The organism is Bacillus sp. TH13, from assembly GCF_016651175.1.
Classification (GTDB): domain Bacteria; phylum Bacillota; class Bacilli; order Bacillales; family Bacillaceae_G; genus Bacillus_A; species Bacillus_A thuringiensis_S.
In genome coordinates this window covers 1917529-1975199 of the sequence record NZ_JAEKEJ010000025.1, presented here as the reverse complement: position 1 = coordinate 1975199, position 57671 = coordinate 1917529, and the positions used below count along the sequence as shown (strand labels likewise).

The window sequence follows — 57671 nt, the reverse complement described above, 5'->3', positions numbered from 1 at the left end:
GAATTGGTTTTATCGGTTTAATGGCTCCGCATTTAGCGAGGCGCCTTGTTGGTGGTAAACATCAAATTATGCTGCCTACTGCTGCACTAATAGGGACGTTTTTACTTTTATTCGCAGACGTAATTTCAAGAAGTGTACTAACAACTTCAGAAATACCAGTCGGTCTTGTTATTTCTGTAATTGGTGCACCGTATTTCATTTATTTACTTATGAGGACAAAATAAAGGGAGGCTTTTCGTATGGCAACTTTAGCGGTGGATGCGGTATCTGTTGGCTATAATGAAGGTTTAATTATTGATGGATTAACAGTTGAAATTCCGGAAGGGAAAATTACAACAATTATTGGACCAAATGGTTGTGGGAAGTCCACATTATTAAAAACGGCGTCTCGTATTTTGAAGGCAAAGCAAGGTACTGTTTATCTTGACGGAAAAGCAATTGAGAAACAGCCAACGAAAGAAATTGCAAAGAAAATGGCGATTTTACCACAAACTGCAGAAGTGCCAACGGGTCTTACTGTATTTGAGCTTGTGTCATATGGAAGATTCCCTCATCAAAAAGGGTTTGGCACGTTGAAAGAAGAGGATTATCGCTACATTAACTGGGCACTTGAAGTGACAGGAATGAAAGAATTTGCGAATCGTCCAGCAGAAGCGCTATCAGGTGGTCAACGTCAACGTGTGTGGATCGCAATGGCCCTTGCACAAGGAACAGAATTACTTGTATTGGATGAACCAACAACGTACTTAGATATGGCTCATCAATTAGAAGTATTAAACTTATTGAAAAAATTAAATGAAGAAGAAGGTAGAACGATCGTTATGGTTATCCATGACTTAAACCACGCTTCTCGTTTCTCAGATCATATGATTGCATTAAAAGCAGGTAAGTTAATGAAACAAGGAACGCCAGATGAAGTTATGACAAGTGAAACACTTCGTAACGTATTTGAGATTGAAGCTCAAATCGTTCCTTGTCCAGTAAACTGTAAGCCAATTTGTTTAACATATGATTTAGCGATGATTAGTAATCAATTGCGTAAAAAAGCATAAGTAGGACCCCCTCGTGAAGAGGGGGACTTCTAATGGACGTTGAGCTTCTTATATAAGAATGGGAAGTTGAATGCCCGTTAGAATGGGTTATTAACAACAGTTAATATATATATATTAATTAATTGTTATCTTTGTTTCTTATAGTTCATTGTAACTTATAAGATAAATACAGCTAGAAGGAGTGGGAACATGAAGAATTTTAAAATGGCACTATTAGCAATGGTACTAGTTGTGACTTCTGTACTATTTGCAGCTTGTTCTAACAAAGAAGAAGAAAAGAAAGCAGATGCAAAGACTGAAGAGCGCACTGTAAAACATGCAAAAGGGGAAATTAAAATTCCTGCAAACCCAAAGAAAATTGCTGACCTTAGTGGTTCAACAGAAGAATTATTAATTTTCGGTATGAAACCGGTTATTACTGCTAATACATCTCAAGAAAAAATTGATGCACATATTGAAAAGAAACTAAAAGACGTTAAACCAGTTGGTTCTGCTTGGGGAGATAAAATTAACATCGAAGCAGTAGCTGCTGCAAAACCAGATTTAATTCTTGTAAATAATCGTCAAGAAAAGATTTATGATCAATTATCTAAAATTGCACCAACAGTTATGTTAAATACTCCATTAGATCAATGGCGTCCAAAATTCGAAGAAGTAGGCCAAATCTTCGGTAAAGAAAAAGAAACAAAAGAATGGTTTAAAAAGTATGATGAAAAAGCAAGCAAATTGCATGACAAAATTGTCGCTAAAACTGGTGAAGCAACATTCATGAAAATGGCTGCATATCCAAATGCTTTCCGCGTATACGGTGACTATGGTTACGGTAGTGTAATCTTTAATGATTTAAAACTACCAGCAGTTAAAGGTACACCAACTGATAAACCGTTAGTACAAGTACAAAAAGAAGCTTTAATCGATTACAACCCAGATTACTTATTCGTATTTACAACTGGTGACGGTTCTCAGCGCTTAAAAGAATTCCAAGAAGAATCAATTTGGAAAAACATGAACGCTGTTAAAAACAACCACGTATTTACAATTAAAAATGAGGACTTAAACAAAGGTTACTTCCCACTAGGTAAAGATATGATCTTAGACGAAGTTGCTGAATTCGTTTTAGGTAAATAATGTATAAAGGAAATCACTTTTACTTCGGTAAAGGTGATTTTTTCTTTTTATAAAGGGAATTAATACAGTCTTTCATTTCTTTCTGTTTCTCATTTCGTTTATAATATAAAGTAAGAATGTAGTAAAGAAAGGGGGATGTCGGAAAGTGGTATATTTAAACGACAAACTCAGCGAAACAAAAGTGTTTAAAGACCCAGTACATAAATATGTGCACGTGCGTGATCGTGTTATTTGGGATTTAATCGGAACGAAAGAATTTCAACGCTTGCGCCGTATTAAGCAGCTTGGAACGACATTTTTTACATTTCACGGTGCAGAGCATAGTCGCTTTACTCATTCGTTAGGTGTATACGAAATTATTCGTCGTATGATTGATGATGTGTTTGATGGCAGACCAAATTGGAATGCTGAAGATAGATTGTTATGTTTATGTGCGGCATTACTTCATGATGTCGGCCACGGCCCATTTTCTCACTCGTTTGAAAAAGTATTTTCATTAGATCATGAGAAATTTACGCAAAAGATTATTGTGGGCAATACGGAGATTAATGATGTATTAAGTCGTGTTGATAAGGAGTTTCCACAAAAGGTAGCAGATGTAATTGCAAAAACGTCTACTAATAAATTAGCGATTAGTATGATTTCGAGTCAAATTGATGCGGATCGTATGGATTATTTATTAAGAGATGCTTATTTTACAGGTGTAAAGTACGGAAACTTCGATATGGAACGTATACTGCGTGTAATGCGTCCGTATGGGAATCAAGTAGTCATTAAAAATAGTGGTATGCATGCTGTTGAGCATTACATTATGAGTCGTTATCAAATGTATTGGCAAGTATATTTCCACCCGGTAACGCGAAGTGCAGAAGTTATTTTAACGAAGATTTTACACCGTGCGAAATCACTGCACGAGAAGTATTACACATTTAAAAATCATCCTGTTCATTTCTATTCTTTATTTGAAGAAGAAGTAACAGTAGAGGATTATTTAAAGTTAGACGAGAACGTTATGTATTACTACTTCCAAGTATGGCAGGAAGAAGAAGATTCAATTTTAAGCGATTTATGTCGCCGTTTTATGAATCGAAATCTATTTAAATATGTAGAGTTTACAGATAAACACGGTTTAGATAATTGGATGGAATTAAGTAGTTTATTTAAAAAGATTGGACTTGATCCGGAGTATTATTTAGTAGTGGATTCAACATCAGACTTACCGTATGACTTTTATCGTGCAGGAGAAGAAGAAGAGCGTCTGCCGATCCTACTTCTTATGCCAAACGGAGAGCTTAGAGAGCTTTCACGTGAATCGGATATTGTTGAGGCGATTACAGGTAAGAAAAGAACGGATCAAAAGCTATTCTATCCACATGATTTAATCTATGAAGATGGAAGAAAAGGAAAATATAAAGAGAGAATTATTGAGTTGTTAGAAGGAAAGAAATAAGAAGCAGCTAATGGCTGCTTCTTATGAAAAAACTTGAAATTATTTGTCGCTTAAGCGTTTTCCGCCAACTGCATAATGGTTTTTAGACATTTCTTCGATGAAAACAACGATGTTTTCTTCAGGAGCACCAGTTGTTTCGCTTACTGCTGCTGTTACTTTCTCAGCAAGAGCTTTCTTTTGTTCTTCTGTGCGTCCTTCTAGCATTTTCACTGTTACGTATGGCATGTACAATCGCTCCTTTTATGTAAGTTACACTCTTATTATAGCGGATTATGGGGAAGAACAATCGAAAAAACAAATAATTTCTTTTTTGGACATATTGAAGAGGAGTTGGAGTATGGATCAGTTATTTAGATATCCATTGCACGAAATTCCGTTAGTAGCAATGGCGATTATTATTGCACTATCCGTTCATGAATTTGCACATGCATATGTTGCATATAAATTTGGGGACGATACAGCAAAGAGACAAGGGCGTTTAACTTTATCACCGATGGCCCATTTAGATCCTATCGGTTTGATTGCAGTATTAATTCTTGGTTTTGGTTGGGCAAGACCAGTTCCTGTTAACCCATATAACTTTAAAAGACCGCGTCTTGCAGGCATATTAGTTTCAATTGCAGGGCCGATTAGTAACTTAATTTTAAGTGCAATTGGTTTAATTATTTGGTATAGCTTATTAAAATTTGGTGTATTATACTCAATTCCATCTGCAGTAGCAGATACGTTAGCACAATTTTTCCAGATTTTTATTATGCTGAATATCGTTTTACTTGTATTTAACTTATTACCGATTCCACCACTTGATGGGTATCGCGTAGTGGAAGATTTAGCACCAGCAAATATTCGCGCGAAAATGACACAGTATGAAAAATACGGGGCAATTGCGTTATTAATTCTCGTTATTACACCGCTTAGTAATTACACAATTCAACCTATTTTTCAGGTAGTTATTCCGCATGTATTTGTATTTTTAGATAGCATCATTGCGCCTATTTTTGGCCTTTTATAATTTTTAAGTGAGGAGGATTTTACATATGACAGAGAAAAAGAAAAAAATCGGTTTTAATATCGTGAAAAATGATTCAACAGATGGACATGGTGGATTTGGTGTTGGGGCATTAAGCTTAGAAAACATTTCACCTGTATTTGTTGATGTACTAGAGAAGACTGCATTCGTTGATATCGGTGCGATGCATGCGCGTAGTACAGTAGAAAAAGGTATTAAGTTTTTAACAAATAAAGATGAAGTTCCAAACGGAAAACCATTTTGGCTTGTTTGGGTAACAATTGAAAGAACTGCGACAGGTGCGTATTACGCAGGTGTAACAGCTTGTGAAATGACAGTTGACCGTGAGATTCGCCGCGGATATAAATCACTTCCAGAACACGTAAACAAAATGGATAAATCAATGAAGCGTCACATTATGGTTGACCATATGGATGAATCATCTAAAAAAGTACTTGGTACGTTCTTAAAAGAACATAATGAAGCGATTTGGAACGAATCTAGTGAAGAATTGCGCCGTGCATTATTAAGTGAATAAAAATAGCTGACGGATGCCCGTCAGCTATTTTTTTTACCAAGGAAGATATTTTTTCCACCAACTTATTTTTTTCTTTTCTTCAGTCGTTTTTTCAAATTCTTCTTTATCATCGACGTGATCCATACAATATTCAGTCGGTTCGGTACCTTTAGCGAAATACATTTTCACAGAAATAGGGCAATTTTTTGTAGCAATTTTACCGTTCTCTGGATTGATATTAACCGCTACGACGTCACTTGGTTGTTTAAATTCTTTTTTAGGCTGTCCATCTAAGCCTTTCTCCATCGTATCAGTCCATATTTTCTTCGCATATCCTTGTTCTGCTACGTTTGAAATAGATTTAGGTTGATCGTATCCGACCCATACACCAGTTACGATTTGCGGAGTAAATCCGATCATCCAACTATCTGTTTCAGTAGAACCAGATTTGCCGGCATATGTTCTTGATAGTTTGGATAACATCGATTGACCAGTTACAGCAGCATAACTGCTTAGTTTCTTATTAAACATACCAGTCATCATTTCTTCCATTACAAACGCTTTGCTCTTGTCGAGAACTTGTTTACTCTCTAAATGAGCATCGTATAATATATTTCCTTCATGATCCATAATGCGGCGAATGAAAGTAGGTTTTACTTCTTTTCCACCGTTTGCGAACATGCTATAAGCGTTGACCATTTCAATTGGTTTTACTGGTGATGTACCGAGAGCTAGAGAAGGCACATCTTTTAATGCACTTTTAATTCCAAATTGTTTCGCTGTTTTTGCAAGCGCGTCATCTCCTAAAAACAAATTCGTTTTCACAGCATATATGTTATCAGAGACTGCGAGAGCTTGTGCCATCGTTACGAAATCATCGGCATAATAATCTTTATAGTTCTTCGGTTTATACTTTGAAACACCGTCACCTAAGGTGAATACAGTATATTCGCTTTTTAAGCGCGTAGCAGGCGTGAATCCTCGTTCTAATGCCGCATAATATAGAAATGGCTTAAATGTAGAACCAGGCTGACGGATGGCTTGTGTAGCCCTGTTAAATTGACTCGTAGTATAATCAGTTCCGCCAACAAGAGCAGCCACTTCACCTGTCGTTGGATTCATAGAGACGAGAGCAGTTTGTATGTTTGTTGTGTCAGGTATATGATCTTTTACAGCTTGTTCTGCTACAGCTTGTAGTTTAGGGTCTAGCGTTGTATAAATTCGCAAGCCACCTCGTTGTAAAGCTTGTTCGTCTAATCCAACATCACGAAGAAGCGAAGCTTGTACAGCATCTTGGAAATATGGTGCGACCTCTGCTACTTTTTTCGTATCTAATGAGGCAAAAGTTAGTGGCTCTTTCTTCGCTAAGGCTGCTTGTTGCTTCGTAATATATCCTTGTTCTACCATTTCATCTAATATGAGAGCTTGTCGCCCTTTAGCACGATCCTCTTTCAAAAAGGGAGAATAGACACTTGGCCCTTTTGGGATACCTGCGAGCATACTAGCTTCTGCTAATGTTAACTCTTTTGCTGTTTTATCGAAATATAGACGGGACGCAGCTTCGATGCCATAAGCGCCATGTCCGTAATAAATTGTATTTAAATATCCTTCTAAAATATGATTTTTATTATAGTTTACTTCAAGGCGGACAGTGTACATTGCCTCTAATAATTTCCGTTTCCACGTTTTATCATGATCTAAATACAGATTACGCGCGTATTGTTGTGTAATTGTACTAGCTCCTTGTACCTTTGCCATCGCTTTTAAATCAGCAACAATTGCACCTGCAATCCGTTTTACATCGAAGCCGTGATGTTTATAAAATCTTTGATCTTCAATAGAAAGGGTCGCTTCTTTTACATAAGGTGAAATTTCATTAAGAGAGACATTGTAACGTTTTTGAATTTCGTTACTTTGTCCAATAACAGTATCATCGTTTGCGTAAAAGACGCTTGTTTGCGGGACCGCAACAGGAGGAGGTCCCATAATTTTTGCAACTATAATAATAACAAAAAAAGAAAAAACGAAGAAAAGGACGCAAGAAAACATTGCGGTGAAGAAAAGACGTTTATATTTTTTAAGTTTTGGATTCATAGTTTGATCCATCTTTTTTCAGCCCCTCATTAATACAAGCGTTATTGTATTAGTATTGAGGGTTTTCGTTTATTTTAAACAATGAAATTTCGAAAATAAAAAAGCCCCTTCCATTAAGAAAGGAGCTCAAAGGCACGTGCTGGCCAATCGGTAATGATGACATCTACACCATAATCAATCATAGTTTGTAAATCTTTGTATTCGTTAATTGTATACGGACGGAAAACATATCCTTGCTCTTGTGCTAACTGTACAAATTCTTTCGTTAATAGCTGGAAGTTTGGATGTAACCCACTTGCTTCTCGACGTTTTGCTTCGGCAATTGGATCAGCAATCGGTGTATCATATAAAATTGCTCTTGGAATTTCAGGAGCAATTTCTGCTAATAATGAAACAGAGTCATGGTTAAATGATGAAAATACAATTTGATTTGAAAGATGATATTCACGCACAAGTGCAACGACTTTTTCCTCAATATTTGAGTAATGAATAACATCTGTTTTTAATTCGATATTTAGTTGTAAGTTCGTTGTGGAAAGCCAAATGAAAACCTCGCGCAACGTTGGAATTTTTGCTTCTTGGAAAGAAGGGGCTTTATGGCTACCAGCGTCCAATGATTGTAATTCCTCTACCGTTTTTTCAGAAACAAGTCCAACGCCATTTGTTGTACGATCGACGGTTTCATCGTGAATTACGACAAGTTCACCATCTTTTGATAGGTGGACATCGAGTTCAATTCCGTGAGCGCCAATGCGTTCAGCTTCTTGGAAGGCAATCATCGTATTTTCGGGATGTGTTCCTTTTACTCCGCGGTGAGCAAAAATAAGTGGTTTACTCATGTGAAAATCTCCTTATTATCTCTTTTCTTTCATTATGAAACTGCTTTAGGAAAAATACAATTGAATATGACAAACATTTACAAAAGTCTAACAGTTGCATAAAAGTTAACGTTAACGTAAAATGTAATAATTGAGTGAAGGGAGGAATAAACATGTATAAAATTGATGAAGTAACAAAGCAAGTTGGTTTAACAAAACGTACACTTCGTTATTATGAGGAAATTGGTTTAATTCATCCCCCAGAACGTAGTGAGGGGAATATTCGTCTGTATACGGATGAGGATATTGCCAGAATTAAAAGAATTGTAGAAGCGAAAGAAGTGCTAGGAATCACACTTCAAGAAATGCAACATTTCTTATCACTAAAAGAAAGAATGGAGCAAAGAAGAAATAGCGAGAACCCTCGTGATCGTGAAGTGATTCAAGAGATTAAAGATATGCTTGAAAAACAAGTGCAAACGTTAGACGAAAAAATGGAGCAAATGCAACGTGTAAAGGCAGAACTTGAAGATAGTTTACATCGTGCAGTAACATTTTTAGAGAGCACAAAAGGAGAGTAATCAAAATGGAGAGCAAACAAAAACTAGGGAGATTGATTACAGTGGTAGCTACCTTTCTTGCCTTTTCGGGTATAGGGGTAGTTGACCCAATCTTGCCGATTATTGCTGAGAAAATTGGTGCAACGCATTGGCAAGTTGAAATGTTATTTACCGCTTATATTTTAACGATGGCAATCATGATGTTACCAGCTGGTATATTTGCATCGAGATTTGGTGATAAACGAATGATGACAATAGGCCTTGCGATTGTGACTGTATTTGCGTTTATATGCGGTATATCGCAAACGATTGCTCAATTATCTCTTTTCCGTGCTGGATGGGGATTAGGAAATGCGATGTTTTTTGCGACAGCAATGACACTGTTAATAGCATTAAGTAAAGAAGTTCATGAAGCAGTAGGATTATACGAAGCAGCTATCGGCTTAGGTATGGCTGGGGGGCCGTTATTGGGTGGAATACTAGGTGGACATTCTTGGCGTTATCCGCTTTTCGCGACGAGTATTTTAATTTTCTTAGCATTTATTTTAGTATTCTTTTTTGTAAAAGAACCAGAGCGAAAAGTGAAGCGTAAGGCTGCTGGCGTAGGGGAATTATTTAACCTGGTGAAGTATAAACCATTTATGCAAGGTGCCATTTCAGGGATGCTATACTACTACGGATTTTTTGTCGTGTTAGCATATTCACCACTTATTATGCATTTATCAGCTATTCAATTAGGCTTTGTATTTTGCGGATGGGGACTCGCGTTAGCTTACGGTTCTGCAATTTTAGCACATAAGCTAGAAGGGAAATATGAACCAAAAACATTATTGAAGGGGAGTTTACTCGTATTTGCGATTTTCTTAATTGCACTATTCTTTGTGAAAATTATGTGGTTACAAATTACTCTTATCGTTTTATCAGGATTGGCATCTGGCTTAAACAATGCATTATATACAAGTTATGTAATGGATATTTCACCTTATGAAAGATCTGTTACGTCAGGTGTTTATAACTTTGTTCGTTGGTTAGGTGGTGCGATTGCTCCAATTTTATCAGGAGTTATCGGGCACACAGTTTCACCACAAAGCCCATTTTTAGTTGGGGGAATTGTTGTGTTAGTTGGTTGTATTATGATCCTAATTCCAATTCGTAAACCAGTAGAACTAGAGACGAAAACCCTTTCTTAAGAAAGGGTTTTCTTTATACACATATGTTAGAACCCTCTGACTAAAATATATTTTCGGTATTTTTGTACTTTTAACTATACATTTTGGATGTTTTGTTTTATTTTTGTTAGGGGACATTAATGATGTCCCTATTATAAATTTGCATTGAAAGGCGTGATTGTACGATGGAACTATGGTTCACTGAAAAACAAACAAAACATTTTGGGATTACGGCGCGTATTAACCGCACATTACATACGGAGCAAACAGAATTCCAGAAACTTGATATGGTTGAAACGGAAGAGTTCGGAAACATGCTTATTTTAGACGGCATGGTTATGACAACAGAAAAGGACGAGTTCGTTTATCACGAAATGGTAGCGCACGTACCTTTATTTACACATCCAAACCCTGAGAACGTATTAGTTGTTGGCGGCGGCGATGGTGGTGTTATTCGCGAAGTGTTAAAACACCCAAGTGTAAAGAAAGCAACTCTTGTTGAAATCGATGGAAAAGTAATTGAGTACTCTAAACAATACTTACCATCAATTGCAGGCGCATTAGATAATGAGCGTGTAGAAGTAAAAGTAGGAGACGGTTTCCTACACATCGCAGAAAGCGAAAATGAATACGACGTAATTATGGTAGATTCTACCGAGCCAGTAGGCCCAGCAGTAAACTTATTTACGAAAGGTTTCTACGCTGGAATCTCTAAAGCGTTAAAAGAAGATGGTATTTTCGTTGCACAAACGGACAACCCTTGGTTCACACCAGAACTAATTACAACTGTGTTTAAAGACGTAAAAGAGATTTTCCCAATTACTCGTTTATACACAGCGAACATCCCAACTTACCCAAGTGGTCTTTGGACGTTCACAATTGGATCTAAAAAACATGATCCATTAGAAGTAAGTGAAGAGCGTTTCCACGAAATCGAAACGAAATACTACACAAAAGAATTACACAATGCAGCATTCGCATTACCGAAATTTGTTGGCGATTTAATTAAGTAAGAAATCGAGTTTGAACAAATAAAGTGTAGGTAGCTCATTTAAGGTGTTTGTCCAGAAGACTTGAACATGCTAGCTACTTACACTCCTGTAAAGAAAATCGTCTTCTTATTGTTAAAAAAGAAGACACCGGTAAATCGAGAAAGAGGAGCAGTTCGCTCCAAATTTGAGAAATAATGAAAGGTTGGGATACCTTAAGTTCCACATAAGGAGGAAAAGAATATGCGTTTTGATGAAGCTTATTCAGGTAAAGTATTTATTAAAAGTCATCCAAGTTTTGAAGAGTCAAAGGTAGTTATTTACGGGATGCCTATGGATTGGACAGTAAGTTACCGTCCAGGTTCTCGCTTTGGTCCTGCACGTATTCGTGAAGTATCAATCGGTCTTGAAGAATATAGCCCATATTTAGATCGTGAATTAGAAGAGGTAAAATATTTTGATGCGGGTGATATCCCATTACCATTCGGAAACGCACAACGCAGTTTAGACATGATTGAAGAGTATGTATCAAAACTTTTAGATGCCGATAAGTTTCCACTAGGTCTCGGCGGTGAGCACCTAGTGTCTTGGCCAATTTTTAAGGCAATGGCAAAAAAATATCCGGATTTAGCAATCATCCACATGGATGCTCATACTGATTTACGTGAATCGTATGAAGGGGAGCCTTTATCCCACTCTACACCAATTCGTAAAGTGTGTGATTTAATTGGTCCGGAAAACGTATATTCTTTTGGGATTCGTTCTGGAATGAAGGAAGAATTTGAATGGGCCAAAGAAGTAGGTATGAACTTATATAAATTTGACGTATTAGAACCGTTAAAAGAAGTATTACCGAAACTCGCTGGACGCCCAGTCTATGTCACAATCGACATTGATGTATTAGACCCAGCTCACGCTCCAGGAACAGGAACGTTAGAAGCTGGCGGTATCACATCTAAAGAATTATTAGATTCCATCGTAGCAATTGCAAATTCAAATATAAATGTAGTTGGAGCAGACTTAGTAGAAGTAGCTCCGGTCTACGACCATAGTGATCAAACACCAGTCGCAGCAAGCAAATTCGTGCGGGAAATGCTGCTCGGTTGGGTGAAGTAAAAGTGAAGCCGACTGTTTAGACCCGGTGACTAAGGTTCTTTCCTGCAAAAGGTGCTTTTTGCCTCGAAGGAAGAAGCGGAGCCACCGATTATTCTAGCTGCTGTAGCTGGATAAAATAGAGGCCTCTATATAAATAGGGGGCTCTTATTTTTGCCATTATGTGTCGGTAAGTCGATATATTAAAAAAATCGTCAATATAATCTTATTTACCATGGCAAGACATGAAAAAAAGAGTTATTCTCAAAAGGTGAGAATAACTCTTTTTCTTATGCAACTTTCTCTTCCGAATTAACGCCGCGAATTTCATCAGCAGAGCGGATCGGATATTTGCGGAACACAATAGATCCGATGTATCCGACAATAGTGGTAACGATTCCACATAGTACAGCAGCAATTGTTACTTTTATAACGTCATTAAATCCGAATAGGACGAGAAGACCTGGAATTGGTGATGCTGTTCCTGGTGCATTATTAACAAGCTGGAATAGCGATGTAATAATACCGGCAAGTGCACCGCCAACGAAATTTGTCATATAAATTGGAATTGGATTTGCTGAGACAACATCGGCTTGTGTTAAAGGCTCGATTGCTACAGCAATTGTATCTTTCTTTGAACAAATTTTTAATCGTTTAAAGAAAATAAAGTTCATCGGGGCTGAAGCTGCTACGGCAAGACTACCAATTGCCATTGGTAAACCTGTTAATCCAAGCATTGCAGTTAGTGCCATAGAACTCAGTGGAGAGGTAGAAATAACTGTTATTAATCCACCAAGCATAATACCCATAATGATAGGACTCTCTGTAGTTGCAACTGAAATCATAGAACCGATTTTACCAAGTGTTGCGTTAACGAGCGGATCCATAAGCATTGCCATTCCACGTGAGATTGGTGCAGCGATGAATAGGATTGCTAAAAATTCCACACCAGCTGGTAATTTCTTTTCGAGAAATTTCACGACGAAGGCACAAACGTATCCAGCGAAAAATCCTGGTAAAATACCGAATCCACTAGTAGCGATACCAATTAAAACAGCGTATACGGGGGAAACACCGATTGCTAATGCGACTAAAATCGCTGCTGCGACACCGCTCATACTACCAGAAGCTTCTCCTACTGATTGTAAAAAGTCATTATGAAACATTTCTCCACCTATATAACGGTGAAATGCTTCAATAAGAAAACTTGCGATTGCTGCATTAGCTAAAGCACCCATCGCCTTCATTCCGTAAGGTGCACGGTAACTGAAAAGTGTAAATAGACAAAGTACAACAAGTAATAGTGCTAAACCTTGCAAGATAGCCATTTGAAAACTGTCTCCTTTGATTTTTGTAATAAAGTGAAACTTTAATCAGTGGGTGTTTTGTCCCTTCCCACTGATTATTAGTTGAACCAATCGGGCATTTACGGGCAGTTGTTTCCCACCGACTTTTCCCGTATTCACCGCATTTGGGGGTGGGAGTCTTACTGCCCGTTAATGCGGGATAAAAATTCGTATCATTCAATAATAATATAAAAGTGTATGAAACGGAAAAAATTTTTCTTGGGAACTTGCTGTAAGAAAAAATCCCTTACAATAATGTAAGGAATATGTAAGACTTTTCGATAGAGTATAGTATACCCTTTTCCGTATAATACAGGTATAGACATAACATTAGTGAGAAAGAAGTGTAAAACAGGAGGCGCATGTATGAAATTGGTCATTAAAGTTTTAGCTGTATTCGCCATTATTTTAGGGGGAACAGCGTATTATTTGAATACAAAAACAGAAGGTGTACATGCTTTTGTAGACAACTTCTTTTCAAATAAAGAAATACAAGATTATTATGCAGTTGTAGATAAAGGTGAGAAAAAAGACGGTGAGTATTTGTATACATTTAAAGGGTATACAGAGGACGGAAATCAACAAATTATTAAAAGAATGGTAAATCGTGAATTGCATGCAGGTGCTTTTATAAAAATTTATGCAAAAGGTATGCAAGGAAAAGGATGGGCTGAAATAACGAAAGAGTCAATCCCGCAAAAAGCGTTGCAAAAAATAGAAAAACCATAAAAGGAGCGACTCATTCGCTCCTTTTTTAGTACGTTAAAATAGTGATAGATGTCTTTTCTTTGTTAGAAATAATTTTTGCACGTCCACCAATTGGGAAAGTGAAAATCGGGGTTGTATGCCCGAAACTTGCGTTTGCAATGATAGGAATATTTGCAAGTTCAGGTTTTGAAGAAATCATTTCTTGAATGTCCGCTATCGTACATTCTGCTTCTTTTTGCATTCTTCCTATTACAATACCTTTTATATGTTCAAAATTAGGTTGCTGCATAAGGGAATGCAGATAGCGATCAAAAGTTTTAAGTGTCGATTTTCCTGTTAAGCTGTCTTCTTCAAGGAATAAAACTTTGCCCTTTAAGTTTGGCATATATGGTGTGCCTTGTAGTAAATTAAGTGTGCTCATATTACCACCGATAATATCTCCTGTTGCTTCCCCCTCTTGAATCGAAACATACCCTTCATTTTTAATAAATTCTCGATTTTCCTGATCCATATACCAAGAATCATCGCTCCACGTTTCAGCCGGAATGATTTCAATAGGCTCATTAATGGTTAAGCATTGTAAAAAATAATCAGCCGTGTAATGGAGTCCTTTTTCCATTCCAAATGAAGAGAAGTGTGGACCCGAATATGTAACAAGACCTGTTTTTGCGTAAATTGCATTATTTAAGGCAGTAATATCAGAATAACCACAGAAAAATTTCGGGTTTTCACGAATTAAATCATAATCGAGATGTTTCAATAAACTATTTGAGTTGTATCCGCCAAGTGTCGTCAAAATAGCTTTTACATTAGGGTCTCCAAATGCTTCATGGAGGTCTTGAATGCGGGAAGAAATAGAAGAGGAAGCAAATCGATCTATCTCATCAGCATATTTTGAGAATGTCACTTGAAAGCCCATGTCAGTTAATCTTTTTATAGCAAGTTTTCTATTTTCATTTGAAACAATACTTAAACTACAAGATGGTGAAATCACTCGTATTTCATCACCCTTTTTTAGCTTTGTTGGTATCACTGAATTCACCTCTGTAATTAAAAGAATATTTAGATTTAAAAAATATTTTATCATATGAAATAAAGTAGAAGGGAATTATTTTTTGAAATGGAGTTTTCCTGATTTTTCAGCAGACAGACAGAGTCTTTTTTTGATATGATAGGAAAAGTGATTTATTATAAGTAGTATTTAATATCTATAACATTTGAAAGGTGTGCAAGACGTGGAGAAACAACTTGCAGGCTTGCCGGTACACGTTCATTTCGTAACAGAAATCCGTGAAGGGGCGAGGAAGGAAACCGTTGCTTTTGAAGCAAATGGTCAATACTATGTAAAAGGTCAAGGTACATATGTAACATTCCAGGAGCCGAACGAACAAGGCGAAGTGAAGACAATTATTAAAATTCAAGATGAACAAGTTCTCATTATGCGTTCAGGTGCTGTTTCTATGCGTCAAACGCATGTGAAAGGTGAATGGACAACTGGTACGTATACGAGTGAACTTGGTACGTTTGCATTGCAAACAAAGACTGATAACGTTCTTTTTAAATGGTCGGATGAAAAGAAAAAAGGACAACTCTTCTTAACGTACGCATTGCTTCTAAGTGAACAAGAAGCTGGCAGATATACTATTACAATTAATTTGAAGGAGGCAAAATAATGAATTCCTTAGAACAGGTAAAAGGATTGATTAAAGAAGAAATTCAAGCCGCTGTATTAAAGGCAGAATTAGCGACAGAAGAACAGATTCCAAACGTTGTATTAGAATCTCCAAAAGATAAAACAAATGGTGATTTCTCTACAAACATGGCAATGCAACTTGCACGCGTTGCGAAAAAAGCACCTCGTATGATTGCAGAAGAACTAGTTGCAAACTTCGATAAAGCAAAAGCTTCTATTGAAAAAATCGAAATCGCTGGTCCTGGTTTTATTAACTTCTATATGGATAATAGCTACTTAACAGATTTAATTCCAACAATCGTAAACGCCGGTGAAGCTTACGGTGAAACGAATACTGGTAAAGGTGAAAAAGTACAAGTTGAGTTCGTATCTGCGAATCCAACAGGTGACCTTCATTTAGGACATGCACGTGGTGCGGCAGTGGGTGATACTTTATGTAACGTATTAGCAAAAGCAGGATACGATGTATCTCGTGAGTACTATATTAATGATGCTGGTAACCAAATTCATAACTTAGCTCTTTCTGTTGAAGCTCGTTACATGCAAGCTTTAGGTTTAGATAAAGAAATGCCAGAAGACGGTTACCATGGTGCGGATATCATTGGAATCGGTAAACGTTTAGCTGAAGAGTTTGGCGATCGTTACGCAAAAGCTGATGCTGAAGAAAGCTATGAATTCTATCGTTCATACGGTTTGAAATATGAGTTAGCAAAACTTCAAAAAGACTTAGAGAGCTTCCGTGTTAAATTTGATGTATGGTTCTCAGAAACATCATTATACAAAAACGGAAAAATCGATGCTGCACTTGCTGTATTAAAAGAGCGTGACGAAATCTTTGAAGAAGGCGGAGCAACTTGGTTCCGTTCAATGACTTACGGTGACGACAAAAACCGTGTATTAATTAAAAATGACGGTTCTTACACATACTTAACGCCAGATATTGCTTACCATCGCGATAAATTAGAGCGTGGTTTCGATAAGCTAATCAACATTTGGGGTGCTGACCACCACGGTTACATTCCTCGTATGAAAGCTGCTATTCAAGCGCTAGGTTACGATAAAGAAACACTTGAAGTAGAAATCATCCAAATGGTACAACTGTACCAAAATGGTGAAAAAATGAAAATGAGTAAACGTACAGGTAAAGCAGTTACACTTCGTGAGCTTATGGAAGAAGTAGGCGTGGACGCAATGCGATACTTCTTCGCGATGCGTAGCGGTGATTCTCATTTAGACTTCGATATGGACTTAGCTGTATCAAAATCTAATGAAAACCCAGTATACTATGCACAATATGCTCATGCTCGTGTATGCAGTATCCTTCGTCAAGGTGAAGAGTTAGGATTAGCTGCAGATGGAGACGTGAATTACAAACTTGTTACTTCTGAGAAAGAAGTAGAATTACTGAAAAAGCTTGGTGAATTCCCAGCTGTAGTTGCGGATGCAGCACAAAAACGTCTGCCACACCGCATTACAAGCTATGCATTTGAATTAGCAGCAGCATTACACAGCTTCTACAATGCAGAAAAAGTATTAAACCAAGATAACTTAGAATTAAGTAAAGCTCGTTACGAGTTAATGAAAGCAGTACGCACTACACTTCAAAATGCATTAGCAATCGTAGGAGTATCTGCACCAGAAAAAATGTAATGAAGAAAAGCGGAGCCGACTGTTTAGTCCCGAAGGCTAAGGTTCTTTCCCACAGAAGATGCCTTTTATCTTCTCGTGGGGAAGGTTCTTAGACAGAAGGGGCTAGGAGGCAGAGCTGGACATAAAGAAAAGTGGAAGCGGCTTGTTTAGAATATGAGGTGGATGGAGCTCCTGACAGAGAGGTGTACTTTGCCTCGGAGGAAGGCGCGAAGCCACCGAGTATTCTAGCCGCTGGAGCTAGACAATAAAGAAAAGCGGAAGCGGACTTTCGTTTTTAAATAAAAGGCAATCACATGATGTTGTGATTGCCTTTTTGTATGGAGATAATAAAAAAATAAAATTTTATCAAACAAAAGGATAATTTGCGTCGTCTTATATAAATGACAGGAGGCTTATGATGGAAGAAAAGGTAGAAGAATTAATTGATATATATAAGCAGCAAATATATTCCTTATGCTATAAGTTAGCGAAAACGAAAGAAGATGCGGAAGATATTTTTCAAGAGACGTGGATAAAGGTTTTTTCATCAAGGCACCAACTTTCCTATGTGGATAATTATAAAAAATGGATTACTACAATTTGTGTTCGTACGTTTTATGATTTTTATCGTAAGAAAAAAAGGTGGAAAGATCGAATATTGGATTTGTTTCATAAAGAAGATGGTGGAGAAATAGATTTCGCAGATGAAGTAAATATATCAGAAGAATTTATTCGAAAAGTGGAAGCGGAAATGATACGGGAAGTTATACAGTTATTGAATGAAAAGTATAAAACTGTGCTCGTACTCTACTATTATGAACAATACTCTTATAAAGAAATGAGTGAAATATTAAATATACCGATTGGTACAGTGAAATACCGCCTTAATTATGCGAAGAAGCAAATGCGAGAACATTTGGAGGGGTTCGTTTATGACGGAAGATAAGTTTGATCAGAAGATAAAAAGTAGCTTAGCGGGAGAGATGGTTCCTAATGAAGAGCTAATAAACGATACGAAACAGAGCGTGCGAAATGCTCGAAAATTAGAAAAGAGATGGGTTGTTTTCATTCATGCTATTTGGATGATTGTATTAACAGTCACCCTAGAGCAGTTTGTTAGTCATTTGGATCATAAAATATCTGTCGTTATAACAATAATTATTATGATGCACCTATACATTCCTATATATGTTGTCATACAGTCATTTTTAAAGAAGGAGTATAAATTACATGATAGAGTTCGCTAATCCATTTGTAGTATTTGAGATAGCTGGGATTACAATGTTTTTGGCTTTTATAGCACTTTTAGTATGTGTAGCATCATGGGTGTATACAGATGCGAAAACGCGTGGAATAAGTAAGTGTTGGAGTGTTATAGCGATTGTATTGCCATTTTTTATTGGAGCTTTGTTATATATGATACGCAGAAGTAGCCGGAAAGTAGAAGGAGAATATACGATGAAGGGTATGAAAAAGCAAAAGGTAACATTAGTTGTTATATTTGCAAGTGCGATGTTTGTATTACTTAGCGGCTTTACTTTCGTTCAAACGTTAGATGATATGTGGAAAGCTGGTGATATATATTTAGAAAATGAGAAGAAAGGGGAGACAAGTTACGAGGCAAAATTCTCATCATGGGATATTGCTGGGAAAGATATTGAACTTGAGTATGCAAAAGATACAGAAGTAACATTTTCTTATGAAACAGATGCAAAGCGTGGTAACTTATGCTTTAGCTTGTATGAAAGAAAAGGAGAAGGGATAAAGGAATTAAAGGAGATTTGTGAATCGAAAAAAGGTACTTTTAAAGCTACATTAAAAGCAAATGAAAAGTATGTATTCAATATAAGTGGTTTAATGGTGAAAGATGGTTTTGTAAAAGTGAATTGGGAAGCAAAATAAAGGGCCCCTGAGAAAGGCCCCTTATTTTATTGGATTGTATAAGTAACAGAAAAACTAACAGGACTATAGTAAACGTAAGGTGCATGAAATTGAACGTACATATTTCCATCTGTTTTTGCAGTGAAAATTCGGCCGTAACCATCAGAATAACGCCCAATAAGGTTATGATTTGAGTCATAAACACTGTAACTAGGAGTTTTGCTGTTAGGATGAATTGTTAGTTCTTGTCCTTTTTGAAGGAAAATAGGTTCTTGTTCAGAACTACCTCCAGTTTGCAAAGAATAAAATTTTGTAAAGCTTTGTTCTTGAGCGGCAGCAGCGACTGTTGTTTCAGGAATAAACGCGGTAGATCCGGTAATTCCTGCTAAAGTTAACGCACCTACTAAAATCATTTTTTTCATAATAGAAAAAGCCTCCTTATTAGTTGTAATCGGTGTTGTTACAGTTAATATTGTATACGATAATGAGTAGGATAAAATATGCTTTTATGCATATATATTTTTTCTCAATAAAAGACCACTGATAAAAATCAATGGTCTTTAAATGATTAAGCAGCTTTCTGTTCAGTTTGAGTAATAGATTTTTGAAGCGAGTTATAAACTCCTGTTCCGATAACGTCTAATGCCATTTTCATTCGTTCAGGTGAAATGTTTTCTAATACGTTATCTTGAGGTGTATGGTATACCTTCTCAATATGATAGATTAATGGATTCCAACTATCGACACCCATCCAAATAAATAGAGCAGCAGGAATACCAGCTTCAGCAAACGGTACGTGATCACTGGAGCCAAATTTCCCTTGAAGAACGAGGTCATTATTTAATTGTTTACCTGCTTGCAAGGCAGCATCTGTTACAAAGTTTGTAGAGCCATCAGGTGTCATAGCGTATAAATTCTTTGCTTTATCATAATTTGTTGCAACCATATCAGCATTAAAGACGCCTAAAATACGGTCACGTTCTTTTTGGGATAGACTATTAACGTAATAATCCGAACCAAGTAATCCAGTTTCTTCAGAACCAAAGGTAATAAAGCGAATTTCTTTATCAGTTTCTACATTTTGAAAAGCACGAGCTAGTTCTAATACTAATCCAGTTCCAGAAGCATTATCATTTGCGCCAGGTGCTCCAACAACACTATCATAGTGCGAGCTTACAACGACTGCTTTTTCATTACCCGTACTCTTTTTGGGTTTCTTTTTTGCAATAACATTTAGAGATGTTAATTTAGATTCATGTCTTGCTTTTAGGGAAAGAATTGTTGTCTCTTTTTTAGCGATTTCTTCTTTAAATGCATTTCCTTGCGCATAAGCAAGACCAAAGACAGGGATAGATTGCTTTTTCGTTAGGCGGGGATTGAAGGTTTGTCCATAATTTCCGCGTCCGCCAATTAAACTGTATAAAAGAACACCTTTTGCACCTTTGCTAACAGCATTTTCAACTTGTTTATTATAGTCTGTAACTGTCGTTCCTCTTTCAAATAAAACAATTTTACCGTTTACTTCATTTGGAATATCTTCTAATTTTGTCCCACCTTGAACGAAGATAAGGGGAGCTGTAATAACTTCTGTAGAAATTAGTGCATTAGGAGCAGCACCGGCTTGCCAATTACGTTTTGTTGATAGTGGTGATTCAATAAATCCAATGTATTGATCGGGCACCTGAAATGGCTGATATTCTACTTCATAGCCCATTGATTTAAGCTGCATACCAATGTAACGAGAAGCCCATTCTTCGGATTTTGTTCCACCGGGGCGAGGACCAATTGTTTCAGATAAGAAACGAACATGTTCAATGGCGCGGTTTGGATCAATTTGTTTTGTAATAGATGAAGTTTGTGTAACTTCTGAAGTGGAATCCGCTTTTGTTTGCCCAATTGGAGCTAAGCTAACAGCAAGTGATATAGCAAGCAAAGAGCTTACTATTTTTTGTTTCAATGATTTGCTCATTTTTTCCTCTCCTATTCCTCTATTCTCTCTGACTGACAAAAGAAGACGGATAATGACTTTATTTTACCTTTGCGCCTTTTATTTTTCAATATTCTGACATTGAGAAATAAAAACAATATATGCATATTTGCATATTTTTGAGGGAGATATGTATGCTATCATTTTAAACGAAGGTTCGCTTTCTACTCTGAAAGCTCCTACATTGCATGAATCTAGTGTACCCAAACTTTAGATTATGTAGAGGAATGGAACCACTGTAGGGTTTCATTTCTCATGTTTGAATCAGTTGATGGTAATTATGTTTCCGCATTTCATAATTATTATCAGTGATATATGTAAGGCATCCATATGAAAATACGAGGCTGTTCAAAGGTTTTCCGTACTTTTGGGCAGCCTCACCCCGTTAAAAGGACGATACTTTATGTATCGTCCTTTTTGTATAAAAAAAACACCCAATCCATTGAGAGATTGATTGGGTGTGAAAAAATTATTAATAATGTTTTTTGCGTTTTGTAGCTAAAATACTTAATAATCCAGCTAGTAGAAGAACGATACCTACTGTTTGTATAGGATCTTCTTTATGACCTGTATTTGGAAGGTGCTTATCCGTATTTCGATCATCTTGCTGTTTGTTATCTGTTTCATTCGATGTTTCTTCGGAAGTTCCGTTTTCGTGTTTCTCAGATGTTTCAGTGCCTTTGTTTTCTTCTTTATTTGGAGGATTAACTGGCTTGTCATCTCCACCTGAAGAAGATTCAATCTTTTTATTTGAAACTGTAATTTGTAGTGGCGTAGCTTGGGCTTTATCAATTGTAAAGTTTATTGGTGATGCATCTAATTGATAGCCTTTAGGAGCCTTTGTTTCTATTAATTGATAATTACCAGGTTTCAAATCATTTATGATTACTTTTCCTTGTTGATTTGTTTTTAAACCTTCTCGGATGACGTTTCCATCTTGGTCTAAAATATTGAAAATGGCACCTTCAAGTGTTCCATGGTGATCAATATCAACTTTAGTTAACTCAATTGAACCTGTTGTTAAACTATTTAAAGCTGTAACAGAGGTAACCTGAGTTTGTCCTTTCGTAATTGTGAAAGGAATTGGTTTAACGTTTAAATCATAGCCAGTTGGAGCTTTCATTTCAATGAACTGATAGTCACCAGGACGTAAATCAGAAACAGAAATCTTACCATCTTTATCAGTAGTTAAATCAGAACGAACATCCTTGCCGTCCATATCCACAATTTTAAAGATAGCCCCTTCAAGAGTAGTGCCGTCGATGTCATCGACCTTAATTAATTCAACTGCACCTTTCGTTAAGCTATTCGTAGCAGTAACAGAGGCAATTTTTTCTTGGCCTTTTTTAACTGTGAACTTAATAGGTGTTTCGTTTAAGTCATAGTGTTCAGGAGCTTTTGTTTCGATAAACTCATAGTCTCCTGGTGGTAATTCATCCACAACTAAACGGCCGTTTTTATCAGTAGTTAAATCGGTACGGACGTCGTGTCCATCCTTGTTAACAATTTTAAATACTGCCCCTTCAAGTGTTGTGTTTTTCTTGGCATCATCTACTTTAATTAACTCTACACTACCTTTCGTTAAGCTATTAATAGCTGTAACGAAGACATGCTTTGTTTGACTTCTTTCGATTGTGAACTTAATTGGTTCTTCATTTAGGTCGTAATGTTTAGGAGCTTTCGTTTCAATAAATTGATAGTCTCCTGGTTGTAAGTTTTTAGCGATAATTTTACCATCTTTATTCGTAACTAAATTCGTGCGAATGTCGTTACCACTCATATCAGTAATTTTAAATACCGCACCTTCTAGCATTTCTTTCTTATCTATAGAGTCAACTTTTGTTAATTCCACGCCACCTTTTGTTAGGCCATTCTTGGCAGTAACAGAAACGTGAGTTAGTTGACTTTTCTCGATAGTGAAATCGATAGGTGTTTTATTTAAATCGTAATGCTTCGGAGCTTTCGTTTCAATAAATTGATAGTCTCCTGGGCGTAAGTTCGTAGCAGTAATCTTACCATCTTTATCAGTAGTTAAATCAGTGCGAACAATTTTACCTTTCGCATCGATGATGTTAAACACTGCATCAGAAAGTTTTGTATCTGGATTTATATCATCCACTTTTATTAATTCTACAGCACCCTCAGTTAAGCTATTTGTAGCAGTAACTTGGAGCTTTTCTTTTTGGCTTTTCTTAATTGTAAACTTAATAGGTGTACTATCTAATTTATAGTGTTCAGGAGCTTTCGTTTCAATAAACTGATAGTCCCCAGGACGTAAATCAGAAACAGAAATTTTTCCATGTACATCTGTTGTAAGCTCAGTGCGAATGTCATTACCATTCATATCAGTAATTTTAAATATCGCATCTTTAAGAGCGGTACCATCAACATCATCCACTTTAGAAAGCTCCACAGTGCCTTTCGTTAAGCTATTTGTAGCTGTAACAGAGATAGGCTCAGTTTGGCTCTTTGTGATTGTGAATGGAATTGGCTCTTTGTTTAAATCGTAGTGTTTCGGAGCCGTTGTCTCGATGAATTGATAATCACCAGGACGTAGGTCAGAAATGCTAATTTTCCCGTGTTGATTCGTAACAAGATCTTTGCGAATTACAGTACCATTCATATCCACAATTTTAAATACTGCGCCTTCAAGAGTAGTGCCATCGACGTTATCCACTTTAGAAAGTTCCACGCTGCCTTTTGTTAAACTATTTTTCATAGTAACGGTAGCAATATCCTTTTGGCTTTTTTTAATTGTAAATATAATTGGCTTTTCGTCTAAATCATAGTGTTCAGGAGCCGTTGTTTCAACGAATTGATACGTACCAGGACGTAAGTTTTCGACAACGATTTTACCTTCACTGTTTGTCTTTAAATCTGTTTTAAGTACTTTGCCATTTTGATCTAGTAAATTAAATATCGCATCGGCAAGTTTTGTTTGATCGTTTAAATCATCAACTTTAAGTAATTCGATACTACCTTGTTTTAAGCTATTTGTAGCAGTTAAAGAAATAGATTTCTTCTGTCCTTTTTCAATAGTGAATTTGATTGGTGTTTCATCTAAAACGTAATCTTTAGGAGCTTTCGTTTCGATGAATTGGTAATCACCAGGACGTAGGTCGTTAATTTCGATTAGTCCTTGTTCATTTGTAACAAGGTCTTTATGAACTACATCACCGTTCATATTAACAATTTTAAATACTGCATCTTTAAGAACAGTGCCATCAACATCATCAACTTTAGAAAGTTTAACTGCACCCTTTGTTAAAGCATTTGTAGCAGTGACATGAAGAGCTTCAGTTTGGCTCTTTTTAATTGTAAATACGATAGGTTTTTTATCTAAATCGTAATGTTCAGGAGCAATTGTTTCAACGAATTGATACGTACCAGGACGTAGATTTTCAAAAACAATTTTACCTTCATCATTTGTTTTTAAGCCTTCTTCAACTAGCTCTCCGTCTGCATCTAATAAATTAAATACGGCGTTAGCAAGTTTTGTATTTATATCAATATCGTCAATCTTTGTTAGTTCAACGCTACCTTTTTTTAAAGCATTTTTACCTGTAACATTGATCTCTTTCGTTTGACTTCTTTCAATTGTAAATGGAATTTGTGTTTCTTCTAATACATAGTGCTCAGGAGCTTTTGTTTCAATGAACTGATAGTCTCCAGGGCGTAAATCAGAAACAGAAATTTTTCCGTTTTTATCTGTAACAAGATTCGTATGAACTTCCTTACCGTTCATATCAACAATCTTAAAGATTGCACCTTCGAGCATCGTACGATCGATGTCATCGATTTTTGTTAATGTTACTGCACCTTTTTTTAAACTGTTAGTAGCAGTAACAGTAATATTCTCTTTTTGACTTTTTTCGATAGTGAACGGAATAGGCTCTTTGCTTAAGGTATAGTCTTTTGGAGCTTTTACTTCAACAAATTGATAGTCTCCAGGACGTAAATCAGAAGCAGTAATTTTACCGTTTTTATCAGTCGTTAAACCTTTGCGAATTACCTTTTTAGTATCATGAGCGTCAACGATTATAAATTCTGCACCTTCAAGAGGAGTGCCATCAACATCATCAACTTTTGTTAAAGTGACGCCACCTGTAAGTAAACTGTTTTTTACAGTAACAGGGATAGGAAGATCTTCCTTACTACCTTTTTTAACTGTGAACTTAATAGGTGTTTGATCTAATTTATAGTGTTCAGGAGCTTTCACTTCAATAAATTGATAATCGCCTGGTGCTAAATCAGGGATAACTAATACTCCGTGTGCATCTGTTGTTAAATCTTTCATAATTTCTTTGCCAGTTGCGTCTTGTAATGTGAATACAGCGCCGGCAAGAGCTTTCGCGCTCTCCACGTCATCTTCTTTAATTAATTTGACCTTTCCTTTCGTCAAACTATTTTTGAAAGTAATAGGGATGAGTTTTTGTTGACTCTTTTCAATCGTAAATTCGATTGGCTCTTCATTTACATCGTAATAAGTAGGAGCCTTCGTCTCGATTAGCTTATAATTACCCGGACGTAAGTCTTGTACTACTAATTTACCGTCTTTATCAGTAGTAAGTTCCGTACGAACATCCTCACCTTTGTCATTAACAATTTTAAATACTGCACCTTCTAGGGTTTCCTTAGCATTTACAGAATCAACTTTTGTTAATTCAATACCGCCTTTTATTAAGCTATTAGTAGCTGTAACGTTAATAGCAGTCGATTGGCTCTCCTTAATTGTAAATTCAATCGGTGTTTTATTTAAGGTATAATGCTCAGGAGCTTTCATTTCGATAAATTTATAGTTACCTGGACGTAAACCAGTAGCAATAATTTTACCTTCCTGATTCGTAACTAATTCTGTACGGACATCTTCATTTTTGTTATTAACAATTTTGAATACGGCACCTATAAGTGCAGTACCATCAGTATCATCGAGTTTTGTTAGTTCAACATCGCCTGGTAATAGACCATTTTCAGCTGTAATAACAATCGGTGTTTTTTGACCTTTCTCAATTGTAAATTCAATTGGTGTTGATCGCAGTTCATAATGTTCAGGAGCTTTCGTTTCAATAAATTTGTATTTGCCTGGACGTAAGTCAGAAGCTTTAACAGTTCCGTTTGTATCGGTAGTTAATTCTGTACGAACGTCTTCGTTCTTATCATTCACGATTTTGAACATAGCTCCAGCAAGAAGAGTCTTTTTATCAAATTCGTCGACTTTTAATAGCTCAACAGCACCTGTTGTTAAACTGTTTTTTGCAGTAATTGAGATAATGCTTGTTTGACTTTTCTCAATTGTAAACGGAATTGGTTCTTTATTTAAGTCATAGTATTTAGGTGGTGTTGTTTCAATAAATTGATAATCACCAGGATCTAAATCTTTAACGGTCAAAGTTCCATCTTTTTCTGTTTTTAAGTTTGTACGGACATCTTCATTTTTTTCGTTAACAATTTTGAATACCGCACCTTCAAGGGTAGTGCCATCAATATCATCCACTTTTGTTAACGTAACGCCACCTTTAATTAAAGCGTTTTTTGCTGTAATAGAAGCGGCTGTAGTTTGGCTTTTTTCTATTTCAAATAGAATAGGCGTTTTGTCTAATTCATAATGCTCAGGAGCTTTTGTTTCGACAAACTGGTATTTACCCGGACGTAAATCTTTTGCTTCTATTTGTCCATGTTCATTTGTTGTTAATTTCTCATATCCAGGAATATTTTTTCCGTTGCGATCCTGAACAGTAAACTCTGCCCCTGCTAAAGTTTTATTATAATTATCCACTTTTGTTAAAAGAGCAGATCCTTTAGTTAAAATATTTGTCGCAGTTCGGTTTACTACTGTTGTTTGATCTTCAGAGATAGTAAACGGAATAAGTTTGCTATCTAATTGATAATGCTCAGGAGCCTTCGTTTCTTGTAAGTAGTAAGTTCCTGGTTTTAGTTTATCTATAATAATTTGTCCGTTATTATTTGTTGTTAATTCTTCATGTTCTGGAATTACTTTTTTGTCTTTATCTAGTAGTGTGAAAACGGCGCCTTGTAGTGTTGCGTTTTTGTTCAGGTCATCAGATTTTGTTAAAACTACTTTCCCGACAAACTTCTTATTTGCAAGTTTATATGTTGTAGTCTCTTGTGTACCAAGTTCAACAATTTTCCCTTGTTTTAAATCCCAGCTAATTACATAGCCTTCAGGAGCCTTTGTTTCTTTTAATAAATATTTATCGCGTTTTAAATTATTAAATTTAGCGATACCGTCTTTGTCTGTTGTAATTTTACGGATAACAGTTTTACCTGTACGATCGTATAAAGTAAATTCTGTCCCAGCTAATAGTACGTTCTTATTGTCGTTATCTACCTTTATAATTTCAAGGTTTCCACGACCTTTGGTAGCAGATCCTCCGCCTGAACCAGAAGACATTCTCACTTCAATCGTTTCAGTAGTTTCTGTGTTTTTAACTGTCAACTTATTGCCTGTGATTTTCGCTTTATTACTTACTTTTTCTTTATCGTCTGCATTAATAAGTGAGCGATATTCTAAAATATAAGCTCGATCAATTTTTTTCAAGAAGGCAATTTCGAAATGTTGCTTTCCAGTATTATTGTCTGTTGTTATTTTGAGTTTATAGTCTGTTCCTTCTTTTAATTCGTTTACTGTATCTTTTGTTAAATTTCCATATGGATCAACAGTTGTAGGATATAAGTGGAATGAATCTTCTACAATTACCTGATTTTCGGTTGGGTCATCTGTTACAACCGCATCTGCAATGGTTGATTGGCTTTCGTTAATTGCGATACTCCAATTAATATAGTTGTCGTCTTGCACAGCTTTTTTAGTAACGAAGCTGCCACCTTTATTTACTTGAGTGTCACCTGTAAGGGTGTTAACAATTTTAGAGCCATCTTTTAAATCTGCCTCGTTTTTGTAGGTGCCTTGGATAAGTTCACCATCAAGGCTTGTTTTAAAGATAATATAGTAAGGTGAATTAATTGATTGTTTGAAATGAACCTTTAGGGTGTTTTTATTTTTCTCTGTAGGTTCTTCAAGTTCATATTTCTCAGTTGGTACAGCATTACCAGGTTGTGCATTATCAGGATTTCCATTTAAAATCATATCGCGCACTTCAATGGATCCAGGAACTAACTTTTGTTTATCTTGTATTACGTCTATAACATAAGGATCTTTAATCTCAACATTATTATAGTTAAAGCCTATTATCCAAGTAATTTCCTTCGTTTGGGCGTTATAAGAACCGTATTTATAACCATTTGCCTTTGTGAAAGTATCAGGATCGAAACTAGCTTCAACTTTATTTGATTGTGGCTTAGAATCCGTATCTATCCAAGATAGGTTACCTGTATTTTTAAATGAAGTTTTACCACTTTCTAGCTTTGTATAATCAAAGTCTGTCGTATATTTTACGACTAATGTCTTTGTCATATTAGACTGATATGTACCTATAAGAGTAATTTTGAAGCCTTTATCTGTTGCATCTAAAACATAGTCAGTCCCAGCTTGAAGGGTATAATTTCCGTCTTTAATTTCTAGTTTTTTATCTTTTAATTGTAATCCACCATGATCAAAGGTGTCCGTAATGATCGCGTTGTTTAATGGATAGTTGTTATTATTTACTATAATTGTCCAAGTTGTTGTTTTGTCTTTATAATTTGTTTCAGCTTTATTATTAGATTTAATAATATTTTGCTGCTTGAAGCTAGCTTCATTTTCTTTACTTGAATCATTATCAGCTGTAACTTTATTTTTTACTTTTCCATCTTCTATAACTTTATTAGTTGGCTTGGTTTTATAGGTAATCACATAAGCACTATTAATATCATCATTAAACTGTAAATCGAATCCATTCTTCTTGTTACTTACAGTGTAATTATTAACAGCGTCTCCTGTTACAAGCGTTCCCTTTTCATTATATGAAGCGTTTTTCACAACAATAGAATTTGCATCTAGTTCGTGTGTATCGTCAAAAATATCTTTTAAAATCGCATCTGCTTTTTTGATTTCTCTTTGATCACCATTGTAAGTAATTGTCCACTCAATTGTTTGCGTTTTTGGATCATATTTACTTGTTTTATTTAAGTGTGTACCACGAGAAACCGTTACAGTAGAGCTTGCGTTTTGTTGCTTTTGATTATCACTCGTTATCGTAACGTTATTTCGGAAACTTTTAATATTTTCATCAGTAATTTTTGTGGCATATTCGATTTGATATGCTCTATTGATAGAATCTTTAAAAGCAATCTCCAATTTTGATCCATCTGATGAAATAATATTGTACTCTGTTGGCTCAGCTTCTGTACCACGCGTTACATTCCCATTAACATCAACTTCTAAATAATAAACTTTAATAGAATTTTTATTTAAGCTTGTACCTTGTGGGATGTTATCTTTAAAAACAGCCTTTTTAAGGGTGTCTTTCGTTTTGTTCATCTCTACTTTCCAATTAATTTCATTTGTATTAATTGGTCTATCAGGTAACCCTTTTTTATTCGTAGCTGTTTGTACATTAGGCTTAAAGTCAACTGTAATAGAAACATCCTTATCTTTAATTGGGAAAGGAATTTCTTGTGTTGTTGTACCTTTAATTTCAGCTTTATTAAATTCTGTCTTTAATTGTAGGTTACCAGCAACATCTGGATGCTCTTCAACATAATCGTTGAATGTCATCGTGACTTTTCCGTCTTTTGTAACAGTAAAATTACCAATTTGATTGTTTTCACTATCATATAAAGGACTGTTAATTGTATTGTAAATCTTAAAATGTTTAGGAAGATCAAAGATATAGTAATCTCCGCTTTTCACATTCATTGATTTTAAAAGCTCCCATGTAAATTCAATATTGGCAGGGGAATCTGTATTTGGACGGTTATCCTCTGTAAATGGTTTTCCGTCTTTATCCGTCAACTTTACACCGGTTAAAATGTTTGTTGTTATTTGCTTTGGACCTGAATTTGTATTTTCAGCAGGGTCGCTTGCTAGCTTTCGTTCTGGATTGTCAGTAGCAATTTTAGCTGCTGGGTTTTGTTCCGGATTATCGGTAACAGGTTTAGTTGCTGGGTTTTGTTCCGGATTATCAGTAACAGGTTTAGTTGCTGAGTTTTGTTCCGGATTATCAGTAACAGGTTTAATTGCTGGGTTTTGTTCCGGATTATCAGTAACAGGTTTAGTTGCTGGATCTTGCTCCGGATTGTCAGTAACAGGTTTAGCTACTGGATCTTGCGTTTGTTTATTAGTATCCTGTTTGGTGCCATCTTCTTTAGAGTCTTCTACCTGAACAGGAACTGATATAGGCTGAACCATTGTTCCTAAAGGAAAAGCGATTTGAACTGATTTTTCTCCAGTTTTTAAAGTTGAGTTAAACACGGTATCAACTTTAATTTTTCCTTTAGCGTCTTTCAAATTTTCTACTTGATCATTAAATATTAATTTTAATTTATTATCTTTAGCTGTTATAAAATATTGACCAATATTTTTTTGATCTGTTACTAAATCCCCTTGCAAATCTTTAGATACTTTTAATGCAAGTGGTATTTGAACTACTGCTGTATCATTTGCATGTGCAACTTGTTGATCCTTTATTGACCAAGCGTATTCTAATTGAATGGTTGATCCTATCTTTATTAAGTTGGTAGGATTTTTTGCTTCGTCAATAATATGATTCGTTGCATCTTTCATTTCAACAGTGTCAAATAAGGAATCTCCTGTTAAGGTTTCCGCTTTTACTTGATTGTATGGAAAACTAGCAAGTTGCGAAAATAGTACGAATACAATTAAACATACATTGAAAAGTTTTTTCATTTTTCCTCCTCTGAACATTCATTTGTCCATTGGGGACTTATTCCACATGAACAAATGGAATATTAAAAGTATTTGTTATAAGCTATTTGTTTTTGCTATCCCTCCGTTTCTATACGCGTTCTCAGACAAACTGGATTATGTTCAAAGTAATATTATTTAACGTAAAACAAAATGTATATTTACACAGTGATTTGGAAACATACACAATTCGACAAAAAATGTCGAAAAAAACACTGATATAAAGAATGATATCAGACCTTTATATGTAAGATAGTTTTCATGTATATCTAGTAAAAAAGAATGGTTATAAAGGTAAGTTTTACGATACATACTAACCAAGGTAGTGTATCCCCTTGTGAAGGCTTATTTTTGCCTTAAAGTTATGTGGAAATAAAAATCTAGATAGGGTTGTTTTTGGTCAGAATGAAGACAATATGTACTTTGAAAACAGTCATCTATTTTGTCTAAAGAGAGTTTTACGATTAGTGGACCGAAGTTGAAAGACGATAGTTTTTTACATTGTTAGAGGAATATAAGAATTACAGAATATTCGACTAATCCGTTACTACGGTCATTTTGAGACTGTTTAAACAATAAAAAAGAAGGTGTTTTCCTCCTTAGCTACAATATCTTTTTAGTAAAGATAAGCTGAAGTAACCTCCGCTAAAGATTATATACTTAAATGATAAAGAGTTCAACAATAGTTCACATATTTTCCCAAAATTAAAAAACGGCTGTTTTATGTGGAATAAATCTACAAAACAGCCGTTTTTTTATATTAGATTTCTGTTAAGATTATTGGTTCACCGCGTGTTACGACAACGGTATGTTCACATTGTGCAACAAGACTTTTATCAGGTGTAACGAATGTCCAACCGTCGTCACCACGCTCAATAATATGATCAGCTTTCATAGAGATGAACGGTTCTACAGCGATAACAAGACCGTCTTTTAGAAGCGCATTATCCATTGGATCATAGTAGCTTAAAATGTGATTTGGTGCTTCATGTAAGCTAAGACCAATGCCGTGACCAGTTAAGTTTTGAATAACATTGTATCCACTTTTATGTGCGAAGTTTGAAACAGCACGACCAATTTGATTTTGTTTTGAGCCAGCTTTAACCTTTTTCATTGCTGCCCAAAATGCATCAACCGCTGCTTGGCAAAGCTTTTCTTTTGCCTCGTCTTCTCCAAGTACAAATGAAATACCTGTATCAGCATAATAGCCATCAAGTGCAGCAGATACATCGACGTTTACTAAATCGCCTTCTTTTAATACACGATCTCCTGGAATACCATGAGCAACTTCTTCATTTACACTAATGCAAGTTACACCTGGAAAATCATATTCTTTTTCAGGTGCAGAAATAGCACCATGCTCATCTAATACTTTTTTACCGATCAAATCAAGCTCTTTCGTTGTCATACCTGGCTTCGCTTGTTTTTTCATTTCTTCACGTGCAAGCGCAACGATGCGGCCGATTTTTCGTAAGCCTTCTAAATCTTGTTCATTACGAATAATCATGAAAACCACTGTCCTTCCTCGAATATATATCTTATCCGATTGTATCATGTTTATTTTCGTCCTGCTACTTGCTTGCGGTATGCGAGCTGATTCCTATCACAAGGAATATATGACAATTGTCATATCGATGTCATGACGTATCATACTGTTTCCTAAGTTTTCCAGATAATACAATGTAAATATAAGAAACGGCGGGGGTGGAGAGATGGAAAAGATTATTGAAGTAAATGGTGTTTCTAAAACATTTAAACATAAAAACGCAGTAAATAACGTTTCATTTCACGTGGATAAAGGAGAAATAGTAGCATTACTTGGACCAAATGGTGCAGGGAAGACGACGATAATTTCGATGATGCTTGGATTAAAAGATCCTACAGAAGGTACGGTTTCTATATTTGGAAAGAGTCCAAAGCATAGAGGCGTTCGTAATAATCTTGGGGCAATGTTACAAGAAGTAAGTGTGATTGATAGCATTACAGTGGAAGAGGCAATTGAGCTATTCCGCAGTTATTATACGAATCCGGTAGCGAAAGAAACGTTACTGCAGTTATCAAATTTAGAATCAGAGCGAAAGCAAAGATGTGAGAAATTATCAGGTGGGCAAAAAAGAAGGTTAAACTTTGCGCTTGCACTTGCGGGAAATCCTGATTTGTTATTTTTAGATGAGCCGACAGTCGGAATGGATATTACGTCTCGAAGAACGTTTTGGGAAACGATTCGAAAGTTAGCAAGTGATGGTAAAACGATTATTTTAACTACGCATTATTTAGAGGAAGCAGATGCATTGGCGAATCGTATTTTATTGTTTGCGAACGGGAAGATTATCGCAGATGGCACACCGGATGAGATGAAAGCGACGATTTCTCGAAAAACGATCTCGTTTTATTCGAAAGAGAAAATTCCTAAGAGTTTACTAAAGGAATTACCGCATGTAACAGAAGTACAGTCAAACGAAGGGCGCTTCACTTTGACGACGGAAGATACAGATGCCACTTTACAAGCAATTTATGAGAGGAATCTACCTGTAACAGATGTTTCAGTTGAACGTGGAAGTCTTGATGAAGCATTTGAACAGTTTGTAGCAAATCAAAAGGGGGAAATCGCATGAGAGCGTTATGGATGCAGTGCAAAATAGAAATTTTACGTACATTCCGCAATAAATTATTTATCTTTTTCTCATTATTAATGCCTGTTATGTTTTACTACATTTTCACAAATGTTGTTCAAGTACCACAAAACGGAGATGCGTGGAAAGCACACTATTTAATTTCGATGGCAACTTTCAGCATTGTAGGGACTGCACTCTTTAGTTTCGGTGTGAGACTTTCTCAGGAAAGAGGGCAAGGATGGACACATCTTCTAAAAATTACACCGCTTCCAGAGGGAGCATATTTAACAGCAAAAATTATCGCTCAAACAGTAGTAAATGCTTTTTCAATATTAGTTATCTTTATTGCAGGGATACTAATTAATCATGTTGAGTTAACGGTAGGGCAATGGATTGGTGCGGGATTATGGTTATTGTTAGGGGTGACACCATTTTTAGCGTTAGGAACAGTAATAGGTTCTATTAAGAAGGCAGACGCAGCTGCTGGCTTAGCAAATATTTTAAATATGAGTTTAGCTGTAATTGGCGGGTTATGGATGCCGATTGAAGTATTCCCAAAAATATTAAGAACGATTGGTGAGTGGACACCGACATATCATTTTGGAAGCGGTGCATGGGATATTGTAGCTGGAAAATCTATTGGATGGGAAAATATTGCGGTACTAGGAGGTTATTTCCTTATATTTGTTGTAGTATCAATATATATAAGAAAAAGACAGGAAGCGGTATAAATGATAGAGAAGAAGAGGATTGAGGTTTTTCCGAAACATATGGGGTTCTTTCCGTATATGTGGCTTGTGTATTTAGCGTTTCCGATTTATGCACTTGTACAAGAGGAGGGCTCAAGGTTAATGTTTGGGGCTGGTATGCTAATTCTTTTTTTATTAGCATACCGGCAGCTGTATTTTGTTACAAAAATGTTCGCAATGTGGGCTTGTATGCAAATGGTTATAGCCTTGTTATTTAGTTTTTTTTATAGTCCGTATCTTATTTTTTTATGTTTTTTCACATCAAATGCCATAGCATTCGCACCTACGAAAAAAATGTTTCGAATATTATTGGGATTATTAGTTGTAACACTTATAACATTTGTATATGGTGCGGGTTTTTCATTTACAAGCTTTATAAATACTGTACCGATGCTTATTTTAATGCTTGTTGCGCCTTTTGGGATGCGCAATTTTAATCAAAAAAAGATATTAAGAAATCAATTAAACGAAGCAAACGAGCAAATTAAAGACTTAGTAAAACGTGAAGAACGGCAGCGGATTGCGAGAGATCTTCATGACACATTAGGGCATACGTTATCTCTTATTACTTTGAAAAGCCAGCTTGTAGAGAAGTTAATTGTGAAAAATCCAGAGCGTGCAAGTGTGGAAGCGAAGGAAATTACACAAACGTCTCGTACAGCCTTAAAGCAGCTGAGAGAATTAATTTCTGATATGCGTATGATTACGGTAGAAGAAGAGCTAGAGCAAATAAAGGTAATCTTACAAGCAGCTAATATTGAATTAGAAGTGAGACAAGAAGCAAGCTCGAGCTCGTTATCACCAATTGAACAAAATATTGTCGGGATGTGTTTACGCGAGGCCGTTACAAATGTTGTAAAACATAGCAAGGCAACGCGGTGTGCAGTTTCTGTATTAGAATTGCAAGGTGAGCTAATTTTGAAAGTAGAAGATAACGGAATCGGTTTAACAGATCAAAATCATGATGGAAATGGTATCCGCGGCATGAAAGAACGAATTGCTCTTATTGATGGATTTGTTGAACTAGGTACAATCAATCCAGGGACGTTGTTAACAGTAAAGGTTCCAGTTGTTATTAGAACAGGAAAGGATGAGGTGAGGGCATGATTCGAATTATTATTGCAGAAGATCAACGAATGCTTCGTGGTGCATTAGGGGCCTTACTTGATCTAGAAGATGATATCGAAGTAATTGGGCAAGCGGCAAACGGGGAAGAGGCGCTAAAATTAATTGAATCGTTAAAACCGGATATCAGTATTATGGATATTGAAATGCCAATTCAAAGTGGATTAGATGTTGCTGAAGCGTTAAAGAAAGAAAAATCACCATGTAAAGTAATGATTTTAACAACATTTGCACGGCCGGGATATTTTGAAAGAGCAATGAAAGCTGGTGTGCACGGCTATTTGTTAAAGGATAGTCCAAGTGAAGATTTAGCGGCAGCAATTCGTAATGTAATGAAGGGGAAACGAGAGGTCTCCCAAGAGTTAATGTTCGGTCTATGGCAGGAGCAAAATCCGTTGTCAGATCGCGAAAAGGAAGTATTGTTGCTTGCGAAAGAAGGAAAGACGGCAAACGAAATTGCGAAGGCACTTTATCTTTCACCGGGTACAGTACGTAATTATATTTCTGAAGTATTAACGAAGCTCGACGCGAAAAATAGAATTGAGGCAATTACAATTGCGGAAGAAAAGGGTTGGATATAAGAAGAAGTTTACCTAAGAGGAGTAAACTTCTTCTTTGTTATTGTACTTCTATTAGCTTATTTACTCTTTGTAACGACTTGTAACCATGTGCTTCAAATGCCTTTGCAAATTCATTTGATACGGCAGTGCCATATAAATCTTTTGCAGCTTGTACGATGTGAGATTGAAGTGATTCAAAGTCTTCAGCGGAAGTTGCATAATTTTGCAATGCACGCATAACAACTTTGCTTACTTTTTCATTGCCTTGTTTTTGAACAGCAACACCGTTATATGTTTTACCTTCAGCTAATTGATATAATACGTGACTGATAATACCGGAATTCACGTGTGATTCTTGATTATTACCATCGTTATAGAAATCTTGTAAATTTGTATATAATTTATGACCGCCGTCACCAATTTCCCTTGGGATATCACGAATTGTTAGGCCACCTAATGTATCGCCCATAATCCAGTTTCCTTTATCTTTCTTTACGTAATATTCGATTTGTGTACCCCAGAAATCCGCTAATCCCTCGTTTAGTGCAGATGTTTCAGCGCTTGGATATCTCACGACTTTATTTTTCGTCGTGCCACTGAATACAGCATGTCCAAATTCATGAGCGGTTACATCAAGAGCTGATGTTAGTTTTCCGTTTAAACCATCACCAAATACCATTTGGTTCCAAGCGGGATGCCAAAACGCATTTACATAGTCCTCTTTTATACCATCACTAACTTCAGTAGAATCAAAACCATGTACACTAGCAACAACTTTTGAATCTTTATTATCGTAACTTTTTAGATTATGTTCTTTCTTAAAGTAATCATAAATATCACTCATGTTCTTCATAGCGCCCGCGGCTTCTTTATCTGCAAAATTAGGAGTGCTACTTGAAATTAGTGTCCCTGGATAACCAGCTTGACTATATCCCCCGAGGGAATCAGCGTAGTTTGCATTATAAATATAAATACCATTTCCGCGTGATAAATCCGCTAAATAAAATTTCCCATCAGTTCCTTTGGCAATATTGAAAGAGATGTTTTCTTGAAGTGCATTTTTCCCAGTTCCTTGCTCACTTGCAGGGGATAATCTAGGTGATGTTACTTGATTTATAGTCTTATTCTCTTTGTTTTTAATGAATTTTTCTTGGAAAAGTACTTCGCCAGTTTTTAAATCAACGATAGCATTGCCGTTTATAATTTGTTCATTGTTTTCATAAGTAAATGTAATAACAGTTGCGAATGTATAATAGCCATCTTTTTTCTTATAAACAACGGTTTCGCTAGAGAATTCTGTCTCAACTGCATCACTTGAAATTTGAACTATATCGCGTAATTTAGATTTTACTTCATTTTTCGACAAAAAATTTGTTATAGTAAGATTAGGTTGTTGATTTAAATTTTGAACAACTTTACCACTAACAGTTGTGATCACTCCATTTTTATCTACTTTTACAATGAGATCTTGGCCATATACTTTATAGTTTTTATATGTTTGTGCAAGGCGAACTTCGGTTTGATTTTCTTTGGTTTCTTTATTTGTAGGTTGGAAATCTACATTTTTTTCAGTAGTGACTTGTTCTTGTTGAGCTTTAGCCCCATCTACCTCACCTTTTAAATACTTTTTAGCAATATTTTCTTTCGTATCATTTTGAGGTTGTGTTAATTTCCCGATTGTTAAACCAGGCTGAGCAATTTCAACTTTGACTGCACTTTTGTCTAATTCTTGAGCATGAATAGCTTCTGTTGATAAAGGGTAAAGAAGACCGAATGTAACGAAAGCACTGGCAAGTTTTCTATAATTCATCTATAACACTCCTAATCTATTATTGTATGTGAGATGAATTGTATGAAAAATTTGCCGAATTTTATATATATTATGCATTATTTCATATCAAAAATTGTCGAATGCACATTATTGTAGTGGTATGACAACTTAACAAATTAGATTGTTATAATGGGATGGTGAGTAAGTATGCAAGCAGAGAAATTAGGAAGTGAAATTAAGAAAATTAGAGTGTTAAGAGGATTAACACAAAAACAGTTATCCGAGAACATATGTCATCAATCGGAAGTAAGCAGAATTGAATCGGGTGCGGTATACCCAAGTATGGATATATTGCAAGGTATTGCAGCAAAGTTACAAGTTCCCATTATTCATTTTTATGAGGTACTCATTTATTCCGATATTGAGAGGAAAAAGCAGTTAAAAGATCAAATCATTATGCTTTGCAAGCAAAAGAAATATAAAGAAATTTATAATAAAGTATGGAATGAGCTGAAAAAGGAAGAATATCATCCGGAGTTTCAGCAATTTCTTCAATGGCAATATCATGTAGCAGCTTATGTATTGAAGAAAAGTGATTATGAATATTGTATTTTAGAATTAAAAAAATTGTTAAACCAACAATTAACTGGGATTGATGTGTACCAAAATCTTTATATAGAGAATGCAATTGCAAATATTTATGCTGAAAATGGTTACTTTAAGAAGGGTATGGAGTTATTTGAAGGTATATTAAAGCAATTAGAGGTATTACCTGAAAATAAAGAGTTTGATGTGAAGGTAAGACATAATTATGCAAAAACATTATACTTAGATAATCAATATGAAGAGGCTCTTTTTCAAATAAATAAAGCTATTGAAATATCGTGTCGAATCAATAGTATGGCATTGATTGGGCAGCTATACTATCAAAAAGGTGAATGCTTGGAAAAGCTAGGCTATGATGAGACAGAGAGTGAAGAGGCTTATGAAAAAGCTTGTTTCTTTTTTGATATATTAGAAATGCATACGTATAAAGAAAAGTTTATGAAAAAAATGAAGAAATAAAATAACACAAAAACTAAATATGCATAATTGCATAATGTATGGATAAATTTTCATGATATATTAAAAGAAAAAATGTGGGTGATGGAATATGAAGAAACTACTTATTGGTAGTTTATTAACGTTAGCAATGACATGGGGTATTTCATTAGCAGATACAGCTTTAGAGAAAAGCCAAGTAATTTCTCATGATGATCAAGAGGTACAATTAGCTTCAGATATGCCTTTTGAGTTTTAAAAAACAACCGCCTTACTTAGACGGTTGTTTTTTTATGGAGTAACATCCAAACGTCTTTACTAGAAACAGGTTTGCTAATAAAGAATCCTTGAATGTGATCACAATTTTGTCTATGTAAAAATTCCCATTCTTCTTCCGTTTCTACACCTTCTGCAATCACTTCTAAATTTAGTTCTTTTGATAGTGTAATAATGGAAGAGACAATTGCTTCTTCTAAAGGACTATTTGTAATTCCACAAATAAACTCTCGAGCAATTTTTAATGTGTTAATTGGATATTTTGTTAAATAAGCTAAAGAACTATAACCAGTGCCAAAGTCATCGATTGAAATTTGAATGCCGAGATTTTGAAGCTGTTCTAGTTTTGCAACTACAGATTGATTTTGATTAATTGCGATGCTTTCCGTAATTTCAATATCTAGTGCTTCTGGTTTCAGTTCTGTTTCTTCTAACACCTTTGAAATAGTTGGGATTAAATCTGCATGGTTAAATTGAACAACAGATAAATTCACACCAACTTTTAAGTGAGAAAAACCTTGATTATGCCATCTTTTTGCCTCTAAACAGGCAGTACGTAAAATCCAATTACCAAGTTCAATAATAAAACCAGTTTCCTCTGCTAGAGGAATAAATTGGGCAGGAGATACGATACCGAGTTTTGGATGCTTCCAACGTATTAATGCTTCAAAACCGATAATTTCTTTTGTTTTTGTGCTTACTTGTGGTTGGTATTCAAGGAAAAATTCATTTTGTTGTAATGCTTTTGAAAGTTCACCTTCTAAGAATTGAATTTCATTTTGAGCGATACTCATTTCTTTTGAGAAGAAAACAAATCTGTTTTTTCCATTTGCCTTCGCACGGTACATAGCCATATCAGCATTTTTCATTAACTCATTTACATCAGTTCCATAATCAGGATACATCGCAATTCCGATACTTGGTGTAATAGAGAGTTCTTCGCCTTGAATGAAGAATGGTTTGTTTAAAATAGTTAAAATCTGTTCAGCTATAAAAATTGCACTTTTTTCTGAGTACATTTCTGGTAATAGAATGGTAAACTCATCTCCACCTTGGCGAGCGACGACATCTTTTGAACGCAAGCAACCGCGTAGTCTGTTTGCTACTTCAATTAATAATAAATCTCCGACGTCATGGCCAAGTCTATCGTTAATTTTTTTAAATCGATCTAAATCAAGGAATATGACGGCGACATCATTTGCGTTAGTTTGGGCTGTATTCAAAATGGCTTTTAAATCTTTTTCGAACTTTCGGCGATTTGGTAATCCAGTAAGTGCATCGTGAAAGGCTAAATGTTCTACTTGTTTTTGTTTCTCATATAAAGTGGTAATATCACGCGCTATCCCAAACATTCCGACCACTTCTTTGTTTATAAAAGTGGGGATAAGTGTAATATGGAGATAATAATAATAGCCTTCTTGTTCTTTTGTACGAACTTCTAACGTTTGTGGCTTACCTTCCTTTGTAATTTGTAAAGCCTTCTTTAGTAGTTCGTGGTCTTTTGAATCAATGAAGTGTACCAGAGAATAGCTTGCCACTTCGCAATAATAGGCAGTAAATAAGCTTTCGCATGCCTTATTAGATTGTTGAAAAATGCCATTCATATTTAAAGAGAAAACGGCATCGGGATGATCTTCGAATAAAGATTTATAGCGTTGTTCACTTTTTGATAATGCAAATGCACCTTCTTCAACTTCGCCCTCTAGTTGTGTAGTCAACTGTTCATATGTATGGATTAGTGCTTGATTATCTTTCCACATGTAAAGTTGCCGCAAGAATAACAAAATAAGTGATAACACGAGGCCGATTAACATGAATTTATCATCCCAAGGTTGAATGATAATAAAAGAAAAAGTAATAATTATACTAAAATAAGGTAGTATAAAACGTATATAATCGAATCGATAATATTTTGCTTTCGTTTCATGCTGCATTGGTTTATCCAAAATATATAGTATGGAAGAAAGTCCAATTAATAAAATAGAAGCAGTGTGTATTAAATAATTAATTTCAGCGGAAGTTTTCATCCCAAAATTCAATTGAAACAGATGAATATAACCGTATACGAGTATAATAGTGAAACCGATAATTAATGCGACTCTACTAGAAGAATATTGTTCTCTTCTATATAGGCTAATAACGGCGTAAATTACTAATGATTGTGCAATGAAATACCCAATTAAAATCCAAGTATCCTTTGTTAACATGCGGAAGCTTGAAATATCTAAGATAAAAGTTAAGGTGAAATAAATGTTCATAATAATAATAAAGATGCTATCGAATGAGAATTGAGAAAGTCCCTTAATAGAGTAATTTTTTATAAACTTTATAGCAAATCCAACAAAGAGCAAAATATATTGTATGATAAAAAAAGGTAATGCTTTATACGAAAATATAGATTGATTATTCATGGAAATCGAACTAAGAAATAGGGTTATCTCCATAACTAATCCACATAGGCAAGTGCATAGTAATAAAATCCAAAATAGTTTATCACTGCGTTTCATTTTTTTAATAGCTTTATATAAACAGTGGCAAGAAAAAAGTGCAGCAAAACAGAATAAGAAAAGAATCCCAATTTCCTTTATATGCGACTCATTTGGAATAAAGAGTATCCAAAGAGCAAATATAGATATGTATATTATGACAAATTGTACATACTTTTTTTGATTAATCATATTATGACTCCGTTTCAATAAAGTTGAATCTCGGGGGAATGCTAATTTAAATAATAGCATATAAAATAGGATGTTTTTTACTATAAAAATTACTTTTTTGAAAAAATGGTGCAAAGTTACAATTTACCACTGTAACATTGCACCACTTATTCTTTTAATGCCTCTTATAGCAGAAAGTTCATCTATTAATCGGAATAGTGCTAAGTCTTTTTGTTTACTTTCAATCATAATATCGAAATTATGATTGTTTTTTTTTGCAACGTGTAAGAAGGGTTTAATAAACTCTAAATCGATATATTCAGCATGAGCCCTAAATTCTTTTTCCGATCTTGGGGAGGAAATGTGAACTTTAGGAGAGATATTTGTATGTGACCAAGTTTCAAAAATTGCAGGAAGCAACTCTTCTAGTGGTTCCTCGCAAAGATTGGCCATATGATGATGATAATCAAATACAAATGGGATATTTTCTTTTTGGCAAATTGATAAAGTTTCAGAAGTTGTATACGTTTTATCATCATTTTCAAGAGTCATTTGTTTTTTTATATGTGCAGGAAGTTTTTTTATGTTTTCATGGAAGCGCTCAATTGCCTTTTCTTTATTTCCATAGGCTCCACCTACATGAATGTTAATGTAAGAAGAATCTGCAATGCCTATAGCATCCAATATTTTATAATGATAAGTCATATCCGTAATAGCGTTAGTAGTAATATGTGGCTTGTCGCTTGTAAATAACGTAAATTGATTTGGATGAAAACTTATTCGTAAATTGTGCTCTTTAATTAAAGCTCCTATTTTACGCCAAAGTGGTGTGAATACCCCAATATAGTCAAACTCGACTTCGGGGTGTGTTGCCAGTGGGACGATGGAAGACGATAGGCGATATAGCGGGATTTCATGCGCTATATTGTAATGAAGGATACGTATTGTGTGCTCTAAATTTTTCCTTATAACATGGTACAGTTTGTCTTCTCGTTCTTGTTTACTCAGTTTTTTAAAGCTTGTAAACGTCATTGTTTTGGCAGGAGAACAGTCCCAGAGTGCCATTGCATTTGAGACATATCCAAACCGCATAATCATATGAGATACACCTCTTTTATTCATTGTCTTTCCTATAAAAAGAAAGCAAGCATTGTTCCAATCCATTCCTTTCCTCTATCGATAAGAGAAGGTGGGTTTACATCGCTATAGGAAAGTACGGATGCATTCTCTAGATCTTCATGGAATTTATTTTTTACTGTTCGAATGAAATGTTTATTATATAACAGGCAGTTTATTTCATGGTTAATATATAAACTTCTCATATCAAAGTTTGCTGTTCCGATATCACAAATATCATCATCCACTATAATAATTTTGGCGTGAAAAAAGCCTTGTTGAAATGCGTAAATATTGCAACCAGCCTGTATTAATTTTCGGCAGTACGGGAATTTTGCTTCTCGAACGAGAGGATGATCAGCTTTTTCTGGGACGAGAATTGTGATTTGAACCCCTCTTTCTCTTGCTTTTAATAAGGCATTCATAATTTTTTTTCCAGGAATGAAATATGGTGTACCGATACAGATTTCTTTTTTTGCTCCGTTAATTAAATGTAAAAAAGTATGCTGTAAATAAGCACCATCAGTCGGAATAAATCGATGCATTATGGTACCTTTGTTTTGTTTTGGAAAATAAAGAGAAGCATCCAAAAAATTCTGTTTCGTATCATCAAACCAGTCATGCAAAAATTGCTTTTGTAAATCTTGAACCCCTTCTCCTGTAAGACGTAAATGATAGTCTCGCCATAATCCTAAATATTCATTATGCCCTAGATACTCTTCGCCGATATTAAATCCCCCGATATAGCCAGTTTTCCCATCAATCACTGTAATTTTTCTATGATTTCTTTGATTGGCAGAAAAGAAAAGCAGAGGAAATTTTACCTTATGACAAAATGAAAAAGATACACCATGTTTTCGCAGGGAGCGAATAGCTTCGTTTGATAAATAGTGGCTGCCAAATCGATCAAGTAAAAGTCGTACTTCAATTCCTTCCTGAGCCTTATCAATCAGCAACTTTAAAAATTCACGACTGATTTTATCGTTTTTTACAATGAAGAATAAAATATGAATGTGGTGCTGTGCTTGTTTTATATCCGTAAATAAGGCGTCATACAAATCTTTCCCGTATGTATAAAGGTGAAAATCACTTTGACGTAAAGGGAAAGTGCGAGAGCTTACCCGCTTTAAATGAAGAAGTCTCCCGTATGAAAGGTCAATTGTAATCCAAAGAGCAACGGATATTAACAAAAGAGATAAGTAGAGCATCAGTGAATTCCCTCCTTCGCATTCTTTTCACCTTCAGTGTGTTACAAATGATACGGGTAGCACGGTTGTTATTATAAATTTCATCAGAGGATAGTATGTTGCACTGATTAAAGTTTCACTTTATCCCGCTTTAACGGGCAGTAAGCTTCCTACTTCAAAAATTGATGAATAAGTAGAAGTGAGTTTGGAAATCAACTGCCTGTAAAAGCCCGATTGGTTCAACTAATAATCAGTGGGGGGTGAACCGCCCCTACTGTTTAAAGTTTCACTTTATAGTTTCACCGAAATAAACAGCTTTATGAAAAAATGTGTTGTTCTATAACAAAAAACTGTTGACTGAATGCTCACTCATTATATAATGGGGGTAGGGGATATAATTCAGAAAATTATATATTTTTGAAGATTCTAAAAAGAAAGAGAGCTTACAAAGAGAGGGGTAGCATAAAAATGAATAGCTTACTGATTATTAATTGGCTGGCTGCCATTGCTGTTATTGCTTATGCAGGATATTTGTTTGTATATCTTATACGGACGAGAATAGCCTACATACAATTAGGAAAAAAAATTGAATTTGACCGTCGTTTTAAAGAGCGTTGGGATCTCCTTAAGGTCAATGTTTTCGGTCAGAAAAAGCTGCTGAAAGATAAGAAAAGCGGCATCATTCACGTTATGTTCTTTTACGGATTTATTCTTGTCCAATTTGGAGCAATTGACTTCGTTTGGAAAGGACTCGCACCAGGATCACATCTTCCACTTGGACCACTATACCCTGCATTTACATTCTTCCAGGAAATTGTCACACTTGTTATTTTAATTGCAGTATTTTGGGCTTTTCATAGACGTTATGTAGAAAAGCTTGTTCGTTTAAAACGTAACTTCAAATCAGGTCTTGTTCTTATCTTTATCGGTGGTTTAATGATTTCTGTGCTACTTGGTAACGGTATGGGACTTATATGGCATGGCGAGGAGCTTTCATGGAGTGAACCAATTGCTTCTGCAATCGCTTACGTTTTTAGCGGGATAAATGAAACCGTAGCCATTTCAGTGTTCTATTTCTCTTGGTGGGTGCATTTACTAATTTTGTTAACGTTTTTAGTGTATGTTCCACAGTCAAAACATGCGCATTTAATTGCGGGACCAGCTAATGTATTTTTCGGTCGTATTTCAAACCCAGGGAAGCTTGAAAAGATTGATTTTGAAGATGAAACGCAAGAAACATTTGGTGTTGGTAAAATTGAAGACTTTAGACAAAATCAACTTATTGACTTATACGCTTGTGTAGAGTGTGGCCGTTGTACAAATATGTGTCCAGCAACAGGCACAGGAAAAATGTTATCGCCGATGGACTTAATTTTAAAACTTCGCGATCATTTAACTGATAAAGGGGCTGCGGTAACATCAAAAGCACCGTGGGTTCCAGTAGTTGCCTTCAATAATACACAAGGAAATCAGTTAGCGATGATGGCAGCTGGAAAAGGACAACAAGAATCAGCGGCTACAACGCTCGCTTACGATCCGAGTTTAATCGGAGATGTTATTACAGAAGAAGAGATTTGGGCATGTACAACGTGTCGTAACTGTGAAGATCAATGTCCAGTTATGAATGAGCATGTTGACAAAATTATTGATTTACGTCGATATCTCGTTTTAACAGAAGGAAAAATGGACGCGGAAGCACAACGCGCGATGACAAACATCGAGCGTCAAGGAAATCCGTGGGGTCTGAACCGTAAAGAGCGTGAAACATGGCGCCAAGGTGATGACGAAGTAACAGTTCCAACTGTAAAAGAAAAATCAAAAGCTGGTGAGGAATTCGAGTATTTATTCTGGGTTGGTTCAATGGGATCATACGACAACCGTAGTCAGAAGATTGCAATATCATTTGCGAAGTTAATGAACGAAGCAGGCATTTCATTCGCAATTCTCGGTAATAAAGAAAAGAATTCTGGAGATACACCACGCCGCCTCGGAAATGAATTTGTATTCCAAGAGATGGCGACAAAGAATATCGAAGAATTTGAAAAGGCAGGAGTGAAGAAAATCGTTACGATTGATCCTCATGCTTATAACACATTTAAAAATGAGTATCCGGACTTTGGCTTGCAAGCAGAAGTCTATCATCATACAGAATTGTTAGCTCAGTGGGTGAAAGAAGGGCGCTTAAAGCCTGTTCACGCTATTAAAGAAACAGTTACGTACCATGATTCCTGTTATTTAGGAAGATACAACGAAGTGTACGAAGCGCCACGTGACATTTTGAAAGCGATTCCTGGAGTGAATCTTGTAGAAATGGCACGTAACCGTGAAACAGGAATGTGCTGTGGCGCAGGTGGTGGCTTAATGTGGATGGAAGAAACAACAGGTTCACGTATTAACGTTGCTCGTACAGAACAAGCATTAGCTGTACAGCCATCCATTATCGGTACAGGTTGTCCATATTGCTTAACGATGATCAGTGATGGAACGAAAGCGAAAGAGGTAGAAGAGAAAGTTCAAACTCTTGATGTGACAGAGATTTTAGAACGATCTGTTATCGGACAGAAAAAAGAAGCGATGTAGTTTATAAGAATGTATACAACTTTAGAAAGAGGTGCAATGATTGCACCTCTTCTCAACGTAGGGATACCGAGCGAGCGCTCAGTGTTAAAAAATGAAATGGGGGAAAGAAACATGAGTAAAACAGTTATTTTAAGTGCTGCAAGAACACCAGTTGGAAAATTTGGAGGATCTTTAAAAGATGTAAAAGCGACGGAACTTGGAGGAATTGCAATTAAAGCAGCGCTTGAAAGAGCAAATGTTGCGGCTAGTGATGTTGAAGAAGTTATATTTGGAACGGTTATTCAAGGTGGACAGGGACAAATTCCATCGCGCCAAGCTGCGAGGGCTGCTGGAATCCCTTGGGAAGTGCAGACGGAAACAGTGAATAAAGTTTGTGCATCAGGCCTTCGTGCGGTTACGTTAGCGGATCAGATTATTCGTACTGGCGATCAATCACTGATTGTAGCTGGTGGTATGGAGTCGATGAGTAACAGTCCTTACATTTTACGCGGAGCAAGATGGGGATACAGAATGGGCAACAACGAAGTTATTGATTTAAACGTTGCTGACGGTTTAACATGCGCATTTTCAGGTACACACATGGGTGTTTATGGCGGAGAAGTTGCGAAGGAAGATGGAATTTCTCGCGAAGCGCAAGATGAATGGGCATATCGTAGCCATCAGCGTGCGGTTTCAGCGCATAAAGAAGGACGTTTTGAAGAGGAGATCGTTCCAGTAACGATCCCGCAAAGAAAAGGCGATCCTATTGTCGTTGCAAAGGATGAGGCGCCACGTGAAGATACAACGATTGAAAAGTTAGCAAAGTTAAAACCTGTATTTGATAAGACAGCGGCGGTGACAGCTGGTAATGCGCCGGGACTAAACGATGGTGGTGCCGCACTTGTATTAATGAGCGAAGACAGAGCGAAGCAAGAAGGAAGAAAGCCATTAGCGACAATTTTGGCGCATACAGCAATTGCAGTGGAATCTAAAGATTTCCCAAGAACGCCAGGTTATGCAATTAACGCATTGCTTGAAAAAACAGGCAAGAAAATTGAAGACATCGATTTATTCGAGATCAATGAAGCATTTGCAGCGGTAGCAATTGCAAGTACAGAAATCGCAGGAATTGATCCAGAAAAATTGAATGTAAATGGCGGCGCAGTGGCGATGGGACATCCGATTGGAGCAAGCGGAGCGCGCATTATCGTAACATTAATCCATGCACTTAAGCAGCGCGGCGGCGGAATTGGAATTGCTTCGATTTGTAGCGGTGGCGGTCAAGGGGATGCAGTGATGATTGAAGTTCACTAATTAAAGTTCGAGGGTATAAAATTTATTAACAATTAAGGGGGAAGAAAAAATGGGTGTACAAAACATTGTTGTAATTGGTGCAGGACAAATGGGATCAGGAATTGCGCAAGTATGTGCAATGGCAGGATATGACGTGAAGGTACAAGATTTAAAAAAAGAGCAATTAGATAGAGGATTGGCTATTATTACGAAAAACTTAGTGCGCCAAGTAGAAAAAGGACGCATGAAGGAAGAAGAGAAGGAAGCGACATTAAATCGTCTTACAGTAACGCTTGATTTAGATTGTGTGAAAGAAGCGGATCTTATTATTGAAGCAGCTGTTGAGAAAATGGATATTAAAAAGAAAATCTTTGCGAATCTAGATGAAATTGCTCCAGAACACGCAATTTTAGCGACGAATACTTCATCTCTGCCAATTACAGAAATTGCAGCGGTAACGAAGCGTCCGGAAAAAGTAATCGGCATGCACTTTATGAATCCAGTTCCAGTTATGAAGCTTGTTGAGATTATTCGTGGTTTGGCTACAGATGATGCGGTATATGAAGCAATTGAAGATATTACGAAAAAAATTGGGAAAGTACCAGTTGAAGTGAATGACTTCCCAGGTTTTGTATCAAACCGCATTTTGCTACCGATGATTAACGAAGCAATTTATACGTTATATGAAGGTGTAGCGACGAAAGAAGCAATTGATGAAGTAATGAAGCTTGGTATGAACCATCCGATGGGGCCTTTGACGCTCGCTGATTTTATCGGTTTAGATACGTGTTTATACATTATGGAAGTGTTGCATGAAGGATTAGGAGATAGTAAATATCGCCCATGTCCGTTATTACGTAAGTATGTGAATGCAGGATGGTTAGGGCGTAAAACAGGTCGTGGATTCTACGTTTACGAATAAATGCCCCCTTTGTTACAAAATAGTGGTCTTACCAAATTGTTAAAAGGATATATAGCAAATGGAGGCGGAGTATATGAACTTTCGTTTTAATGAAGAGCAGCAAATGATGAGGAAAATGGTTCGGGATTTTGCACAGAAGGAAATAGCTCCCTTTGTTCCTAGTATGGAACAAGGGGTGTTCCCAAAAGAGATTTTACAAAAGATGGGTGAGCTTGGATTAATGGGGATTCCAGCGCCTGCAAAATACGGCGGGGCAGAAATGGATTTTATTTCTTACATTCTAGCAATTGAGGAAATCTCAAAGGTAAGTGCAACAGTTGGTGTAATTTTAGCTGTACATACGTCAGTTGGAATGAATCCGATTTTATATTTCGGAACAGAAGAACAGAAGAAAAAATATGTTTCTAAACTTGCAACCGGGGAATATTTAGGCGCATTTGCTTTAACAGAGCCAAATGCAGGATCAGATGCAGGGAGTTTGAAATCAAGAGCTGTAAAAAAAGGCGATCATTACATTATTAATGGATCGAAAGTGTTTATTACAAATGGTGGTGAAGCAAGTACATACATTGTATTCGCATCTACAAATCCAGATGTAGGAAAAAGTGGTATTTCTGCATTTATAGTAGAGAAAGATACACCTGGTTTAATCATCGGAAAAGATGAACATAAGATGGGGCTTCTCGGTTCTCGTACGGTACAACTTACTTTTGAAGATATGAAAGTGCCAGCTGAGAATTTACTTGGGGAAGAAGGACAAGGATTCAAGGTGGCAATGGCGAATTTAGATGTTGGGCGAATTGGAATCGGTGCACAGGCGTTAGGAATTGCTGAAGCGGCGCTTGCATGTGCAATTGATTATGCAAAAGAACGAGAGCAATTTGGGAAACCAATTGCGGCGCAGCAAGGGATTGGCTTCAAGCTTGCAGATATGGCAACAAGTGTCGAAGCAGCAAGGTTACTCGTATATAGAGCGGCGTCTCTTAGGGCACAAGGATTACCATGCGGTAAAGAAGCATCTATTGCGAAATTATTTGCTTCTAAGACAGCGGTTGAAGTCGCGATTGAGGCGGTGCAAGTATTTGGTGGTTACGGTTATACGAAAGACTATCCAGTAGAACGATTTTTCCGTGATGCGAAAATCACGCAAATATATGAAGGAACAAGTGAAATACAGAAACTTGTTATTAGCCGTGCTTTATAAAAGGGCGAGGGGGAGACGGAGATGCATTTTAAACTATCAGAAGAACATGAAATGATAAGAAAAATGGTTCGAGATTTTGCTAAAAATGAAGTAGCACCAACAGCAGCTGAGCGTGATGAGGAAGAGCGATTTGATCGAGAGTTATTTGATCAAATGGCAGAGCTTGGTTTAACCGGCATTCCGTGGCCTGAAGAATACGGCGGAATTGGAAGCGATTACTTAGCGTACGTAATTGCTATTGAAGAATTATCTCGAGTTTGTGCTTCAACAGGTGTAACACTGTCTGCGCATACTTCACTTGCTGGATGGCCAATTTTTAAATTTGGGACAGAAGAACAAAAGCAAAAGTTTTTACGACCGATGGCTGAAGGGAAGAAAATTGGTGCATACGGCTTAACGGAGCCAGGATCTGGATCGGATGCTGGTGGAATGAAGACAACCGCAAAGAGAGATGGCGACCATTATATTTTAAATGGATCAAAAATTTTCATTACAAATGGCGGTATTGCTGATATTTATGTTGTTTTTGCGCTAACTGATCCTGAATCGAAGCAGCGCGGTACGAGTGCATTTATTGTAGAAAGTGATACACCGGGATTTTCAGTTGGGAAGAAGGAGAGCAAGCTAGGGATTCGCTCTTCACCAACGACTGAAATTATGTTTGAAAATTGCCGTATTCCTGTAGAGAATCTACTTGGAGAAGAGGGGCAAGGATTTAAAGTTGCGATGCAAACATTAGATGGAGGTCGTAACGGTATCGCGGCGCAAGCAGTTGGTATTGCACAAGGGGCTTTAGATGCTTCTGTAGAATATGCAAGGGAGCGCCATCAATTTGGAAAGCCAATTGCGGCGCAGCAAGGGATTGGCTTTAAACTTGCGGATATGGCAACAGATGTAGAAGCGGCACGCCTTTTAACATATCAAGCGGCTTGGCTTGAATCAGAAGGGCTTCCGTATGGAAAAGAATCAGCGATGTCAAAAGTATTTGCGGGGGATACAGCGATGAAGGTGACGACTGAAGCGGTACAAGTATTTGGTGGTTACGGTTATACGAAAGATTATCCAGTAGAGCGTTATATGCGAGATGCAAAGATTACACAAATATATGAAGGAACACAAGAGATTCAGAGGCTTGTAATTTCTCGTATGCTAACGAAGTAGGAACGAAAGCGTAGGTATTTTCCTACGCTTTTTCCTTCCAAAAAATAATAGAGAGAGGTGAAGGTAATGGTTAAACATAATGTACATGCATCGGTGAAAGATGAAAAATTAGTTGCGTTAAGACGTGAACAAATGATTAAAGGTGCGGTGCAACTGTTTAAACAAAAAGGATTTCCGCGTACAACAACGAGAGAGATTGCAAAAGCGGCTGGATTTAGTATAGGGACACTTTATGAGTACATTCGTACAAAAGATGATGTTTTGTATTTAGTTTGTGATAGTATATATGAACATGTAAAAGAACGATTAGAGGAAGTAGTGTGTACAGAAAAAGGGAGTATAGAAAGTTTAAAGATAGCGATAACGAATTACTTTAAAGTGATGGACGAATTACAAGAAGAAGTATTAATTATGTATCAAGAAGTACGTTTTTTACCGAAAGAATCTCTCCCATATGTATTAGAAAAAGAGTTTCAAATGGTAGGAATGTTTGAGGATATTTTAGAACAGTGTACGGAAAATGGAACATTTATATTAAATAAAAAAGAAATACAGCTTCTTGCACATAATATTTTTATACAAGGACAAATGTGGGGGTTTAGACGCTGGGCACTGCAAAAACTGTATACGCTCGAAGAATATACAGAAATGCAAATTAGGTATGTGTTGCAAGGTGCCCATATGCTTCAGGAATAAGGAACAGACAAATTATTAATTTTATTACCATATAAAAGTTTCCCGTTTTTTTTGTAGCATATTTGTGCGACTTTTGTTTATAATGAATAGTATGGATTTTTTTAAGCAGACCGTTATATATAAGGTTATATTTGATGAAAGGAAGTGCCGCATAAGTGAATTTTAAGCAATATTCACCAGAAGAGCTAAAAGAATGTTCAATGATTGAAGTTGTACATAGCGTTTTAGGGGATAAAAGACAAGCAACGACATTCAACGAGTTGGTTCAAGAAATCGCTCAAGTGCTGGGACTATCTCAAGAGCAAGTTAATGCGAAACTCGCACAATTTTATACAGACTTAAACATCGATGGACGTTTCATTAATTTAGGAGAAAATCGTTGGGGACTACGCAGCTGGTACCCATATGAGCAAATTGATGAAGAAATCTTACCGCAGCCAAAACCGAAGAAGAAACGTAAAGTTGAAGAAGACGGTTTTGACGACTACATTGAAGAAGATGAAGATGACTTTGACGATGCAGACGGAAATGCAGACGAAGAAGATGATGTAGAAGATTTGGACAAGGTTCTTGAAGAGGAAGACGGAGATGACGACGATCTTGATGATTTAGATGAAGATGAAGAAGACGACTTCGCTGAAGAAGAACTTGAGTATGACGAAACTGAAGAAGAAGAGGAAGAACTGTAGTTCTTGACTTTTCATTATCGTCCATGTAGAATCATTTTTGGGCTCTTTAAAAAAGGACGATAATACTTTTAAAGTGTAAATATAAAAGAAAATTGCTCCCTACTTGTTACTTTATGTGATGAGGGGAGCAATTTTCTTTTTTGTTTTTTGTTTAGAAAATAAAAAGAGTCTAACAATAAGATGGATACAGTGTTATCTACATACGTTGCGCTTTGCAACGGTGATTATATAACAGCAAAATAGAAGGGAGCTTTTTCATGACTAAGTATATTTTTGTAACAGGCGGTGTAGTATCGTCTTTAGGAAAAGGTATTACAGCAGCATCTCTTGGAAGACTTTTAAAAAATCGTGGTTTAAATGTAACGATTCAAAAGTTCGATCCATATATTAACGTAGACCCAGGGACTATGAGCCCATACCAACACGGTGAGGTATTCGTAACAGATGATGGCGCAGAAACTGACTTAGACCTTGGTCACTATGAGCGTTTTATCGACATTAACTTAAACAAATACAGCAACGTAACAACAGGTAAAATTTATTCTTCAGTTCTTCAAAAAGAGCGTCGCGGTGAATATCTAGGAGGAACAGTTCAAGTTATTCCTCACATTACTAACGAAATTAAAGAGCGCGTATATCGTTCTGGCCGTGAAACAAATGCGGATGTTGTTATTACAGAAATCGGTGGAACTGTTGGTGATATCGAGTCTCTACCATTCTTAGAAGCAATCCGTCAAATTAAGAGCGACATCGGTCGTGACAATGTAATGTACATTCACTGTACGTTAATCCCGTACTTAAAAGCAGCGGGTGAAATGAAGACAAAACCAACACAACATAGTGTTAAAGAACTTCGTAGCTTAGGTATTCAACCAAACATTATCGTTGTTCGTACAGAAATGCCTGTTTCTCAAGATATGAAAGACAAGCTTGCATTATTCTGTGACATCGATACAAAAGCAGTTATCGAAGCTCGCGATGCAGATACTTTATATGCGGTTCCATTATCTCTTCAAGAACAAAACATGGACCAAATCGTTTGTGACCACTTAAAATTAGACAATCCAGCTGCAGATATGACAGAGTGGACTGCGCTAGTTAACAAAGTACGTAACCTTTCTAAGAAAACAAAAATCGCTCTTGTTGGTAAATATGTAGAACTTCAAGATGCATATATTTCTGTTGTAGAAGCACTTCGTCATGCTGGTTACTCATTCGATACAGATGTAGAAGTAAAATGGGTAAATGCTGAGCACGTAACAGCAGAAAATGTACAAGAATTAGTAGGAGACACAGATGGTATCCTTGTACCAGGTGGCTTCGGCGATCGTGGTGTAGAAGGTAAAATCGTTGCGATTCAATATGCTCGTGAAAACAAAGTTCCATTCTTAGGAATTTGCTTAGGTATGCAACTTGCATCAATCGAATTCGCACGTAATGTATTAGGTTTAGAAGGTGCTAACTCTTCTGAAATTAACCCTGATACACCATACGCAATCATTGACCTATTACCAGAACAAAAAGATGTAGAGGACCTAGGTGGTACACTTCGTCTTGGTCTATACCCATGTAAGCTTGCTGAAGAAACAAATGCTTACAATGCTTATAATGAGCCGGTTGTATATGAGCGTCATCGTCATCGTTATGAGTTCAACAACCAGTTCCGTCCGGATATGGAAAAAGAAGGATTCGTATTCTCTGGTACAAGCCCAGACGGCCGTCTAGTTGAAATCATTGAATTAAAAGACCACCCTTGGTTCGTAGCAGCACAGTTCCACCCAGAACTTGTTTCTCGTCCAAACCGTCCACAACCATTGTTCCATGACTTCGTAAGAGCTTCTATTACGAATAAAGAGAGCAAGTAATAAAAAAAGCGCCGTCACTTTAAAGTGACGGCGCTTTTTTTAATATTCGTTTAACATTTCATCGATTGTAAATTTGATTCCGTGATAAGCAAATAAAGCTACTATTAAGCTTGGGAACCCGTAGCGATTACCTTCATCGTCTGGAATAAGGCCTTTTAACAGTTTTGTATCAATATGTACGTCTGTATATTGTTCCAGTGATTTCGTACCTTCTTGAAGAGCAGAAATGCCGACAATAGAGTGTCCCTCTTCTTGTAGTTTTTTTGCAATTTCTACAACTGCTTCATCTGTTGAAAAACGGCTAATAAGAAGTACACGATCCGCAGAGGTTACTTCTGCTTCTTTACCATTTTCAAATAATCGTTTTGCTTGCTTCATTGGTTCAGCACCGAATAGTGCTTCGGTAACAACGCCATCCATTTCATTTGTACCATATAAATAAATGAAACCATCGCCAACTAGTGCTTGAGCAAGTAAACGAGCGCTATCTTCTATATTCATTTCTTCTTTTTGAGAAACTCTGGAGAAATAACCACTTAATTGAGTTGAAAAAATTTTTAACATAATGTTACTCCCTTCGTACGTGTTTGCCGGCTTTCATTATAGTTTATTTTTTTAGAAAGGTGAAATCGTAGGGTAGCATAACAAAATAGGAAACGGTAAAATAAGAAATAATAGGAAGGAATTTGCCAAAGAATAGCGAAAATAAATCGTTAAGATATAAGAAGCTTTAAATCTTGTACTTACACAGAAAGGTTGGGAATTATGGAAGGTAAAATTTTAATCGTTGATGATCAATATGGGATTCGTGTGTTATTACATGAAGTGTTCCAAAAAGAAGGTTATCAGACATTCCAAGCAGCGAATGGATTTCAAGCTTTAGATATCGTGAAAAAAGATAATCCGGATTTAGTAGTATTAGATATGAAAATTCCAGGCATGGATGGTATAGAGATTTTAAAGCATGTAAAAGAAATTGATGAGAGTATTAAAGTCATTTTAATGACTGCTTATGGAGAGCTTGATATGATCCAAGAAGCAAAAGATTTAGGTGCTTTAATGCATTTTGCTAAACCATTTGATATTGATGAAATTCGTCAAGCTGTGAGAAATGAGCTCGCTGTAGAGGCGTAAAAATGAATTTTTTATAAAAAATATGGAAAAAAGCGTTTACATGGACTATTGTGCAGGTGAATACGGTTGAGTTTTTGAGTACAAGTTGTTATCCTATTGAGTGTAGAAAAAAGTCCGGTATGTAGATATACATATTTTACCTTATTCTGGTCATACTACCAGCGATAAGAACTTATCGGATACAAAAAACGTTTTTTAGGAGGATTCACCATGCCTTTAGTTTCTATGAAAGAAATGCTAAACAAAGCACTAGAAGGAAAATACGCAGTTGGTCAATTCAACATGAACAACTTAGAGTGGACTCAAGCTATCTTAGCTGCTGCGGAAGAAGAAAAATCTCCTGTAATCCTAGGTGTATCTGAGGGTGCAGCTCGTCATATGACTGGTTTCAAAACAGTTGTAGCTATGGTTAAAGCTTTAATCGAAGAAATGAACATCACTGTTCCTGTAGCGATTCACCTTGACCATGGTTCAAGCTTCGAAAAATGTAAAGAAGCAATCGATGCAGGTTTCACATCTGTAATGATCGACGCTTCTCACCACCCATTCGAAGAAAACGTTGAAACTACTAAACAAGTAGTAGAATACGCACACGCTCGTAACGTATCTGTTGAAGCTGAGCTTGGAACAGTTGGCGGACAAGAAGACGACGTAATCGCTGAAGGCGTAATTTACGCTGACCCAGCAGAGTGTAAGCACCTTGTTGAAGCAACAGGTATCGATTGCCTAGCTCCAGCTTTAGGTTCTGTACACGGTCCTTACAAAGGTGAGCCTAACTTAGGATTCGCTGAAATGGAACAAGTTCGTGACTTCACTGGCGTACCTTTAGTATTACACGGTGGTACTGGTATCCCAACTGCTGATATCGTAAAAGCTATCTCTTTAGGTACTTCAAAAATCAACGTAAACACTGAGAACCAAATCGAGTTTACAAAAGCTGTTCGTGAAGTATTAAACAAAGACCAAGAAGTTTACGATCCTCGTAAATTTATTGGACCTGGCCGCGACGCTATTAAAGCAACTGTTGCTGGTAAAATGCGTGAGTTCGGTTCTAACGGTAAAGCGTAAGAATAAAATTCCGTTTTGGAAACCGTCTAGTCTTTTAGACGGTTTCCTTTCGTTGTATAATGAAAGCGTGAACAAGTCGAAAGATTTTATCATTTTTGGTTTTTAAATAGAAAATAATGTGCATAGTCCTATTAATAAATGTGATAACGTATCTAAATTGATAAAGTGAATTCGATGAATAGTTGATCTTTATCTATTCGTGCTACAGGAGAAATGAAGATAATGGTTTCCTATTTATTGAGTTTTGGGATGGAAAGAGTAATTGAGATTCTTAAGGGGAGCTTTCTATAAAAAGATAGAAAGTAAATACATTCACAAGAAGGGAGCTCAATATGGAAAAATTGCTAATTGAAGGCGGAAGAGCTTTAAATGGAACAATTCGAGTAAGCGGTGCAAAGAACAGTGCCGTTGCATTAATTCCAGCGACAATTTTAGCAGATACTCCAGTAACTATTGGTGGTGTCCCTAATATTTCGGACGTGAAAATGTTAGGAGACTTACTAGAGGAAATTGGAGGGAAAGTAACTTATGGACAGGAGGAAGAGATGGTAGTCGATCCTTCTAACATGGTTGCAATGCCTTTGCCAAATGGAAAAGTGAAAAAGTTGCGCGCTTCTTATTATTTAATGGGTGCGATGCTTGGCCGTTTTAAAAAAGCTGTTATTGGGCTTCCGGGTGGATGTCATTTAGGACCGAGGCCGATTGATCAGCATATTAAAGGGTTTGAAGCGCTGGGTGCACATGTTACAAATGAACAAGGTGCCATCTATTTAAGGGCAGATGAACTACATGGAGCACGTATTTATTTAGATGTTGTTAGTGTGGGGGCTACGATTAATATTATGCTAGCAGCTGTACGAGCGAAAGGTAGAACTGTTATTGAAAATGCAGCGAAAGAGCCCGAGATTATTGATGTAGCTACATTGTTAACAAGCATGGGAGCACGTATTAAAGGTGCTGGTACAGATGTAATCCGAATAGATGGTGTGGACTCTTTACATGGTTGTCACCATACTATCATCCCAGATCGTATCGAAG

47 protein-coding genes (2 of these 47 only partly in view) are annotated in these 57671 nt (G+C 36.4%); 33 read left to right on the top strand and 14 right to left on the bottom strand.

Annotation, left to right across the window (positions count from 1 at the left end; translation table 11 throughout):
* The 4 genes from JFU02_RS18595 to JFU02_RS18580 form a co-directional block, all read left to right on the top strand.
* Nucleotides 1–224: the end of a FecCD family ABC transporter permease gene (locus JFU02_RS18595; protein WP_001260753.1), read on the top strand. The gene continues 793 nt to the left of window position 1, outside the view; the window shows 224 of its 1017 coding nt (coding positions 794–1017); the start codon falls outside the window, past its left edge; the stop codon is at nt 222–224.
* A gap of 15 nt (nt 225–239) precedes the next feature.
* Nucleotides 240–1052 (top strand): ABC transporter ATP-binding protein, encoded by an 813-nt coding sequence (locus JFU02_RS18590; protein ID WP_000212068.1) that lies wholly within the window; start codon nt 240–242, stop codon nt 1050–1052.
* 189 nt (nt 1053–1241) lie between these two features.
* Nucleotides 1242–2180: an ABC transporter substrate-binding protein gene (locus JFU02_RS18585; protein ID WP_000787724.1), complete on the top strand. Its 939-nt coding sequence runs from the start codon at nt 1242–1244 to the stop codon at nt 2178–2180.
* 145 nt (nt 2181–2325) lie between these two features.
* A complete protein-coding gene (locus tag JFU02_RS18580; RefSeq protein ID WP_061667916.1) occupies nt 2326–3630 on the top strand; it encodes an HD domain-containing protein in 1305 nt (434 codons plus the stop codon).
* 39 nt (nt 3631–3669) lie between these two features.
* Here JFU02_RS18580 and JFU02_RS18575 read toward each other — a convergent pair whose 3' ends face one another.
* Nucleotides 3670–3855 carry a 2-hydroxymuconate tautomerase gene (locus tag JFU02_RS18575; RefSeq protein ID WP_001147171.1) on the bottom strand — a complete coding sequence of 62 codons (186 nt, stop codon included), beginning with the start codon at nt 3853–3855 and terminating at the stop codon, nt 3670–3672.
* Nucleotides 3856–3967: 112 nt separating this feature from the next.
* On the opposite strand from JFU02_RS18575, the gene JFU02_RS18570 reads away from it, so the two are divergent.
* Complete coding sequence (locus JFU02_RS18570; RefSeq protein ID WP_000372445.1) at nt 3968–4642, top strand: site-2 protease family protein; 675 nt, start codon at nt 3968–3970, stop codon at nt 4640–4642.
* 25 nt (nt 4643–4667) lie between these two features.
* Nucleotides 4668–5177, top strand: a complete 510-nt coding sequence (locus JFU02_RS18565) for a YwhD family protein (RefSeq protein ID WP_000136683.1) — start codon at nt 4668–4670, stop codon at nt 5175–5177.
* Between the two features lie 33 nt (nt 5178–5210).
* Here the strand turns inward: JFU02_RS18565 and JFU02_RS18560 are convergent, their stop codons facing one another.
* Together JFU02_RS18560 and JFU02_RS18555 are read right to left on the bottom strand one after the other, a co-directional pair.
* Nucleotides 5211–7262 (bottom strand): transglycosylase domain-containing protein, encoded by a 2052-nt coding sequence (locus tag JFU02_RS18560; protein WP_000372961.1) that lies wholly within the window; start codon nt 7260–7262, stop codon nt 5211–5213.
* Between the two features lie 101 nt (nt 7263–7363).
* Nucleotides 7364–8089, bottom strand: coding sequence for a glycerophosphodiester phosphodiesterase (locus tag JFU02_RS18555; RefSeq protein ID WP_086790785.1), 726 nt, complete (start codon nt 8087–8089; stop codon nt 7364–7366).
* 152 nt (nt 8090–8241) lie between these two features.
* Here JFU02_RS18555 and JFU02_RS18550 point away from each other — a divergent pair, with 152 nt between their 5' ends.
* From JFU02_RS18550 to speB, 4 genes are all read left to right on the top strand, one after another.
* The gene (locus tag JFU02_RS18550; RefSeq protein ID WP_000276560.1) at nt 8242–8649 is read left to right on the top strand and encodes a MerR family transcriptional regulator; all 408 of its coding nucleotides are present in this window, start codon (nt 8242–8244) and stop codon (nt 8647–8649) included.
* Nucleotides 8650–8654: 5 nt separating this feature from the next.
* Nucleotides 8655–9818 (top strand): MFS transporter, encoded by a 1164-nt coding sequence (locus tag JFU02_RS18545; RefSeq protein ID WP_201071423.1) that lies wholly within the window; start codon nt 8655–8657, stop codon nt 9816–9818.
* A gap of 164 nt (nt 9819–9982) precedes the next feature.
* On the top strand, nt 9983–10810 hold the full coding sequence (gene speE / locus JFU02_RS18540) for a polyamine aminopropyltransferase (RefSeq protein WP_000424696.1): 828 nt from the start codon (nt 9983–9985) through the stop codon (nt 10808–10810).
* Between the two features lie 219 nt (nt 10811–11029).
* Nucleotides 11030–11902, top strand: a complete 873-nt coding sequence (gene speB, locus JFU02_RS18535; RefSeq protein ID WP_001209831.1) for an agmatinase — start codon at nt 11030–11032, stop codon at nt 11900–11902.
* 266 nt (nt 11903–12168) lie between these two features.
* Here the strand turns inward: speB and JFU02_RS18530 are convergent, their stop codons facing one another.
* Nucleotides 12169–13206, bottom strand: a complete 1038-nt coding sequence (locus JFU02_RS18530; RefSeq protein WP_000996327.1) for a PTS sugar transporter subunit IIC — start codon at nt 13204–13206, stop codon at nt 12169–12171.
* Nucleotides 13207–13590: 384 nt separating this feature from the next.
* On the opposite strand from JFU02_RS18530, the gene JFU02_RS18525 reads away from it, so the two are divergent.
* Nucleotides 13591–13953, top strand: a complete 363-nt coding sequence (locus JFU02_RS18525) for a YxeA family protein (protein ID WP_000779933.1) — start codon at nt 13591–13593, stop codon at nt 13951–13953.
* A 25-nt stretch (nt 13954–13978) separates the two neighbouring features.
* Here the strand turns inward: JFU02_RS18525 and JFU02_RS18520 are convergent, their stop codons facing one another.
* Complete coding sequence (locus tag JFU02_RS18520) at nt 13979–14965, bottom strand: S66 family peptidase (RefSeq protein ID WP_097960111.1); 987 nt, start codon at nt 14963–14965, stop codon at nt 13979–13981.
* A gap of 202 nt (nt 14966–15167) precedes the next feature.
* Here JFU02_RS18520 and JFU02_RS18515 point away from each other — a divergent pair, with 202 nt between their 5' ends.
* The 5 genes from JFU02_RS18515 to JFU02_RS18495 all read left to right on the top strand — a co-directional run bounded on the left by JFU02_RS18515 (nt 15168) and on the right by JFU02_RS18495 (nt 19156).
* Nucleotides 15168–15605 carry a YwiB family protein gene (locus tag JFU02_RS18515; protein ID WP_000414867.1) on the top strand — a complete coding sequence of 146 codons (438 nt, stop codon included), beginning with the start codon at nt 15168–15170 and terminating at the stop codon, nt 15603–15605.
* Nucleotides 15605–17275: an arginine--tRNA ligase gene (gene argS, locus JFU02_RS18510; protein WP_001086462.1), complete on the top strand. Its 1671-nt coding sequence runs from the start codon at nt 15605–15607 to the stop codon at nt 17273–17275. Before JFU02_RS18515 ends, argS begins: the two co-directional genes overlap by 1 nt.
* 397 nt (nt 17276–17672) lie before the next feature.
* Nucleotides 17673–18200 carry an RNA polymerase sigma factor gene (locus JFU02_RS18505; protein WP_141526961.1) on the top strand — a complete coding sequence of 176 codons (528 nt, stop codon included), beginning with the start codon at nt 17673–17675 and terminating at the stop codon, nt 18198–18200.
* The gene (locus JFU02_RS18500; RefSeq protein ID WP_000133815.1) at nt 18187–18501 is read left to right on the top strand and encodes a hypothetical protein; all 315 of its coding nucleotides are present in this window, start codon (nt 18187–18189) and stop codon (nt 18499–18501) included. The genes JFU02_RS18505 and JFU02_RS18500 overlap by 14 nt, the downstream gene beginning before the upstream one ends.
* Nucleotides 18485–19156, top strand: a complete 672-nt coding sequence (locus tag JFU02_RS18495) for an anti-sigma factor (protein ID WP_086407134.1) — start codon at nt 18485–18487, stop codon at nt 19154–19156. Before JFU02_RS18500 ends, JFU02_RS18495 begins: the two co-directional genes overlap by 17 nt.
* Nucleotides 19157–19182: 26 nt before the next feature.
* On the opposite strand, the gene JFU02_RS18490 is transcribed toward JFU02_RS18495, so the two are convergent.
* The 4 genes from JFU02_RS18490 to map form a co-directional block, all read right to left on the bottom strand.
* Complete coding sequence (locus JFU02_RS18490) at nt 19183–19557, bottom strand: hypothetical protein (RefSeq protein WP_098617533.1); 375 nt, start codon at nt 19555–19557, stop codon at nt 19183–19185.
* A gap of 146 nt (nt 19558–19703) precedes the next feature.
* Nucleotides 19704–21104 (bottom strand): M28 family metallopeptidase, encoded by a 1401-nt coding sequence (locus JFU02_RS18485; RefSeq protein WP_098617532.1) that lies wholly within the window; start codon nt 21102–21104, stop codon nt 19704–19706.
* 490 nt (nt 21105–21594) lie between these two features.
* Nucleotides 21595–30927, bottom strand: a complete 9333-nt coding sequence (locus JFU02_RS18480; protein ID WP_201071420.1) for a SpaA isopeptide-forming pilin-related protein — start codon at nt 30925–30927, stop codon at nt 21595–21597.
* A 778-nt stretch (nt 30928–31705) separates the two neighbouring features.
* Nucleotides 31706–32500 carry a type I methionyl aminopeptidase gene (gene map / locus JFU02_RS18475; protein ID WP_103945797.1) on the bottom strand — a complete coding sequence of 265 codons (795 nt, stop codon included), beginning with the start codon at nt 32498–32500 and terminating at the stop codon, nt 31706–31708.
* 157 nt (nt 32501–32657) lie between these two features.
* Between map and JFU02_RS18470 the strand changes: the two genes are divergently transcribed.
* From JFU02_RS18470 to JFU02_RS18455, 4 genes are read left to right on the top strand one after another with little or no spacing between them, the layout of a single operon-like run.
* The gene (locus JFU02_RS18470; protein ID WP_061667908.1) at nt 32658–33560 is read left to right on the top strand and encodes an ABC transporter ATP-binding protein; all 903 of its coding nucleotides are present in this window, start codon (nt 32658–32660) and stop codon (nt 33558–33560) included.
* Complete coding sequence (locus JFU02_RS18465; RefSeq protein WP_001202432.1) at nt 33557–34291, top strand: ABC transporter permease; 735 nt, start codon at nt 33557–33559, stop codon at nt 34289–34291. Before JFU02_RS18470 ends, JFU02_RS18465 begins: the two co-directional genes overlap by 4 nt.
* Nucleotides 34292–35416 carry a sensor histidine kinase gene (locus JFU02_RS18460; protein ID WP_086407136.1) on the top strand — a complete coding sequence of 375 codons (1125 nt, stop codon included), beginning with the start codon at nt 34292–34294 and terminating at the stop codon, nt 35414–35416.
* Nucleotides 35413–36015 carry a response regulator transcription factor gene (locus JFU02_RS18455; protein ID WP_000619243.1) on the top strand — a complete coding sequence of 201 codons (603 nt, stop codon included), beginning with the start codon at nt 35413–35415 and terminating at the stop codon, nt 36013–36015. Before JFU02_RS18460 ends, JFU02_RS18455 begins: the two co-directional genes overlap by 4 nt.
* Nucleotides 36016–36052: 37 nt before the next feature.
* Here JFU02_RS18455 and JFU02_RS18450 read toward each other — a convergent pair whose 3' ends face one another.
* On the bottom strand, nt 36053–37804 hold the full coding sequence (locus JFU02_RS18450; RefSeq protein ID WP_001109526.1) for a M4 family metallopeptidase: 1752 nt from the start codon (nt 37802–37804) through the stop codon (nt 36053–36055).
* Nucleotides 37805–37972: 168 nt separating this feature from the next.
* On the opposite strand from JFU02_RS18450, the gene JFU02_RS18445 reads away from it, so the two are divergent.
* Nucleotides 37973–38830, top strand: coding sequence for a helix-turn-helix domain-containing protein (locus tag JFU02_RS18445; RefSeq protein ID WP_001147496.1), 858 nt, complete (start codon nt 37973–37975; stop codon nt 38828–38830).
* An 88-nt stretch (nt 38831–38918) separates the two neighbouring features.
* Nucleotides 38919–39065, top strand: coding sequence for a quorum-sensing peptide PapR (locus tag JFU02_RS18440; RefSeq protein WP_000734744.1), 147 nt, complete (start codon nt 38919–38921; stop codon nt 39063–39065).
* Between the two features lie 16 nt (nt 39066–39081).
* On the opposite strand, the gene JFU02_RS18435 is transcribed toward JFU02_RS18440, so the two are convergent.
* From JFU02_RS18435 to cls, 3 genes are all read right to left on the bottom strand, one after another.
* Nucleotides 39082–41760: a DUF4084 domain-containing protein gene (locus JFU02_RS18435; protein WP_061667906.1), complete on the bottom strand. Its 2679-nt coding sequence runs from the start codon at nt 41758–41760 to the stop codon at nt 39082–39084.
* A 123-nt stretch (nt 41761–41883) separates the two neighbouring features.
* On the bottom strand, nt 41884–42837 hold the full coding sequence (uvsE, locus tag JFU02_RS18430) for a UV DNA damage repair endonuclease UvsE (protein WP_097821144.1): 954 nt from the start codon (nt 42835–42837) through the stop codon (nt 41884–41886).
* Nucleotides 42838–42869: 32 nt separating this feature from the next.
* On the bottom strand, nt 42870–44063 hold the full coding sequence (gene cls / locus JFU02_RS18425) for a cardiolipin synthase (protein WP_000966426.1): 1194 nt from the start codon (nt 44061–44063) through the stop codon (nt 42870–42872).
* Between the two features lie 447 nt (nt 44064–44510).
* Between cls and JFU02_RS18420 the strand changes: the two genes are divergently transcribed.
* From JFU02_RS18420 to pyrG, 8 genes are all read left to right on the top strand, one after another.
* The gene (locus JFU02_RS18420) at nt 44511–46622 is read left to right on the top strand and encodes a (Fe-S)-binding protein (protein WP_001086754.1); all 2112 of its coding nucleotides are present in this window, start codon (nt 44511–44513) and stop codon (nt 46620–46622) included.
* Nucleotides 46623–46631: 9 nt separating this feature from the next.
* Entirely contained in the window at nt 46632–47915 is a 1284-nt protein-coding gene (locus JFU02_RS18415) for an acetyl-CoA C-acetyltransferase (RefSeq protein WP_003308258.1), read from the top strand.
* A 49-nt stretch (nt 47916–47964) separates the two neighbouring features.
* A complete protein-coding gene (locus tag JFU02_RS18410; RefSeq protein WP_000538872.1) occupies nt 47965–48816 on the top strand; it encodes a 3-hydroxybutyryl-CoA dehydrogenase in 852 nt (283 codons plus the stop codon).
* 73 nt (nt 48817–48889) lie between these two features.
* Nucleotides 48890–50020, top strand: a complete 1131-nt coding sequence (locus JFU02_RS18405) for an acyl-CoA dehydrogenase (RefSeq protein WP_001011172.1) — start codon at nt 48890–48892, stop codon at nt 50018–50020.
* Nucleotides 50021–50041: 21 nt separating this feature from the next.
* The gene (gene acdA / locus JFU02_RS18400) at nt 50042–51181 is read left to right on the top strand and encodes an acyl-CoA dehydrogenase AcdA (RefSeq protein ID WP_000545550.1); all 1140 of its coding nucleotides are present in this window, start codon (nt 50042–50044) and stop codon (nt 51179–51181) included.
* A 66-nt stretch (nt 51182–51247) separates the two neighbouring features.
* A complete protein-coding gene (locus JFU02_RS18395; RefSeq protein ID WP_201071409.1) occupies nt 51248–51877 on the top strand; it encodes a TetR/AcrR family transcriptional regulator in 630 nt (209 codons plus the stop codon).
* Nucleotides 51878–52032: 155 nt separating this feature from the next.
* Entirely contained in the window at nt 52033–52566 is a 534-nt protein-coding gene (gene rpoE, locus JFU02_RS18390) for a DNA-directed RNA polymerase subunit delta (RefSeq protein WP_001009773.1), read from the top strand.
* Nucleotides 52567–52823: 257 nt separating this feature from the next.
* The gene (pyrG, locus tag JFU02_RS18385; protein WP_000170461.1) at nt 52824–54431 is read left to right on the top strand and encodes a CTP synthase; all 1608 of its coding nucleotides are present in this window, start codon (nt 52824–52826) and stop codon (nt 54429–54431) included.
* Between the two features lie 39 nt (nt 54432–54470).
* On the opposite strand, the gene JFU02_RS18380 is transcribed toward pyrG, so the two are convergent.
* A complete protein-coding gene (locus JFU02_RS18380) occupies nt 54471–54995 on the bottom strand; it encodes a DUF2529 domain-containing protein (protein WP_000912410.1) in 525 nt (174 codons plus the stop codon).
* Nucleotides 54996–55196: 201 nt separating this feature from the next.
* On the opposite strand from JFU02_RS18380, the gene spo0F reads away from it, so the two are divergent.
* The 3 genes from spo0F to murA form a co-directional block, all read left to right on the top strand.
* The gene (gene spo0F / locus JFU02_RS18375) at nt 55197–55565 is read left to right on the top strand and encodes a sporulation initiation phosphotransferase Spo0F (protein ID WP_000398594.1); all 369 of its coding nucleotides are present in this window, start codon (nt 55197–55199) and stop codon (nt 55563–55565) included.
* Nucleotides 55566–55775: 210 nt separating this feature from the next.
* Nucleotides 55776–56633, top strand: a complete 858-nt coding sequence (locus JFU02_RS18370; RefSeq protein ID WP_001131856.1) for a class II fructose-bisphosphate aldolase — start codon at nt 55776–55778, stop codon at nt 56631–56633.
* Between the two features lie 332 nt (nt 56634–56965).
* Nucleotides 56966–57671, top strand: partial view of a UDP-N-acetylglucosamine 1-carboxyvinyltransferase gene (gene murA, locus JFU02_RS18365; protein WP_000413248.1) — the 5' portion only. It continues 584 nt past the right edge of the window; only the first 706 of its 1290 coding nucleotides appear in the window; it begins with the start codon at nt 56966–56968; its stop codon lies beyond the right edge, outside the window.

Excerpts from the sequence above, each read along its gene's own strand:
- JFU02_RS18380 (WP_000912410.1), bottom strand. The coding sequence starts at position 54,995 with ATGTTAAAAATTTTTTCAACTCAATTAAGTGGTTATTTCTCCAGAGTT.
- JFU02_RS18440 (WP_000734744.1), top strand. The coding sequence starts at position 38,919 with ATGAAGAAACTACTTATTGGTAGTTTATTAACGTTAGCAATGACATGG.
- JFU02_RS18485 (WP_098617532.1), bottom strand. The coding sequence starts at position 21,104 with ATGAGCAAATCATTGAAACAAAAAATAGTAAGCTCTTTGCTTGCTATA.
- JFU02_RS18530 (WP_000996327.1), bottom strand. The coding sequence starts at position 13,206 with ATGGCTATCTTGCAAGGTTTAGCACTATTACTTGTTGTACTTTGTCTA.
- JFU02_RS18505 (WP_141526961.1), top strand. The coding sequence starts at position 17,673 with ATGGAAGAAAAGGTAGAAGAATTAATTGATATATATAAGCAGCAAATA.
- JFU02_RS18570 (WP_000372445.1), top strand. The coding sequence starts at position 3,968 with ATGGATCAGTTATTTAGATATCCATTGCACGAAATTCCGTTAGTAGCA.
- JFU02_RS18525 (WP_000779933.1), top strand. The coding sequence starts at position 13,591 with ATGAAATTGGTCATTAAAGTTTTAGCTGTATTCGCCATTATTTTAGGG.
- JFU02_RS18490 (WP_098617533.1), bottom strand. The coding sequence starts at position 19,557 with ATGAAAAAAATGATTTTAGTAGGTGCGTTAACTTTAGCAGGAATTACC.
- cls (WP_000966426.1), bottom strand. The coding sequence starts at position 44,063 with ATGCTCTACTTATCTCTTTTGTTAATATCCGTTGCTCTTTGGATTACA.
- JFU02_RS18445 (WP_001147496.1), top strand. The coding sequence starts at position 37,973 with ATGCAAGCAGAGAAATTAGGAAGTGAAATTAAGAAAATTAGAGTGTTA.
- JFU02_RS18435 (WP_061667906.1), bottom strand. The coding sequence starts at position 41,760 with ATGATTAATCAAAAAAAGTATGTACAATTTGTCATAATATACATATCT.
- JFU02_RS18450 (WP_001109526.1), bottom strand. The coding sequence starts at position 37,804 with ATGAATTATAGAAAACTTGCCAGTGCTTTCGTTACATTCGGTCTTCTT.
- JFU02_RS18370 (WP_001131856.1), top strand. The coding sequence starts at position 55,776 with ATGCCTTTAGTTTCTATGAAAGAAATGCTAAACAAAGCACTAGAAGGA.
- JFU02_RS18565 (WP_000136683.1), top strand. The coding sequence starts at position 4,668 with ATGACAGAGAAAAAGAAAAAAATCGGTTTTAATATCGTGAAAAATGAT.
- JFU02_RS18465 (WP_001202432.1), top strand. The coding sequence starts at position 33,557 with ATGAGAGCGTTATGGATGCAGTGCAAAATAGAAATTTTACGTACATTC.
- JFU02_RS18395 (WP_201071409.1), top strand. The coding sequence starts at position 51,248 with ATGGTTAAACATAATGTACATGCATCGGTGAAAGATGAAAAATTAGTT.
- uvsE (WP_097821144.1), bottom strand. The coding sequence starts at position 42,837 with ATGATTATGCGGTTTGGATATGTCTCAAATGCAATGGCACTCTGGGAC.
- speE (WP_000424696.1), top strand. The coding sequence starts at position 9,983 with ATGGAACTATGGTTCACTGAAAAACAAACAAAACATTTTGGGATTACG.
- JFU02_RS18545 (WP_201071423.1), top strand. The coding sequence starts at position 8,655 with ATGGAGAGCAAACAAAAACTAGGGAGATTGATTACAGTGGTAGCTACC.
- JFU02_RS18575 (WP_001147171.1), bottom strand. The coding sequence starts at position 3,855 with ATGCCATACGTAACAGTGAAAATGCTAGAAGGACGCACAGAAGAACAA.
- map (WP_103945797.1), bottom strand. The coding sequence starts at position 32,500 with ATGATACAATCGGATAAGATATATATTCGAGGAAGGACAGTGGTTTTC.
- JFU02_RS18555 (WP_086790785.1), bottom strand. The coding sequence starts at position 8,089 with ATGAGTAAACCACTTATTTTTGCTCACCGCGGAGTAAAAGGAACACAT.
- JFU02_RS18455 (WP_000619243.1), top strand. The coding sequence starts at position 35,413 with ATGATTCGAATTATTATTGCAGAAGATCAACGAATGCTTCGTGGTGCA.
- JFU02_RS18480 (WP_201071420.1), bottom strand. The coding sequence starts at position 30,927 with ATGAAAAAACTTTTCAATGTATGTTTAATTGTATTCGTACTATTTTCG.
- pyrG (WP_000170461.1), top strand. The coding sequence starts at position 52,824 with ATGACTAAGTATATTTTTGTAACAGGCGGTGTAGTATCGTCTTTAGGA.
- JFU02_RS18560 (WP_000372961.1), bottom strand. The coding sequence starts at position 7,262 with ATGGATCAAACTATGAATCCAAAACTTAAAAAATATAAACGTCTTTTC.
- JFU02_RS18500 (WP_000133815.1), top strand. The coding sequence starts at position 18,187 with ATGACGGAAGATAAGTTTGATCAGAAGATAAAAAGTAGCTTAGCGGGA.
- argS (WP_001086462.1), top strand. The coding sequence starts at position 15,605 with ATGAATTCCTTAGAACAGGTAAAAGGATTGATTAAAGAAGAAATTCAA.
- JFU02_RS18420 (WP_001086754.1), top strand. The coding sequence starts at position 44,511 with ATGAATAGCTTACTGATTATTAATTGGCTGGCTGCCATTGCTGTTATT.
- acdA (WP_000545550.1), top strand. The coding sequence starts at position 50,042 with ATGCATTTTAAACTATCAGAAGAACATGAAATGATAAGAAAAATGGTT.
- JFU02_RS18590 (WP_000212068.1), top strand. The coding sequence starts at position 240 with ATGGCAACTTTAGCGGTGGATGCGGTATCTGTTGGCTATAATGAAGGT.
- spo0F (WP_000398594.1), top strand. The coding sequence starts at position 55,197 with ATGGAAGGTAAAATTTTAATCGTTGATGATCAATATGGGATTCGTGTG.
- JFU02_RS18495 (WP_086407134.1), top strand. The coding sequence starts at position 18,485 with ATGATAGAGTTCGCTAATCCATTTGTAGTATTTGAGATAGCTGGGATT.
- speB (WP_001209831.1), top strand. The coding sequence starts at position 11,030 with ATGCGTTTTGATGAAGCTTATTCAGGTAAAGTATTTATTAAAAGTCAT.
- JFU02_RS18405 (WP_001011172.1), top strand. The coding sequence starts at position 48,890 with ATGAACTTTCGTTTTAATGAAGAGCAGCAAATGATGAGGAAAATGGTT.
- JFU02_RS18460 (WP_086407136.1), top strand. The coding sequence starts at position 34,292 with ATGATAGAGAAGAAGAGGATTGAGGTTTTTCCGAAACATATGGGGTTC.
- JFU02_RS18550 (WP_000276560.1), top strand. The coding sequence starts at position 8,242 with ATGTATAAAATTGATGAAGTAACAAAGCAAGTTGGTTTAACAAAACGT.
- JFU02_RS18415 (WP_003308258.1), top strand. The coding sequence starts at position 46,632 with ATGTATACAACTTTAGAAAGAGGTGCAATGATTGCACCTCTTCTCAAC.
- JFU02_RS18410 (WP_000538872.1), top strand. The coding sequence starts at position 47,965 with ATGGGTGTACAAAACATTGTTGTAATTGGTGCAGGACAAATGGGATCA.
- JFU02_RS18585 (WP_000787724.1), top strand. The coding sequence starts at position 1,242 with ATGAAGAATTTTAAAATGGCACTATTAGCAATGGTACTAGTTGTGACT.
- JFU02_RS18470 (WP_061667908.1), top strand. The coding sequence starts at position 32,658 with ATGGAAAAGATTATTGAAGTAAATGGTGTTTCTAAAACATTTAAACAT.